The sequence below is a fragment of the Streptomyces sp. NPDC001732 genome (genome assembly GCF_053596315.1).
Genome location: NZ_JBSFFY010000048.1, coordinates 1 through 49,539 on the forward strand (window position 1 = coordinate 1; position 49,539 = coordinate 49,539).

Below are 49,539 nucleotides of genomic sequence, written 5' to 3' on the forward strand. Positions count from 1 at the left end.
TTTTGCCGGGGTGCCGGGGGGGCTCCAACCCCCCCCCCGCCCCCGCCCGCGGGCGGGGGGCGGGCGGCCGCCGGGCCCCGGCCCCCCCCCCCGGCCCCGTCGCCGTCGCCGTGCCCGGACGCCTACGCGGCGCCCGACACCTCGGCGAGGTACGCGTTGGCCTTCTCCGGGTCGAAGAAGAAGTTCTCGAAGTCCGCCGGGTCGTCGAAGCCGTTGGCGAAGCGGTTGGCGACCGGCTGGAGCTGACCGGCGGCGCCGATCAGGTTCAGCACGTGCTCCGGCGGTACGCCGAGCATCGCGTTGGTCCACTTCACGACGTGCTGCGCGGTCTCCCAGTAACGGTCGAACGTCGCCTGCATCCACTCCGCGTCGAACTCCCGGTCGCCGTGCTCCAGGATCGCGTCCAGGTATGTGTTGGCGCACTTGGAGGCGGAGTTGGAGCCCTGGCCGGTGACCGGGTCGTTGGCGACGACGACGTCGGCCACGCCGAGCACCAGGCCGCCGCCGGGCAGCCGGCCGATCGGCTTGCGGACGGTCGGCGCGTAACGGCCCGCCAGGGTGCCGTTGGCGTCGGTCAGCTCGACCTTGGTGGCGCGGGCGTACTCCCACGGCGTGAACCGCTCCATGAGCTCCAGCGTCTTCGCGAGGTGCTCGGAGGGGTCCTTGATGCCCTGGAAGACGTCGAGCGGCCCGCCCGGGATGCCTTCCCAGAACAGGATGTCGGCGCGGCCGGACGTGGTCAGGGTCGGCATCACGAACAGCTCGCCGACGCCGGGGACCAGGTTGCAGCGGACCGCGTCGAAGTCGGGGTGCTCCGGGCGCGGGCCCATGCCGTGGACGTACGCGACGGCCAGGGCGCGCTGCGGGGCGTCGAACGGCGAACGGGAGGCGTCCCGGCCGAACATGGAGACCAGCTCGCCCTTGCCCGCGGAGACCAGCACCAGGTCGTAGGTGCGGGAGAAGTAGTCCAGGTCGGAGACGGCCGCGCCGTGGATGACGAGCTGGCCGCCGCGCTGGGCGAACGTCTCCATCCAGCCGGCCATCTTCACGCGCTGGTCGACGGACTGCGCGAAGCCGTCCAGCCTGCCGACCCAGTCGACGGCGCGCGATGAGTCGGGCGCGGCGACGGAGACGCCGAGGCCCTCGATGCGCGGGGCCTGGGACTCCCAGAAGTTGAGCTGGTAGTCGCGCTCGTGCTGGAGCGCCGTGTGGAACATGCACTGCGTCGACATGACCCGGCCGGACCGGATCTCGTCGGCGGTGCGGTTGGACATCAGGGTGACTTCGTAGCCCTTGGACTGCAGTCCGAGGGCGAGCTGGAGTCCGGACTGACCGGCTCCGACTATGAGTATTCTCCGCATCGCGGTTCTCCGTTACGTGTTGCGTACGAGCCAGGCGGGGACTGAAGGACCTGGCCGGACCGGGGGCTGCGGCGTCGTCCCGGGGGTGTTTCGAAAGTGGCGCCGGAGGCCCCGGCCAGAGGGGACTTTCGGAACACGCCCTAGGCGGGGGTGGCGTCGAGGGCGTGGCCGACGAGGGCCAGCAGCGATTCGACGACCGTGATCCTGTTGCGTGCGTCCATGATCACGACGGGCACGTGCGGCGGTACGGTCAGGGCCTCCCTGACGTCCTCCACCTCGAACGTCGGTGTTCCCTCGAACTGGTTGACGGCGACGATGTACGGCAGGCCGCAGCTCTCGAAGTAGTCGAGTGCGGGGAAGCAGTCGGCGAGCCGCCGGGTGTCGGCGAGCACCACCGCGCCGATCGCGCCGCGAACCAGGTCGTCCCACATGAACCAGAAGCGCTGCTGGCCGGGGGTGCCGAACACGTACAGCACGAGGTCGTCGTCGAGCGTGAGCCGGCCGAAGTCCATCGCGACGGTCGTGGTGACCTTGTCGGGCGTGGCGGAGAGGTCGTCGGTCTCCTCGCTGGCCTGGGTCATCAGCGCTTCGGTCTTCAGCGGGGTGATCTCGGAGACCGATCCGACGAAGGTCGTCTTGCCCACGCCGAAGCCGCCCGCGACCACGATCTTCGTGGCGATGGGGGCCCTGGTGTGGTCCAGCTGCCAGGCCTGCGGCGATTCCTCGGCCTGGTTGTCGGTGCCCGGCTGACGCGGGGTGAAGAGCGGCGACTCAGAGACGACGGAGGCCATTGAGCACCCTTTCGAGCAGTGCGCGGTCGGGCTGGCCGGCGCTGTGACCGGTCCCGTACACACGGATCTTCCCTTGGTCGGCCAAGTCGCTGAGCAGCACCCGGACCACGCCGAGCGGCATCTTCAACAGGGCCGAGATCTCCGCGACCGTACGCATCCGGCGGCAGATTTCGACGATGGCCCGGAGCTCCGGCATGAGGCGGGCGGCCGTCTTGCCCTGGGGCAGTTCGCGGCGCTCCTCGGGCGCTTCGAGCGCGGCGACGAACGTCTCGACGAGCAGGACGTGGCCGAAACGGGTGCGCCCGCCGGTGAGCGAGTACGGACGGACCCGGGCGGGCCTGCGGTCGGCCCCGCGGACGGGAAGCCTGCGGGCGGTTTCGGCAGCGGGCTTCACTCGGCGCTCTCCATCGATTTGCGCAGTTCACTGCGGAGTTCGGGGGTGAGTACGTGTCCGGCCCGGCCGACGAAGAGCGCCATGTGGTACGCGATGACGCTCATGTCGCAGTCCGGGGTGGCGTGCACCCCGAGCAGCGATCCGTCGCTGATCGACATGACGAAGACGCTGCCCTGGTCCATGGCGACCATGGTCTGTTTGACGCCGCCGCCGTCCATCAGCTCGGCGGCACCGATGGTGAGGCTGCCGATGCCGGAGACGACGGTCGCGAGGTCCGCGCTGGAGCCCCTGGGCCCGTCCTGCCGGCCCTCGGTCCGGGCGGCCAGGTGGCCGGGGTCGGACGAGAGCAGCATCAGGCCGTCGGACGAGACGACGGCGACCGAGTGGACCCCTGGCACCTCCTCCACCAGATTGCTCAACAACCAGTGAAGGTTCCGGGCCTCGTTACTCAGCCCGAGCGTGCTGGGCGCAGTCAACTGTGTGCCTCCTCGACTGTGTCCCCCGTCTCATCCGTCTGGTCGTTTCGGACATCTCCACGGCCGGTCCCGCCGTGGTCGGTCTCGCCGCGCCCGGTGTGTGCGGAACCCCCGCCGGGTGCGGCGGCCACCGGGAACGACCCGGTCGCCGTGAATTCGGCGATCTCCGCCTCGACGTCCTTCCGGCCGTCCTTCGCGCCCTGGTGGAAGCCGCCGAGCCGACGGCGCAGCGCCTCCTTGTCCAGGGCTCCCTTGCGCTCGGCGGCGGGTGCCGTGGCGGGCTTGACGACCTTGGGGGTGCGCTTGGGCAGCCCCTTGTCCGTGAGGCGTTCGGCCGTCGCCTGCGGCCGGTCCTCTCGCTCCGGCTGCTGTTCCGGCCGCCGGGGTCCGGGCAGGGCGTCGGCCACGGTCGTCGTGGGCTCCGGCGCGGGGGCCGGGGCGGTGTGCGGCTCCGGGGCCTCGTCCACGGTGCGCTCGTGGCGGTCGGGGCCGATGGCGTACGGGCCGGGCGCACCGGTCCCGGGAGCGGGGTCCACCTGGGCGGGAGCGGCTGCCGGGAGCCGGACCTGCATCGTGGTCTCGGAATCGGGCTCCGCCACGGGCTCGTGCCGGGCCTCGGTGTCGGTATCGGCCTCGGTCTCGGCGACGGCCTGAACGGTGGTCGTCTCGGCGACGGCCCCCGGGGCGGCCTCGGAGGCGTTCTCCGTCGCGGGCTCCGCCTCGGCCGCGGGCTCCGCACCGACCTCCGCCTCGGCCGCGGGCTCCGCACCGGCCCCTGCCTCGTCGGCACTCGGCTCTTCGGCCTTCGGCTCGTCGACGCCCGACTCGCGGATCGCCCGCTCGGCCGCGTCGATCAGCGGGTCGCCGGAGCGGGCGGGCCCGCGTCCTCCCGGCAGCGCGTTGGAGTTGGCCTCGGCGACCGAGCCCGGCAGGTTCAGTGCGGGCGCCTCCCCGGGGGCCTGCACCGGCGGCGCGGCGGCCGGGGGTGCCTTCGGCAGCAGGGCCTCGGGCAGGACGACGACGGCCGTGACCCCGCTGCCCTTGTGCTCGCGCAGCTGGACCCGTACGCCGTGGCGCGCGGCGAGCAGGGAGGTGACCCGGAGGCCGAGCCCGGTTTCCGGCGTCCCGTTGCCGTCCTGCTCGTCCGAGTCGAACAGCGCGGGGTCGCCGAGGCGGGTGTTGAGCTCGGCCATCCGCTCGGCCGACATCCCGATGCCCTCGTCCCGGACGGAGAGCATCACCTCGCCGCTCTCCAGCAGCCAGCCGGAGAGCTGGACGTGGGAGTCGGGCGGCGAGAAGGAGGTCGCGTTCTCCAGGAGTTCGGCGACGAGGTGGCTGAGGTCGTCGGCGGCGAAACCGGCGATCTGGGCGTGCGGCGGCAGGGACTGGATGGTGACCCGCTCGTACCGCTCGATCTCCGACACGGCCGCGCGCAACACGTCGACCAGCGGGATCGGTCCCGCGTGCCCGTGGCTGTGCTCGGCGCCCGCGAGGACCAGCGTGTTCTCGCTGTGCCTGCGCATGACGGTGGCCATGTGGTCGAGCTTGAAGAGGGTCGCGAGCCGCTCCGGGTCGTGCTCCCGCTCCTCCAGGCTCTCGATGACGCCGAGCTGGCGCTCGACGAGGCCGAGGGTGCGCAGCGAGAGGTTGACGAAGGTGTGGTGGACCGTGTGCTCCAGCCGCTTCAGCTGGGCGGTGAGGTCGGCGGTCTGGACCTGGAGTTCGGCGCGCTGGAGGGTGAGTGCCTCGCGCCCGGCGACCAGCTCGGCGCGTTCGGTCTGCAGCTCCTCGAAGCGGCCGTTGAACTCCTGGAGGAGCCCCTGGAACCTGCCGTGCAGGCTGTTGAGGGACCGGACGACCTGGGCGAACTCGTCGTTGCGGCCGGTGTAGCGGATCGGCTCCGCGGTCTCGGGCTCTGCGGCGAGGCGGGCAGCGCCGATCCGCAGGACGGCGAGCGGCTGGGTGAGGGTGCGGGCCACCGCCGTGGAGACGCCGACCGCGATCAGCAGACAGCCGCCGAGCAGCGCGATGCGCAGTTCGAGCGCGGTGACGTCGTCGTCGCGCAGCTGTTCCAGGCGCTGCACCTGCTGGGTGCCGAGGGCGGACTCGACGCTCCGCATCCGGTCGACCCGGGCGGAGAGCGCCGCCCCGGCCTTCTTGCGGCTGGTCCGCAGGTCCGATTCCGACAGCTCGGGGCGGTCGGTGAGGGTGTTGAGGTACTTCTCCGCGCTGTTGACCTCGGGCCCGGTGACGGTGGACGACAGCTTGTCGCGGGCGGTGGAGCCCGCGGCCTGGTCGAAGTCCGCGAGCGCGGCGAGTTCCCGGACCCGGGCCTGCTGGGCGGCGGCGCTCAGTTCGTCGCGGGTGCCCTCGTTCTTGCCGCCGCCCCCGTCCTGGGGCTGGACCGGCAGGCCGGTGACCGGGTCCAGCTGCGGGGTCGTGACCGGGCGGGGCACCGAGAGCGCGGCGAGCAGCAGGCCGCGGGTGGCGGACGCCTGCTCGGTGGCCTGCCCGAGGGCGAGCGGGGCACGGGTGGCGTCGGCCGCGTGCGGCGGGGTCTTCTCGTCGAGTTCCTCGGCGAGGTCGTGGAGCTTGGCGATGACCTCGGAGTACGCCCGGTGGGCGTCCAGCGCCGTGCCCTTGCCGCTGAGCGCGTCGCGGCGCAGGGAGGGGATGGTGGAGAGGTCGCGGCGCAGTGCGGCCGGGGCCGCGTCCCTGATCTCGTCGACCTGCTGGTCGACGCGGGCGCTCCGGCTGCCGGTGCCGTCCTCGTCGTCCGCCGCCGGGCCGGACTCGTCGTCCCGGCCCGCCGCGATGTGGGCGGTGATCTCGTCGCGCTCGTCCGCGAGGGCGTGGGCGAGGGCGATGGCCTGCTGATTCAGCTCGGCGAGGGTGACCAGCCGTTGTGAATCGTTCAGCACGGAGGAGGCGGTGAGGATCGCGGGGGTGCCCGCGGCGATGACGGTGATGCCGACGACGGCGACACCGGCGACCAGCCGACTCCGTACCCGCACGGGGCGCCGGGTGCTCCCGCTCCCGCTCTCGACGGATTCCGGTGGCGTCACCCCGGAATCGTCGTGCTTGCCGCCCTTGCTCCGAGGCCGCTTCTTCTGCACCGGTGCTCGCAATCTTGTACTCGTCCGCCCTTGAAGCAGAGGTGACGCACGGTCACAAGTGATGAGCGTCCCGACCCCTGGTACGGCTTCTGACCATTCCAGTGCTTTTGAGAGGGGGGCGCGCATCAACCACTCCGCCACCTGAACGAGTGAACATCACTCCAGAGTTGGCAAACAAGTTTCTTCTCGAACCTTCTCGGGTACCGGCGTCCCGTCGGCTGGAACTTCCGCGCGGGCTTTGGCAGGATGCCCGCCCGCACGCCGCACGGAGCTTTCCCTTCCGCCCTAAGCACACTCCTGACCTGCTGGTACAGGCCATTATCGGCCTGATGCAGGGTTCGTGAAGGCATCGTGCAGACTGACCGCATGCGCATCGAACTGGCCACCCTCGCCGGCAGCCCGGAACGCCCGAACGAGGACTGGGCCGCCACCGCACTGCCCGCATCCGGGCAGGGTGGGGCATTGGTCCTGCTGGATGGGGTGACTCCGCCCCCGGGCGACGACGGTTGTGTGCACTCGGTCCCCTGGTTCACCGCGCGACTGGGCGGGGCTCTGGTCGAACTGTCCGGTTCGCGGCGGGATCTGACCCTCCAGGAGATTCTGGCCACGTCCATTCGGTACACCGCCGACGCGCACCGCTCCTCGTGTGACCTTTCTCACGTTCGGACGCCGCAGGCGACGGTCGTCATGGCCCGCTGGGACGAGAGCGGCATCGAGCACCTGGTGCTCTCCGATTCCGTACTGCTGTTCGAGGCGTACGACGGAACCGTGCGCCCCCTGCTCGACGACCGGCTCGACCGGCTGCCGCCGGGGTCGCTGGCGAGTGACGCGATCGCCGACGCCCGGGTGCGGAACAAGGAGGGCGGCTTCTTCACCGCCGCCGCCGACCCCTCCGTGGCGGACCGCGCGGTCACCGGGCACACCCCCGCCGGCCGGGTGCGGGCGCTGGCCGCGCTGACCGACGGGGCGGCCCGCTGGACGCAGATGTTCCACGAGGGCGACTGGGCGGACTGCCTCGGAGTCCTGCACAAGGAAGGGGCCCAGGGGCTGATCGACCGGGTGCGGTCCCTGGAGGACGCGGACACGGAGCGCACGCACCTGCGCCGCAGCAAGACCCACGACGACGCCACGGCGCTCTACGCGGTGCTGTGACGGAGGACCGAAGGGCCGACGGCGCGAACACCCGCCAGAAAGGCCGAAAGGTCCGCAGCACGATCGTCCGGACGGGCGGTCATGGCCGTCGCGCCGGCCTCACTCCTCGGCGCGGGCGTTCAAGTGGTGGAGCAGCCGGGCCAGTTCGGCCACCTCGGCCCGGTCCCAGTCGTCGAGCTTGCGGACGTAGCGCTCCCGGCGGGCGTCGCGCACGCTGCGGTAGCGGGCCAGCCCCTCGGCGGTGAGGTGGACGAGGAAGGCCCTGCCGTCGGCCGGATCGGGCTCGCGCGCCACCAGTCCGAGACCCTCCAGGGCGCGCAATTGACGGCTCATGGTCGCCTTGCCCACCCCGAAGTAGGCCGCGAGATCGGTGGCCCGTTGCCGCCCCGCCGACTCCAGCCGGACGAGGAGTCCGTACGCGGCGGGCTCCAGCTCCGGGTGGACCTCGCGTGCCATCTCCCCGGAATTGGCCCGCGCCCGGCGCAGAAAGACGGCCAACTCACGCTCCAGAGCGAGGAATGCGTGGTCCACACCACTCTCCCCGGTCGCGCCGGGTTCACTACCGCTTTCGCTCCCGTGCACGTCAACACCCCTCATGAGCTTTCCTATTGCTGAAAAATTCTTTCACCGCTGGTCATCGCCGCAGCTTGGCCAGTATTTCGCAGGCATAGACCAACGACGGCGCCCGGACCCTCTTCCGCAGCGCGTTTCTACGTGCGTAGAGTCATGCATGGCATGTCCACACCATGACATGCGGCAGGGGGCGTTCCGCGCTCCCTGGGATCAGCGCGTCCCCCCACCGAGTCCTCGGAGGCACTCCCATGCCGGTGCTCAGATCCACATCCGGAACGTCCCGTCTCGCCGCGGCCGGAACCCTGCTCGCGGCCCTCTCCCTGCTCGTCGCCCTGCCGGGCGCGGCCAGTGCCGCCGATCACGACAAGGCGGCCAAGAAGCCCGCCCGCGGCACGGCCACGATGGGCATGGGCGTCGTCGCCCACGACGGCCAGAACAAGCAGGACCGTGGGTCGATCGACGCCCTCGCCGTCCAGACCGAAGGCGTCGACGTCTCCGGCTGGCAGGGCAACGTCAACTGGTCCACCCTCTGGAACAGCGGCGTGAGGTGGGCCTACGTCAAGGCCACCGAGGGCACGTACTACAAGAACGACTACTTCGCGCAGCAGTACAACGGCTCGTACAACGTGGGCATGATCCGGGGCTCGTACCACTTCGCCACCCCGAACACCACGAGCGGCGCCACCCAGGCCGACTACTTCGTGAACAACGGGGGCGGCTGGTCGCGGGACGGCAAGACGCTGCCCGGCGTGCTCGACATCGAGTGGAACCCGTACGGCGACCAGTGCTACGGCAAGACCCAGGCCGGCATGGTCTCCTGGATCCGCGACTTCGTGAACAGGTACAAGGCGCGCACCGGCCGCGACGCGGTCATCTACACCGCGACCAGCTGGTGGAAGACCTGCACCGGCAACAACAGCAGCTTCGGCACCACCAACCCGCTGTGGGTGGCCCGCTACGACTCCACCGTCGGCGAACTCCCGGCCGGCTGGGGCTACTACACGATGTGGCAGTACACCTCGTCCGGCCCCTACGTCGGTGACCACAACCGCTTCAACGGCGCCTACGACCGGGTGCAGGCACTGGCCAACGGCTGACCCGGCCCGCCGCGAGCCGCGCGGCACACCTCTCCGCATCGCTGCGCCCCGGTGACCCACCCAGTCACCGGGGCGCAGCCCTGTTCTCGCCCCTGACCAGGCATTCCTTCTCCGGCCGACAGCCAGGACCCCTCTATGAACCCGGTGTATACACTCTGTGTATAGTCCTTCTCCGTCGCACATCGTGCGTGCCCGCACAACTACGGAGGAGTGAGCCGCCTTGTCCATGAAGACGAAGCCGATCGGCACGGGGTTGGCCGCGGCCCTTGTGACAGCCCTCACCCTGACGCTGAGCGGCTGCTCCATGCAGACCACCGCGCCGGGCTCGGCACGGGAGGACGCGGGGTCCGACGCCAAGGGCTCCTTCGGTCCGGTGGACTGCCGCAAGGCGAAGTGCATAGCCCTGACCTTCGACGCGGGGCCGGGCGAGGACACCCCGCACCTGCTGGACGTCCTCAAGGAGAAGAAGGTGCACGCGACCTTCTTCCTGCTGGGCAAGAACCACGTCAAGAAGCACCCTGACACCGTGCGCAGGCTCGCCGCCGAGGGGCACGAGGTGGCCAACCACACCTGGACCCACCAGGTCCTGACGGACCGGGAGCCGGACGAGATACGCGCCGAGTTGAAGAAGACACAGGACGCGATAGCGGAGATAACCGGCAGGAAGCCGCGGCTGATGCGCCCGCCCCAGGGCCGCACCGACGACACCGTCTCGGAGGTCAGCAAGGAGCTGGGGCTCTCCCAGATCCTGTGGAGCGCCACCGCGAAGGACTACTCCACGAACGACTCGGCCCTGATCGAGAAGCGCATCCTGGACCAGGCGAGCAAGGACGGCATCATCCTGCTGCACGACATCTACAAGGGCACGGTGCCCGCGGTGCCGGGCATCATCGACGCGCTGAAGAAGCAGGGCTACACCTTCGTCACCGTCCCGCAGCTGATGGCGCCCGCCGAGCCGGTCCCCGGCACCATCTACCGGCCCTGACCCCGGCCGCGCAGGCACGCGGGACGGCCCGCCCTCCCGTTGCCGGGGAGGCGGGCCGTCCCTACCGGTCGCGCACGCGGCGCCACGTCCGTCACGCCGTGACGGTCACGCCGCGGCCGGGATCCTCTCGCCGCCGGTCCGGGCCTCGGCCGGGGCCAGGGCGATCTCCAGGACCTGGCGGACGTCCGTCACCGGGTGGACCTCCAGCGTGTCCAGGACCTCGGCGGGGACGTCGTCCAGGTCGGCCTCGTTCCGCTTCGGGATCACCACGGTGGTGATCCCGGCCCGGTGCGCGGCCAGCAGCTTCTGCTTCAGGCCGCCGATCGGCAGTACCCGTCCGGTCAGCGAGACCTCACCGGTCATCGCCACGTCCGTACGGGTCGGCCGCCCGGAGAGCAGCGAGGCCAGCGCCGTCGTCATCGTGATGCCGGCGCTCGGGCCGTCCTTCGGGACCGCGCCCGCCGGGAAGTGGATGTGCACGCCGCGGTCCTTCAGGTCCGCGACCGGCAGTTCCAGCTCCGCGCCGTGCGACCGCAGGAAGCTCAGCGCGATCTGCGCGGACTCCTTCATCACGTCGCCGAGCTGACCGGTGAGGGTCAGTCCGGAGGCCCCGGTCTCCGGGTCGGCCAGTGACGCCTCCACGAAGAGCACGTCGCCCCCGGCCCCCGTCACCGCGAGCCCGGTGGCCACGCCCGGCACCGACGTGCGGCGCTCGGCCGGGTCCTGGGCGGACTCCGGGACGTGGTGCGGACGCCCGATCAGGCCCCGCAGGTCCGCCTCGGTGACCGTGAACGGCAGTTCCCGGTCGCCCAGTTCGTGCTGGGCCGCGATCTTGCGGAGCAGCCGGGCGACGGCCCGCTCCAGGTTCCGCACGCCCGCCTCGCGGGTGTACTCGCCGGCCAGCTTGCGCAGCGCGGACTCGTCGAGCATCACCTCGTCCTTCTCCAGACCGGCCCGCTCCAGCTGGCGCGGGAGCAGGTGGTCCCGGGCGATGACGACCTTCTCGTCCTCGGTGTAGCCGTCGAGCCTGACCAGCTCCATGCGGTCGAGCAGGGCTTCCGGGATGGCTTCGAGCACATTGGCGGTGGCGAGGAAGACCACGTCGCTGAGGTCGAGTTCGACCTCCAGGTAGTGGTCGCGGAAGGTGTGGTTCTGCGCCGGGTCGAGGACTTCGAGGAGGGCGGCGGCCGGGTCGCCCCGGAAGTCGGAGCCGACCTTGTCGATCTCGTCGAGCAGGACGACCGGGTTCATCGAACCGGCCTCCTTGATCGCCCGGACGATCCGTCCCGGCAGGGCGCCGACGTACGTGCGCCGGTGGCCCCGGATCTCCGCCTCGTCGCGCACACCGCCGAGGGCGACGCGGACGAACTTGCGGCCCATGGCGTGCGCGACGGACTCGCCGAGCGAGGTCTTGCCCACGCCCGGAGGCCCCACCAGCGCCAGCACGGCACCGCCGCGCCGGCCGCCGACGACGCCGAGGCCGCGGTCGGCGCGCCGCTTGCGCACGGCCAGGTACTCGGTGATGCGTTCCTTCACGTCCTGCAGACCCGCGTGCTCGGCGTCGAGCACCTGCTGGGCGCCCCGGATGTCGTAGGCGTCCTCGGTCCGCTCGGTCCACGGCAGTTCGAGGACGGTGTCGAGCCAGGTCCTGATCCAGGAGCCCTCGGGGCTCTGGTCGGAGGAGCGCTCCAGCTTCTCGACCTCCTTGAGCGCGGCCTCGCGGACGTGCTCGGGAAGGTCGGCGGCCTCGACGCGCGCCCGGTAGTCGTCGGACTCGTCCTCCGGGTCGCCGTTGAGCTCGGCGAGTTCCTTGCGCACGGCGTCGAGCTGGCGGCGCAGCAGGAATTCGCGCTGCTGCTTGTCGACGCCCTCCTGGACGTCCTTGGCGATGGACTCGGCCACGTCCTGCTCGGCGAGGTGTTCGCCGAGCCACTGGATGGCGAGCTTCAGCCGGGCGACCGGGTCCGTGGTCTCCAGGAGCTGCACCTTCTGGGCGGTGGTGAGGAAGGGCGAGTAACCGGAATTGTCGGCGAGTGCGGAGATGTCCTCGATCTGCTGGACCCGGTCCACGACCTGCCAGGCGCCGCGCTTCTTCAGCCAGCTGGTGGCGAGCGCCTTGTACTCCTTGACCAGCTCGGCGGCGGCGCCGGGGAGCGGCTCGGGAACGACCGCGTCGACCCGGGTCCCCTCCACCCACAGCGCTCCGCCCGGCCCGCTGGTCCCGGCCCCGATCCGCACCCGGCCCCGGCCGCGGATGAGTGCGCCCGGATCCCCGTCCGAAAGCCGTCCGACCTGCTCGACGGTGCCGATCACGCCGGTGCCGGTGTAGGTGCCGTCGATCCGCGGCACCAGGAGCACCTCGGGCTTGCCGCCGCCGTCACGGGCCGCGGCCTGCGCGGCCTCCACCGCGGCGCGCACATCGGTGTCGGACAGGTCCAGAGGCACCACCATCCCGGGCAGCACGACCTCGTCGTCGAGCGGCAGCACGGGAAGGGCGAGCGGAGCGCCAGCGTTGGAATCGGTAGCCATGATCTCCCCTTCGGCAGTCAAGTTGAGCTATGAAGGCTCAATGCTTCTGAGCCGCCCATTGTTCCCCAGGGGGTGTTCGCTGTGAGCGATCACTCGGTCGCTGTCCAGAACCGGTGGACCTCGCGCAGGCCGATTCGGGCTGCACATGGCCTTGCATCAGTCGGTATGGCCTGCGTCGACGGGCATGGTCCTGCGTCGACGGGTGGGGCCGGACGGCCGTGGGGCTGTGCCCGGCGCACAGGCCGGCCCGCGCCGGCCCCGCCGTCAGCACCTGCCTAACATCCGGCCATGAGCATGATCGGGGAGTACGCCCGCCTGACCCCCGCCGAACTGGATCGCGCGATCCGTGACCCCGAGTGGGCCCGGGAGTTCGTCGTCGGGCTGATCGAGAGGGAACCGGACACGGGGCCCGCGGCATCCGAGGCGCGTTGCCACGACATCGACAAAACATGGCACGCACTCGACTTCCTGCTGCGTCGCATCGACTTCCCCGTCGGCATCGCGCACGGCGAGAAAGAGGTCCCCGGAGCCGAGGGCTGGGGCCATGAGCCACCCCGCTACCTCACCCCGGAGCGCGTACGCCTCGCAGCGGAGACGCTCGCCGACGCACCTCACGAGGCCCTCGTCGAGGGTGTTCGTCCGGCAGAGCTCGCCGAGGCCGAGATCTACCCCGCCGTCGTCTGGGAGCGCGGCGAGCCGCTCGACTACGTGACCAGCCACTACCAGGCACTGGTTCCGTTCTTCCGGGCAGCGGCAGACGCCGGGGACGCCATGCTCATCCGGCTGGACTGACAGGGGACGCGCCCGTCCGGCGCCCGGTCGCCTGCGTGGCACCGGACGGGTGCGCACCCCGGCTCCGTCACTCCGCGGCGGCCGGGGAGAAGTCCGGCACCGGTACCGGGCGCGAACCGTTCCTCAGCGACTCCGCACCGGCCACGCCGACCAGCGACGCAGCCACCGCGGGCCGCACCGGGACCAGCGGCGGCTCCCCGCGCTCCACCGTGGCCCGGAATCCCTGGAGGACGCGCACCGTGCCCTCGGCCCGCCGTTCCACCGGCCGCCCGTCCAGGGTGAGGGGCGGCGCGACCCGCTCCTCCTCGTGCGCGACGCCGTCATCCCGGGTCCAGCCCTCCGCCCGGACGCGGACGGACCAGGACCGCTCGCCCGACGCGCGCACCGACTCGGCCAGCGCCCGGGTGCCACGGACGGACAGCCAGCTCCAGTGACTGTCGGGCTCGCCCTGGAGAAAGCCGTGGCGGGTCACGGCCAGCGCGCCGGTGGACAGCCGAACGGTCATGACGACGGCCCGGACCGGGTCCGCCTCGTGCGCCCGGAACGCGGACACCTCCACCGGCCAGGCGTCCGTGAGGGCCAGCACCGGCGAGACGGTGTGCGTGCAGTACGCCGTGGCGGAGATGCGGCCGCGCCAGCTGCCGGGATCACCGATCAGCGCGTCGACGTCCTGCGGCGACATGCCGTGCAGGTAGTCGGCCTCGATCAGGTCGACCCGGCCCAGCTCCCCGGCCCCGATCGCCTGCCGGAGCAGCCGGACGTGCGGGTGGAGGACGTAGTTCTCGGCGAAGGAGTAGGTGGCGGTGGACCGCTCCGCCGCCTCGATCAGCCGCCGGCCCTCTTCCTCGTCCACGCAGGCCGCGCACTCGGAGAGCACATGCACGCCCCGCTCCAGGAACGCGATGGCCAGCGGCGCGTGCGCGTCGAAGTCGTTGGCCAGGACGACCCCGTCCAGGGGGAGGTCCAGCAGGTCCTCCCACCGGTCGGTGAGCACCGCTTCCGGCAACTCCTCCCGCGCCGCCTCCAGGCGTTCGGCCTCCCGGTCGCAGGCGGCCACCACCTCCATGCCCACCCGCCGGCACCAGTCCGCCAGGTACAGCCCCATCCTCAACCCGATCACAGCAACGCGCATACGCACATGCTCTCTTGGCACCGTCCGCCCACTCCAAGCCTTTTCCGGCCGTCCTGCCCGGCGCGTACGGGTTCCTGCCCGACGCATGCGGAAAATCGTTCGGCTCCGCCCTGCGCACCGGGCACAGTGCCCACATGGACGACGACAGCGGCCCGGGTCCGTCCAACTGTGTTGCCCTTGCGCACGGCCAGGTACTCGGTGCTGAACTGCTGGCCAGCCAAATCGGCCGGGGACTCAATTTCCGTCGCTCGCCCCACACTTCAGCTCACGCTGAGCGAATGCCATGAATTGCTTCAGCAGTGCCGGCAGAACGCTCGGCAGCTTACCTTTGTCAGGGACGCTGTCCGTACTGATAAAAAGGTCGATGTACTTTCCGGGCGAATTGGGCCCCTTGGAGGGTTCACAAACGAAGTAGGCGGCAGCACCGTCGTACCAGATGATGCCCTTCTTTCCCACATCGATCGGCTGCGGATTCGCCTTGTCCACCGAATTCCAGTCAATCTGATCCTCGAAGCCTCGAAGGGCAGCGTTTGCTAGAAACTTTGTAGCACCATCAATATCGAGGGAGCATGTCACCGAGTCGTAATTCCCAGCAAAAACGAAAGGCCTATGAGAAAGGGTGGCTTTTTTACCCGTCGGCAGGATGGGCGACACATCACTGCTGGCAAACGCGCCCCAACAGATTCGCTTGGGCAGCTCCGGGACAGCCTTCTTTTCCTCGCTCGAGCAGCCCACCAGCAGACCTGCCAGTATCGCAAATATCGACGCAGTCGCCACAGAATTAACGAATCGACGCACGATTAACTTCCCTTGCTCGATGAACTGGCAACCAAATCGCGGCCCACCGAATGCGCCACTGCCGTCTGAGTCGAGGCTGAGCCTCGATACTCATCAATCTGCTCAGATGTGAGATCAGTCCCTCGCGCAGCCGCGTCCACCGCAGACACGGCGGCCTCCCTGGCGGCTCGCTCGGCGGCCGCGTAGCCTGCCGCGGATTCATGGCGAGACGCATCCGACGTATCGCCCTCTGCGCTCTTCACGACAGACTCGCTGATGTCTTCCTTGATCCAACCCACCACGTCGCCGCCTACAGGAAGCATCTCGATGTACTTGGCCCCGACGGCGTCGATGATGCGATTCGCCCACTTCGCGTTTTCTGCGACGCCCTGGTTGTATTCCTCGTTCGCAGCGACCTGCGCATCGTGGACGCCTTGCGCCCTCGCCTCGGTCATGATGCCGGCGATCTCGCCTCCGGGTGGACAGCATTACGCACTGCCTCGCCCACGTCACCGTGCTTCTCGGGGTTCTGGAAGACATCGGACACCAGCGCTGTGGTGTATGCCTGCTGGGCATTGGTGATCGCACCGTAGGCCTGGGGGTCCTGGCCGACTGCGCCGAGGAAGAAGGCCATCTCGTCCTTCTTGAATTCCGCGGGCACGCCCAACGGTTTGATCTGATTGGCGCCGTTCTCGGCCGTGGCCTGCAGGTCGGGCATGTACTCGGCGGCCATGTTGCCGAAGTTCTGGGACAGTCCGCCGAGTCGCCCGTCTCCTGTCACGAGCTCGGGTTCCGCGCCGATCTTCGCGACGACCTTCTCCATCAGGCCGCTCATGGTCTTGCCGTGCGACACCGGCCGCGCGTCCTCGTCGCCCGGTACCCGTCCCGTGACCGCCGCTTCCAAGGCGTTGCCCATGGCCGTCCGGCCAGGGTTCTGCTCACCGCCAACGGCAGTGTCGTACCAGTCGCTCCCAGGCTTCTTGTCGAGCATGTAGTCGATGACGTCCTGCGCCTTCTTCCCCTTGAGCGCAGCGTCGTCCGTGGTCACGATGCCGTCCTTGTTGGTGTCCTCGCGGAGTGGCTCGTCGAAGAAGGCCGTTGACGCCCCGGGGTTGTTGCTCATGGCCTGCATCAGGCCGGTCAGGGGGTTGAAGCCCTTGCCGCCCGCCTCGTCGAGGTTGATGAGCGACTTCGGGCCCGTGGGCATGTTCTGGGACCAGACGTCCGGGTTCTTCTTGTCCATGGCGACCATGTCCCGGCCGACCGACAGCAGGAAGTCCTTGTCGTACTCCCCTTCCCGGAGGAGTGCGCCCAGGGCCTGGTAGCCGTACACCTGCGCGAAGCCGACACCGGGTACGTCGAACTGCTTGCGGCCCGCCCTCATGAGCTGCATGGTCCACGCGTCGCCGAGGTGGTGCGGGGTCGACGTCTGGGTGGCGAGACCGAGCATGGCGCCCATGTCGCCCTGGATGTTGCGGACCATGTTCACCCGGTCCTGGCCGGCCGGTCCGAGGGACGTCGCATCCAGCGACATCCGTGCGTACGCCTCAAGGGTGCCCTCGGCACCCAGCTTCCGGTAGAAGGCCGGGGCGAACTCGGGGTCGTTGCGGTTGTCGTCCAGGAGGTCTTCGAGTTCCCTCAGCGCCGCCACATTGCGCGCCGTGCCGCCGTCCCCGGTGACCTTCTTCATCAGCTCCGCCGCCCGGTCCACCTGCTCGGCGTCCAGGCTCTTGTACTTGGGAGCCGTGAAGTTGTGGTCGTCCTTCACGTTCGCCGCGAGAGCGCGCTTCAGCGAGTCGTCGGCGTCGGAACAGTCCTCGACGATCCTCCTCTGCCAGGAGGCCACGGCATCGTTCTGCTTCCGCAGGGCTTCCGCGTAACCCGGATCGTGGCGCGCCGCGATGTCGCCCTCCAGGTCGTACCGGGGCGTGACCTTGCCCATGGCGTCCACATGGATCCCGGCGGCCGGGCCCTCCTCGTCCCTGATCCTGACGAGTGCGTCCTTGGCGGTCCTGAACGACGTGTGCGCATCCGCGAGCAGCAGCTTGATGCCCTTGGCCTGGGCCTCGGCGTCTTCGAACTCCTTGGCGGTCTTGGCTATGAAGGGTTTGGTGACGTCGGAGTTGGCGCCCTGCCATCGCGCCTTGTCGGACTTGGCCTTCATTCCCTGCCTTGCGTCGTCGGCAAGTCTCCCCAGCTTGGCCACCATCTCCGACCAGTCGTCCGCGGCTTTCTTCAGCTTGCCCACGGGCGCGTTGACGACGTCATCGAATGTCAGCACGGTGTCCCCGCCCCGCCCTACTTGTAGTAATCGCTGATCTTGGACACGGAGAGCAGGTTGCCGCCGATGTCGGCGTCGTTCCCGGCGTGAACGGACTTGCTGTAGTCGAGGTGGTCGGAAATCCGGGCACAGGCGTCCAGGAGCGTCCGTAACTGGCTGTTCCACCGGTCATGCACCTTCAACAGCTGCGATCCGCTGGTGAAGTTGCCGTTCGTCAGGGCGACCGCCGCCTCGAAAGTGGCAGGACGGGCATGGTCACCGTCCCGGGAGAGCCGGCTCCGCAGCAGGTACGCCTCGTGTCCGACTGCTCCGAGGTCGTCCTGGTTCACCACCAGATCAGCAGCACCGCCTGAAGCTGCAGGATCTCCGTCAGCTCGATTCAGCCGCATTTGAGCTGATTGCTGCTGAGTGGCCTCGGCCTTGATCTGTTCCCACTCGTTCCAGGCCATCATGCGCCCCCGATCGACTGTTTCCAGTTGTGTGGTGTGGTACTCGGCGGTAGTGGCTTCTGCGCGCAGCGCTGCCGGCCCGCGCCGTACGGTCGTCGCCCATCCTGGCCGGAGCGGCCCCCGAGCCGTCCAGCGCGATCAGCGGATCGTCAACCCTCTTCTTGAAGGTCTTCGTCTTCTGGGCTTCGATCGCCAAGGCCTGCTGAGGGTTCACCGCGTACAGAGTGTCGAACGAGGTTCCCGTGCCGGGCACTGCCGCCCCGCATTCCCGTGCGGCATGGAAACCCCTCCCCGTCCAGCCCATGACCGACCAGTCGTTCTATTCGAGCAGAGTTCGCTGATTCACAGTGGCAATGTTCCGTGATCCGGCCAACTCGCGACCGACCGAGGCCGAAACAACCCCCCTCCCCTCACCGCGCCGCCAGTGCCCGGTCGTTCCGGACGGTCTTCTGCTCGAAGCCCTGGTCGAACGGGGCCTGAACAATCGCATGGGTTGGTGGCCGTCGGCCGTACGCTGGGATTTCATGCCAGAAGGGCAGGGGGCCGAGGTGAACGAGAAGCACGGCGACGACCACGGCGGTGGGCCTCGGCAAGCTGCGTGCGCTCGCGAAGCGGCTGAAGACGCAGCAGGAACCCGCGGGCGGGCTCCGGGGGACGGACGACACCGCGGCGGCCACGACGACAGCGGCGGGGACCGGGGGCTGGACGAGGACGGGACGATCCGGCGGGAGGGCTCGCTGAGCCGGGTGCCCGCGGTGTTCGCCCCCGTGGTGGCGGCGGCCCGGTGCCGGATCTCCGCGGCGTTCGACGGCACGCGGCTGCACAGCGCGTACGTCTACGGCAGCATCCCGCGGGGCACGGCCGTGCCCGGCGTCTCCGACCTGGACCTGTTGCTGGCGCTGCACGACGCGCCCACCCCGGCGGACGAGGCCGCGGCCCGTGCCGTCGAGGCCGACCTGGACGCCTCGTCCGACCGGATCGACGGGGTCGGCGTCCTCCTCTCCGACGTCGGGACGCTCACCAGCGAGCTCGAACGCGACGACCTCGGCTTCTTCGTCGCCTGCCTCTGCACGCCGCTGCTGGGCGAGGACCTCGCCCGGCAACTGCCGTCCTACCGCCCGACCGACCGGCTGGCCCGGGAAACCAACGGGGACCTCCACCTGCTGCTCCCCCGGTGGCGGCGAAGGGCCGCCGGAGCCACCACGGACGCCGAGCGCCGGTACCTCAGCCGTGGGGTCGCCCGCCGGCTCGTCCGTTCCGGCTTCACCCTCGTGATGCCGCGGTGGGGCGGCTGGACCAGTGATCTGGTGGAGTCGGCCGAGGTGTTCGCCCGTTACTACGCCGACCGTCCGGAGCGGGTCGAGCAGGTGCGGTCGGCCGCGCGCGTCGGGCGCGCCCCGTCGGCCGACCCCGCCGTCATCGCGATGCTCGTCGAGGATCTCGCTCCGTGGCTGGCGGCCGAGTACCTCGCGGTGCACGGCCCGAAGGCACCGCGCCCCTGAGCGCCGTGCCCCTGCCGATCGTTCCCCTGCCGCCTGTTCCTCTGCCGATCGCGCCTCCACCGATACCGCCCGCGCCCCTGAGCGCCGTGCTCCTGAACGTCTTGCCCCTGGGCGCCGTTCCCCGCACCGCGCTGCTCCGCACCGCGCCGGCCCTGCGCAGCAGCGGCCAGCAGGCCACCCCCAGCAGCAGTGCCGGCAGATGGCCCCGGTCGGCGAACGGGTTGTCGAGCTCGATCAGGTCCCGCACCACCATCGCGCCGACCGCGCCGAGCACCAGGACCCGCGACAGCGGGGTGAACAGCCCGGCGAGCGCGCCCACGCTCGCCATCAGCCCGAAGCTGATGCCGTAGTCGAGGCGGTGCAGGGACGACTCCGGCAGATGGCCGGCCACCACGGACAGCCCGGCCGGGATCTCCGTGGCGAGCGTCGCCACGACATGGCCGAGCAGGAACACCGCGGCGGTGCGCCATCCCCCGATACGGCGTTCCAGCGCGGTCAGCACGAGGGCGAAGCCGAGGACGTACGGCGAGGTGAGCCCGCCGACGACCCACAGGGCACTGGCGACCGGGACGAGCAGCGGCCGCTCGCCGAGGTGCGCCACGTCCGTGCTCGATGTGCGCAGCACGGCGGAGACGGTGCCGGGATCGGCGTACTCCATGAAGAGGGACGTGGCGACCGGCACCATCAGGTAGCCGAAGGTGAACGGGGCACCGGTGGGCGTCGGCAGCGACCCCGGCCACCACCTGCCCCTCCTGGCCGGAACGGGGTCCTCCGTACGGTCCTGCCACGGGGCGTCGGTACGGGGCGTACGGGACCGGCGCGGAACGGCGGCCGGCAACGAAACCTTTCCGGGCCCCGCACCGTACATCCCTCCGGGCGCCTCTGCGCCCGTCCCTCCTGGCCCCGCACCGGATGCCTCTACGGTTGCCTCCCCCGGCCCCTCCCCGGGCTCCGCGCGAACCGTCCTGTCCGTACGCTGATGCACCGCGTGAGGCCCCTTTCCGTACCGGCCCCGAACCCGTGCGTGTCCCGAAGCAACGCTCCCCCCTCCGTGATCCGCCTCCGCTCCGTCCATGCCGTGAGCCACAGGGGCCGCCCGTGAACCGGTCCGCTCCCGGTGCCCGATAGAAGGGGTGTGAAGCTGTTGCACCCCTCGGGGGAGGACCCGGACGACGAGGCGCTGCTGCGTGCCGTCGCACGCGGGGACACGGAAGCCCTGACCACGCTCTACGACCGGCACGCCGGCTGGCTGCTCGCCCGGCTGAACAGGCGGTGCGCGGACGGTGAGACCGTGCGGGAGGTGCTTCAGGACACCTTCGTGACGGTCTGGCGCTCCGCCCGTTCGCACCGCGGCGCGCAGGTCGGCGGCTGGCTGTGGGTGATCGCCTCGCGCCGGCTGGTGGACGCGCAGCGGACGCACGCCCGCGTCCGTCTCGCCGCGCTGGCCGAGCGGGCGGAGCACGAGGAACGGGCCGCCGCCGCGCCGTCCGCCGAGGAGCGGGTGCTCGCCGGTCTGGAGTACGGGGACGTGGGCGCGGCGCTCGACCGGATCTCGCCCGAGCTGCGGGAGGTGCTGCGCGCCACCGTGATCGACGGGCTGACGACCCGGGAGACGGCCCGGCTCCTCGGCATACCGGAGGGCACGGTCAAGACCCGGGCGATGCGGGCCAGACGCGAGCTGCGCGCCGCGCTGGAACTTCCGGCCCCGGGGGCGGGACCGCTGGGAGGCACGGCATGACCACGACAGGAGGTGACGGCATGGCCCCGTGGCACGTGGGCGGAGAACTGGCCGGGCGGTACGCCGCGAACGCGCTGCCGGAGACGGACGCCTGGTCCGTGGAGAAGCACCTGGAGGCGTGCGGGCAGTGCGCGTCGGAGGTCTCGGCCGCGGTGCGCGCGCGCCGGGAGGCGGCCGCGGTGCTGGCCGGGGTGCGGGAGGGGGTGCTGGCCGCGGTGTCCGCGGAGAGCGCCGCCCCGGACACCGCCGCCCCGGTCCGCCGCCTCCGCCGCATCGCCCTCGCACCCGGCCGGGGCGGTCCGCAGGGCCGGGGCCGGAGCCGGGGCCGTTCCGGCCCGGGAGGTGCCCGCGGCCGGGATCGTTCCACCGCCGTCGCGCCCGGCCGGGGCCGTCCGCCCGTCGTCGTGCCGGGTGCCCGGGGCGGGCGGCTGCTGTGGGCCGCGGGGCCCGCGCTGCGCGGGCCGTGGCTGCTGGCGCTGGTGCTGGTGGCGGCCGGGGCCCTCGCCCTGGCGTACGGGGCCGGGCTCGGCGGTGCCACGCGTCCGCTGCTGCTCGTCGTCGCGCCGGTGCTGCCGCTGGCCGGGGTCGTCGTCTCCTACGGGCGGCACACGGACCCGATGCACGAGATCGCCGCGGCCACCCCGTCCGGCGGGCTGCGGCTGCTGCTGACCAGGAGCGCCGGGGTGCTGGGCGTGAGCATCCCGGCACTCACCCTCGCCGGGGCGGCGCTGCCCCCGTCCGCCGGGCCCGGTCCGGCCGCCTGGCTGCTGCCGGGGCTGGCGATGACGCTGGCGGCGCTCGCGCTCGGCTCGTACGTCGGCTGCCGCACCGGCGCCTCGTCCGTGGCCGCCGCCTGGGCGGTCGCCGTCGTCCTGTCCGCCGGTGCCTCGCCCCCCGCCGTCGAGGCGCCGGTGACCGAGGCCGCGCGGTACTTCGCGGGTCCCGCCGCACAGGGCGCCTGGGCCGCGGCGGCGCTGCTGTGCGCCGCGCTGCTCGCCGCGCGCCGCAGATCCTTCGACCATCTGGAGACGTTGTGAACACGAACGGCACCACGGCCGTGAACACGGTGGAGGTCAGGCAACTGACCGTCCGGCACCGCAGGACGACCGCGCTGGACGCCGTCGACCTCGACTTCGCACCCGGTGTGCACGGGCTCCTCGGCCCGAACGGGGCGGGCAAGACCTCGCTGATCCGGGTGCTCGCCACGGTCGCGGCACCGTCCGGCGGCCGGCTGGAGCTGCTCGGCAGCCAGGTCGGCGACAGGGCGGACCACCGCAGCCGGGCGGAGGTCCGGCGCAGGCTCGGCTATCTGCCGCAGGACTTCGGCTACTACCCGGGCTTCACGGTCCGCGAGTTCGTCTCCTACGTGGCCTGGCTCAAGGAGATGGACCCGGCGGACGTCCCCGCCGCCGTCGAACGCGCGGTGGACCGGGTGGGTCTGACGGACCGGATCGACGCCCGGGTGAAGACCCTGTCGGGCGGCATGGTGCGCCGGGTCGGCATCGCCCAGGCCATCGTCAACGACCCGGACCTGCTCCTGCTCGACGAGCCCACCGCCGGCCTCGACCCGGAGCAGCGGGTCGAGTTCCGGGCGCTGATACGGGAACTGGGCCGCACCGCCACCGTGATCGTCTCGACCCACCTGGTCGAGGACGTGGCCGCGGCCTGCACCGAGGTCACGCTGATCGAGGCGGGCCGGATCGCGTACCGGGGCACGACGCGTGAGCTGACGGAACTCGGCGGCACGGACGGCACGGCAGGCGGCGGCGCGGCCCTGCCGGACGGCAACCCCGTCGAACGCGGCTACACCGCCGCGCTGCGCGCGCACCGGGCGGCGGTGGCGAACCGATGACGACCCCCGCCACGCCCGGAAGGGCCGCGCCCGAAAAGACCTCGCCCGGAAGGACCGCACCCGGAAAAGCCTCCTCCGGAAGGACCTTGCCCGGAAAGGTCCCGTCCGGGAAGCCCTCGCCCGGGAAGCCCCGGGCCCGCACCGCTCCGAGCACCGCCCTGCGCACCGAACTCCGGCGCGGGATCGCGCCCTGGGCGGGCCTCGCCGTCGCCCTCACCCTCCTCGTCCCGCTGTGGGGCAAGTTGCCCCAGTGGCAGGGGAGCTGGGGCGGGACGCAGAGCGAGCTGCACGCGGCGGCAACGCTGCTCGCCGGCCCGCTCGTCGCCGCGGCGGCCTGCTGGCAGGGGGGCCGGGAACACCGGCGCCGCACCGCCGAACTGCTGCTCTCGGTGCCGCGCGGCCGGCTCGTCCGGGTCGTGACGGCCATGACGCCCGTCGCGCTGTGGGCGGCGGCCGGGTATCTGGTCGCGCTGGCCGCGGTGTTCGCGGCGACCGCCCCGTACGCCGGTGCGGGCGGCCCGTCCCTCGCGATCGCCGCCACGGACCTCGGGTTCCTGCTGTCCGTCGCCCCGGTGGGCTTCGTCGTCGGCCGGCTGGTGCGGTGGCGGCTGGTCGCCCCGGTGCTGGCGGTCGTCCTGTACGTCGTGCTGGGAGCCCCGGGTTACCTGCGGACGAGCGTCCGCTTCCTGAGCCCGGCCGAACAGTTCCCGCTCGAAGGGTTCGTGCCGGTGTGGTGGTTCGCGCCGGTCCTGCTGGCGTGGACGGGTGGCATCGGCGTCGCCGTACTGCTCGCGTACGCGGCCCGGCGGCGATTCCTGGCCGTCGTGCCGCTCGCACTGGCGGTCACGGCCGGGACGCTGATCGCGTCGACGGGCGAGAACCTGTTCCGGGACGACCCGGCCGCGACACGCAGGGTCTGCTCGGCACCGGCCCCCGGCACCCCGCAGATCTGCCTGGCCGCACCCGACTCGCCGGTGCTGCCCGGGGCGTCCGAGGCGCTGAAGGGGATGTTCTCCCGGCTGGAGGGGGTTCCCGGGGCGCCGGTCCGCTACGTGGCCCCGCCGTTCGACCCGAAGGACGGCGAAGCTCCCCTCGCCCACGTCGTACGCGGCTGGGGCATCACCCGCGACCGGCTGACCGATCCCCGCGCGTACGCGGCGAACACCGCCCTGAGCCTGACCTTCCGCGACTGCTCGGACGGCTTGAGGACGAGCGACCGCAAGGCGGCCGAGCGGGTGGAGCGCACCGACGACGCGGTACGGAGCTGGCTGGCCGGCGAGGCCTCGCCGTGGGACCCGCGCTCCCGCCACCTCGCCCGTCTCGAGGCCATGCCGGACGCCGACCGCAGTGCCTGGCTCGGCCGCTACCTGGCCACCCGGGAGAGCTGCGTGCCCGCGGAGGTCCCGGCCCTGTGAACGAGCGACCTACCCGCGCCGCGCCCCTTTCTCCCCTCCGCTCCCGTCTCCCCCTCCTGTACGCCCGCTCCCGCGGTCTCCTCCTCACCGTCGCCACCCTGGCCTGCGTCGCCCTCGTCGCCGCCTGGGCGGCCCACTGGCTGGAGGGCCGGCCCCGCTTCGACCACACCGCCCGCGTCCCGGTCGTCGTACTGGCCCCGCTGCTCGCCTCCGCCGCGATCGGCACCGGCCTGCACACGCACAGCGACGAACTGGACCGGACCGCGGTACGCCGCTGGTGGCCGCGCCGGCTGTTGCACCTGCTGGCGCTGACCGCGCTGACGGCCGCCGCGCTCGCGGCTGCCGTGCCCGGCCACCCGGAGGCGTACGGGGCTCCCGGCATGGTGCGCAACGTGCTCGGCGCGACCGGGGTGGCCGCGGCCTCCGCCGCCCTGATCGGCGCCCGGCCGAGCTGGCTGCCGATGACCGTCTACGGGGGCGCCGTGTATCTGGCCGCGCCCGCCGTGCCGGGCGGCGCGGCGGCGGTGTGGGCCTGGCCGATGCAGCCGGGCCCGCAGGGGGCCTCCTGGGCGGTGGCCGGGACGGCGTTCGTGGCCGGGGCGGCGCTCCTCGCGGTGCGCGGCCCGCGCCCGGAAAGGGGCTGACCGCCCTTCCCGTACCGGCCCTTCCCCGTACCGCCCGGCCCTCCCCGTATCTCTCCTCTCCCGTACGGCCCGCCCCGTACCTCTCCGTACCCGCCCGGCCCGCCGGTCCGTCAACTCGTTGGCCTCCGGCCCCGCCGAGCGGTCAGGATGGCGGGGAACGTGTCCGCCGTCGACCGGAGACCCGCACCATGCCCGACACCCACGGCCCCCGCCCCTTCGTCCCCGCCCCCTCCCCCGTCACGCTCGACCGGCGCGAAGGCCCGTACGGCGAGGTCGTCCTGCGGGAGCGCGGCGACGACTTCGAGATCATCGCCAACGGGTGCTTCCTGATGGACACCTCGGACGGGCGCTCCGAGCGGCTGCTGATCGACGCGGCGCTGGCCGCCCTGCCCGCCGGCCGGCCGGAGCCGTCGGTGCTCATCGGGGGGCTGGGGGTCGGCTTCTCGCTGGCCCGCGCCGCCGCCGAGCCGCGCTGGGGGCGGATCGTCGTGGCCGAGCGGGAGCAGGCGATCGTGGACTGGCACCTGGAGGGGCCGCTGGCCTCGATCTCCGGCGCGGCGCTCGCCGATCCGCGGACCTCGATCCTGACTGCGGACCTCGTCGCCCACCTGCACACGACCACGGAGCGTTACGACGCTCTGTGCCTGGACATCGACAACGGACCCGACTGGACGGTCACCGAGGACAACACGAGCCTGTACTCGCCCGCCGGTCTGGCGGACTGTCTGGCGCGGCTGACGCCGGGCGGCGTTCTCGCGGTGTGGTCCGCGCAGCCTTCCGCCGACTTCGAACAGGCCTTGCGGAATGCCGGATTCAGTGGGGTAAGGACCGAAGAGGTAAGTGTTGCCCGAGGTGTTCCCGACGTGGTGCATCTCGCACTTCGGACGGACTGAGATTCCCCCGCCGGGTATCGACGGCCCCGAAAACCCCCGGGGCCAAGCATCACAAGGCCGACACTCCGCCACTTCCTCGCGCCCGAGCCGTTACACCCTGCGTAGCCGAGAGCAGTCCGCTGCCTTTACGCTGCTGACCCGTAACGGGGTCACCCACGAAATCCACAAGCGAAGACCGTGCGTCCGGGGGAGCGGCCCCCGCGAGGACGGGCAGGGGCGGGGCGATGGAACAGACACACACCACCCACAACGGCGTCGCGGCCACCCCGGGAGCGCAGCGCCGGGTGCTGGTGGTCGAGGACGACGCCACGATCGTGGATGCCATTTCCGCCCGGCTGCGGGCCGAGGGCTTTCTGGTGCAGACCGCACTCGACGGCCCCGCGGCGGTGGACGCGGCCGAGGCGTGGCAGCCCGACCTGATGGTGCTCGACATCATGCTTCCCGGCTTCGACGGCCTGGAGGTCTGCCGCCGGGTGCAGGCCCAGCGGCCGGTGCCGGTGCTGATGCTGACGGCGCGGGACGACGAGACCGACATGCTGGTCGGCCTCGGGGTCGGCGCCGACGACTACATGACCAAGCCGTTCTCGATGCGCGAGCTGGCGGCGCGGGTGCACGTCCTGCTGCGCCGGGTCGAGCGTGCGGCCCTGGCCGCCGTGACGCCGCGGAGCGGGATACTGCGCCTCGGCGAGCTGGAGATCGACCACGCCCAGCGGCGGGTCCGGGTGCGCGCCGAGGACGTCCACCTCACGCCGACCGAGTTCGATCTGCTGGTCTGCCTGGCGAACACCCCGCGCGCCGTCCTCTCCCGGGAACAGCTGCTGGCCGAGGTCTGGGACTGGGCGGACGCCTCCGGCACCCGCACCGTGGACAGCCACATCAAGGCGCTGCGCCGGAAGATCGGCGCGGAGCGGATCCGTACCGTGCACGGTGTCGGCTACGCCCTGGAGACCCCGGCGCCATGACCGCGTCCGGCCCCGGGCTGAGGCCCTTCTCCGTCAAGGCCAAGCTGGGCACGCTCGTGGTGGTCTCGGTGTTCATCACCACCGGGCTGCTGATGGTGGCCGTGCGCACCAGGACCGAGCTGCGGTTCATCACGGTGTTCTCGGTGATCGCGACCCTGCTGATCACCCAGTTCGTGGCGCACGGCCTGACGGCACCGCTGGACGAGATGACGACGGTGGCCCGGTCGATATCGCACGGCGACTACACCCGGCGGGTGAGCGGCGCCGACCGGCGCGACGAGCTGGGCGACCTGGCCCAGACGATCAACCTCATGGCGGACGACCTGGAGGCGGTGGACCGGCATCGCAAAGAGCTGGTGGCCAACGTCTCGCACGAGTTGCGCACCCCCATCGCGGCGCTGAGAGCCGTGCTGGAGAACGTCGTGGACGGGGTGTCCTCGGCCGATCCGGAGACCATGCGCACCGCGCTGAAGCAGACCGAGCGGCTCGGCCGGCTGGTGGAGACGCTGCTGGACCTGTCCCGGCTGGACAACGGGGTGGTCACCCTCAAGGCCCGCCGTTTCGAGGTGTGGCCGTATCTGTCGGGGGTGCTGAAGGAGGCGAATCTCGCCGTCTCGCACCGCAGGCTGTCGTCCGGTTCCGGGAACCACACCCGAAAGGACGTACACCTGCATCTGGACGTCTCGCCGCCCGAGCTGACCGCGCACGCGGATGCGGAACGCCTGCACCAGGTGGTGGCCAATCTGATCGACAACGCTGTCAAGCACAGCCCGCGCCACGGCCGGGTCACCGTGCTGGCGCGGCGCGGGGCCGGACCGGAATCCCTGGTGCTGGAGGTTCTGGACGAGGGACCGGGCATTCCGGAGGCGGAGCGGCACCGGGTCTTCGAACGTTTCAACCGCGGCGAGGTGCCGTCCCCGCACGGTCCTGGCAGCGACGGGGGCACGGGGCTCGGCCTGGCGATCGCCCGCTGGGCGGTGGATCTGCACGGCGGACGCATCCGCGTGGCCGAATCTGCTCGCGGCTGCCGCATCCAGGTCACTCTTCCGGGGACCACACAGCCGCGAGGTTGACATAGGGTTCGAACCGGAAGGGCACGTTCTGCGTGTTCCGTTCAGGGGGTGCGATCCAGGGGGCCGCAGCCGCGGTTCCGCGTACCCGCAGGAAAGCGAAACCATGCTTGTTTCCCGCCATTTCTCGCCCCGAAACCCGCCTTCCAGTGTGACTTGCGCGACGAAGACCGGCCCGGCCTGCGAGGAACGGCCGGGGAGGCGTAGCCTTGATTTCCGCTGTCCATCACCTTGTGAAGCGGAAGAGGGCGGTTGCCGCCGTGTCGTCTCAGTCCCCCAGTAACTCGAGCATCTCGACCGACCAAGCCAGCCCGGGTGCGAACCCCGCTGCGGCTTTCGGGCCCAACGAGTGGCTCGTCGACGAGATCTACCAGCAGTACCTCCAGGATCCCAATTCGGTCGATCGCGCCTGGTGGGACTTCTTCGCCGACTACAAGCCGGGCGCGTCCGGCACGGCGGACAAGCCCGTTCCCGGTGCCGCAGCCGCAGCGGCCCCGGCCGCCCCCGCACAGGCCGCCCCGGCGCAGGCCCCCGCCCCGGCCGCGAAGACCCCGGCGCCCGCGGCTCCGGCTCCCGCACAGGCCGCCGCTCCGGCGAAGGCCGCTCCGGCCCCGGCCGCGAAGGCCGCCGCGCCCGCCCCCGCCAAGGCCGCACCGGCCACCGAGGCCGCCGAGGGCCCCGAGTACGTGACCCTGCGCGGCCCCTCGGCCGCCGTCGCGAAGAACATGAACGCCTCGCTGGAGCTGCCGACGGCCACGTCCGTCCGCGCCGTCCCGGTGAAGCTGCTCTTCGACAACCGCATCGTCATCAACAACCACCTCAAGCGCGCCCGGGGCGGGAAGATCTCCTTCACGCACCTCATCGGGTACGCGATGGTGCAGGCCATCAAGGCCATGCCGGCGATGAACCACTCCTTCGCGATGAAGGACGGCAAGCCGACCCTGGTCAAGCCCGAGCACGTGAACTTCGGTCTGGCCATCGACCTGGTGAAGCCGAACGGCGACCGCCAGCTCGTCGTCGCCGGCATCAAGAAGGCCGAGACGCTGAACTTCTTCGAGTTCTGGCAGGCCTACGAGGACATCGTCCGCCGCGCCCGCAACGGCAAGCTGACGATGGACGACTTCACGGGCGTCACCGTCTCCCTGACGAACCCGGGCGGTCTCGGCACGGTCCACTCGGTCCCCCGTCTGATGCCCGGTCAGTCGGTCATCATGGGCGTCGGCTCGATGGACTACCCGGCCGAGTTCCAGGGCACGTCGCAGGACACCCTGAACAAGCTGGGCATCTCCAAGGTCATGACGCTGACCTCGACGTACGACCACCGGGTCATCCAGGGCGCCGCCTCCGGCGAGTTCCTGCGGATCGTCGCCCAGCTCCTGCTCGGCGAGAACGAGTTCTACGACGAGATCTTCAAGTCGCTGCGCATCCCGTACGAGCCGGTCCGCTGGCTGACGGACATCGACGCCTCGCACGACAACGACGTGACCAAGGCCGCGCGGGTCTTCGAGCTGATCCACTCCTACCGGGTCCGCGGCCACGTCATGGCCGACACCGACCCGCTGGAGTACCGCCAGCGCAAGCACCCCGACCTGGACATCACCGAGCACGGCCTCACCCTGTGGGACCTGGAGCGGGACTTCGCGGTCGGCGGTTTCGCCGGCAAGTCGATGATGAAGCTCCGCGACATCCTCGGCGTGCTGCGCGAGTCGTACTGCCGCACCACCGGCATCGAGTTCATGCACATCCAGGACCCGAAGCAGCGCAAGTGGATCCAGGACCGGGTGGAGCGCACGCGCACCCAGCAGCCGGAGCGCGAGGAGCAGCTGCGCATCCTGCGCCGGCTGAACGCGGCCGAGGCGTTCGAGACCTTCCTGCAGACCAAGTACGTCGGCCAGAAGCGGTTCTCGCTGGAGGGCGGCGAGTCCGTCATCCCGCTGCTCGACGCGGTCATCGACTCCGCCGCCGAGGCCCGCCTCGACGAGGTCGTCATCGGCATGGCCCACCGCGGCCGGCTGAACGTGCTGGCGAACATCGTCGGCAAGTCGTACGCCCAGATCTTCCGCGAGTTCGAGGGCAACCTCGACCCCCGGTCGATGCACGGCTCCGGCGACGTGAAGTACCACCTGGGCGCCGAGGGCACCTTCACCGGCCTGGACGGCGAGCAGATCAAGGTCTCGCTGGCCGCCAACCCCTCGCACCTGGAGGCGGTCGACCCGGTCCTGGAGGGCATCGCCCGCGCCAAGCAGGACATCATCAACAAGGGCGGCACGGACTTCACCGTCCTGCCCGTCGCGCTCCACGGGGACGCGGCCTTCGCGGGCCAGGGCGTCGTCGCCGAGACGCTCAACATGTCGCAGCTGCGCGGCTACCGCACCGGCGGCACCGTGCACGTGGTGATCAACAACCAGGTCGGCTTCACCGCCGCCCCGGAGTCCTCGCGCTCCTCGATGTACGCCACCGACGTGGCGCGCATGATCGAGGCCCCGATCATCCACGTCAACGGCGACGACCCCGAGGCCGTCGTCCGCGTGGCCCGGCTGGCCTTCGAGTTCCGGCAGGCGTTCAACAAGGACGTCGTGATCGACCTCATCTGCTACCGCCGCCGCGGTCACAACGAGGGCGACAACCCGGAGTTCACCAACCCGCAGATGTACACCCTGATCGACAAGAAGCGCTCGGTGCGCAAGCTCTACACCGAGTCCCTCATCGGTCGCGGCGACATCACGCTGGAAGAGGCCGAGCAGGCGCTCCAGGACTTCCAGGGCCAGCTGGAGAAGGTCTTCGCGGAGGTCCGCGAGGCCACCTCGCTGCCGGCCCCGGCGCACTCCCCCGAGGTCCAGCCGGAGTTCCCGGTCGCCGTGACCACCGCGGTCTCCCAGGAGGTCGTGAAGGTCATCGCGGAGTCCCAGGTCAACATCCCCGACCGGATCACCGTCCACCCCCGTCTGATGCCGCAGATGCAGCGTCGCGCGGCCTCGGTGGAGAACGGCACGATCGACTGGGGCATGGGCGAGACCCTGGCCATCGGTTCGCTGCTGATGGAGGGCACCCCGGTCCGGCTCGCCGGCCAGGACAGCCGCCGCGGCACCTTCGGCCAGCGCCACGCGGTTCTCGTCGACCAGGTGACCGGCGAGGACTACACCCCGCTGCTCTACCTCTCCGACGACCAGGCCCGTTACAACGTCTACGACTCGCTGCTCAGCGAGTACGCGGCGATGGGCTTCGAGTACGGCTACTCGCTGGCCCGCCCCGAATCGCTGGTCATCTGGGAGGCCCAGTTCGGTGACTTCGTCAACGGCGCGCAGACCGTCGTCGACGAGTTCATCTCCTCGGCCGAGCAGAAGTGGGGCCAGACCTCCGGCGTCACGCTGCTGCTGCCGCACGGCTACGAGGGCCAGGGCCCGGACCACTCGTCCGCCCGCCCGGAGCGCTTCCTCACGCTGTGCGCGCAGAACAACATGACGGTCGCCATGCCGACCCTGCCGTCGAACTACTTCCACCTCCTGCGGTGGCAGGTGCACAACCCGCACCACAAGCCGCTGATCGTCTTCACCCCGAAGTCGATGCTCCGCCTCAAGGCGGCCTCCTCGAAGGTGGAGGAGTTCACCAGCGGCGGCTTCCGTCCGGTGATCGGCGACGACTCGGTGAACCCGGCCGACGTCCGCAAGGTCGTCTTCTGCGCCGGCAAGGTCTACTACGACCTGGAGGCCGAGCGCACGAAGCGCGGCGTCACGGACACCGCGATCATCCGTCTGGAGCGCCTGTACCCGCTGCCGGGTGCCGAGCTCCAGGCCGAGATCGCCAAGTACCCGAACGCCGAGAAGTACCTCTGGACCCAGGAGGAGCCGGCCAACCAGGGCGCCTGGCCGTTCATCGCCCTGAACCTGATCGACCACCTGGACCTGGCCGTCGGTGCCGACGTCCCGCACGGTGAGCGCCTGCGCCGCATCTCGCGCCCGCACAGCTCGTCCCCGGCGGTCGGCTCGGCCAAGCGCCACCAGGCCGAGCAGGCACAGCTGGTCGCCGAGGTCTTCGAGGCCTGACCCGCTGCCGTACGGACAGGGGCCCGTTCCCGCGAGACGATCGCGGGAACGGGCCCCTCGGCATGTCCCGGCGTGAGTCCGCAACGTACGTTCCTGAGACTCCTTTCCGGAAGGCGAAGGCGACCACGACAGCCGGCCCGGCCGCGATGGCTCGCGCCGAGCCGGATGTCCTTCAGCGGGCCCCTGGCGGCGAGGAGTGCCGAGCGCAGTTCATCAAATGCCAACTGCCTTGAGACAAAAGGGAATTGACGAGAACTCATTTACTTGACAGGCCCTTGGTGAAACCCGATCAGATGATCTGGGGCTCGAAGTCCCAGTACGGCCGGTTACGAGAACGTGCCGTAACCGTATGGACGTGCTGGGCGCCGAGGGTGGCCGCCAGGTCGTCCAGCGCCTCGCTTTCGATCTTCTCGGCCCGCTGCCGGTCCCGGATGCCACGCAGGTCCGCAGCATGGGCGATCCGGGCGGAAAGGGTCAGCGGGTGGGTCCGGCCGAGAGTCTCGGTGGCCCTGATGGTGACCGATTCCATCAGCGCGGCTGCGGCTTCCGGGTCTCCCGCCACGTTGCGCAGCGCCGACACGTTGATTGCGCACCCCAGGGTCCAGGGGTGGCTCTCGCCCACGGCCCGCGTCATGGAGACGAGCGACTCCTCCAGGAGTGCGTGTGCATGGTCCCGCTCCCCCACGCCGCGCAGAATCAAGGCGTGGTTGGCCCGCGTTCCCACCGCAAAGGGGTGCTCTTCACCGAGCATGTCCCTGTAGCCGCCGACGACCTTCTCGCTTATGGCCCTGGCCTGGTCGATGTTGGCGTGCTCACGAGCGAAGCAGCTCTGCCCGGAGGCGAACATCATGGTCAGTGGGTGGCTCTCGCCGAGTACCCGTTCGCACCGTTCCAGAACCCGGGTGAACAGTGCCGCGGCCCTGGCCCGCTCTCCCGAGCGGTAGTGGCACAACGCGAGGTTGAACTCGGCCCGCAGCGTCTGGGGATTGTCGTGCCCCAGGATGCGCCGGTGCACCTGGGCACTCTGGTTCTGAAGCGACAGCGCGTCGCCGTACCGGCCGAGCAGGCGCAAGTCGGTGGCGTAGTTGATCTCCGAGGACAGAGTCCAGGTGTGACGCTGGCGAAGGAGCTGCCGCCGGGCATCCAGTGTGCGCAGGTCGAGCTCCAGGGACTCCTTGTACCTGCCCAGGAGCCGGAGCGAAACGGCCAGATTGTTCTGCGCGTTGAGCGTGCGTGAATCCTGGTCGCCCAGCAGTTCACGGTAGTCGGCCAGGACCCAGCCCGAAATCTCCAGCGCCTCGTCGTAGCGGCCCAGGCCCCGCAGGTCGGCCGCGAGGCCGCTCGCGGCGCGCAGGTGCTCCAGGTCGTGTGTCCCCCGCTCGGCACGCAGGTGGTCGACGGCGGCGCGTTCGATGGCTTCCGTGCCGGCGTAGTCACCGACGGCCCTCAGCAGGTTGGCATAGTGATAGCTGAGGTCCCAGATCTTCGAGTGGTTCTCCCCGAGGAGTTCCTTCCACGCCTCCATGGCGCGTCCGCCCAGTTTGATCCCCGCCTGGTACTCACCGGACAAATACATGTAGCGCAGGCAGTTGAGCACCAGGGACTGCACCGACGGGTCGGTGCTCCTGAGCACGTCGGCCCACTTCAAGTGCGGGGTGAGCTCGGCGTACGCAGGCCACATACGAGTGTCCATGGGCCGGCCGGGGTCCGCCGCCGCGAGAGCCCGTCGGACGACGTCGATGAACTCCAGACGGTCCCGTTCCGCCATGTCATGGCCGACGATCTGGTGGACCATTCTGTGCATGTAGAGCGATTCTCCCGACGACACCGCGTCGACGACCGACTCGTGCGACTCCAGGCGCACGACGGAGTACTGACGGAGCTGGCCGATCGCCTTGTTCCAGAGCAGCGGGTCGTTCATCAGGCCGGACACCTGTTCCGGCAGCTCTCCTGGAGGCATGTCCTTCAACAGCCTCACGGGGATGGAGCCAGGCGCGAAGAAGCTGCACAGACGCAGCAGGTCGACAGATTCGGGGACCGTGTCCTTGAGCTTGTTCAGCAGTATCGACCAGGCGGTCTGGAAAGCGAGCGGGAAGTCCGCGGAGACCTTGACGACGTCCTGGTCGATGCCGCCTTCGAGCAGCTCGATGTACTCCTCGACCGACAGGTCGGAGTCGTTCAGCCAGCCGGCGGTCTGGTCGAGGAGCAGCGGAAGGTCCTCCAGGGCCTCGGCCAGCTGATCGGCCTCGGCGGGAGTCAGGCGGGCGGCGCGGCGGCGGATGAAGGCGACGGACTCATGGCGCGCGTAGACCGGTACCTCGACAAGGTTGCTGTTGTGCTCGCTCCACTCCGGGTTGCGGGAGGTGATCAGGACGTGTCCCGGCCCCGTCGGTACCAGGTCCCAGATCTGGTCGGGTTCGTCCGCGCCGTCCAGGATCAGCAGCCAATGGGAGTGCGGGTCGCCACGGCGCAGCGAGTCGCGTACCGCACGCAGCCGTTCGCCGTACTCGGCGCCGGTGGACAGGCCCAGTTCGGGGGCGAGCTCGGCAAGCTTCTGCCGGTAGAGCGCACGCCGGTCGGCGGGCACCCACCAAACCACGTCGTACTCGGAACCGAAGCGGTAGACGTACTCCGCAGCCAACTGGGTCTTGCCGACACCGGACATTCCATGCAATGTCACGACCCCGGCCCCCGAGCCGGAGTCCTGAAGGGCTCGGTGCGCCTCGCTGAGCAGGTCCTCACGCCCGGTGAACCGAATGTTGCGGCGCGGCACCCCGCCCCAGACCTGCGGGGTGTCGGCCGGATATCGCGGTCCCGGCCCGGCTTCCGCCGGATCGAGCAGCGGGTCGGTGGGCAGCCCCAGCCGGACGAGGAGCCGCCGCTCGGCCTCGTCGGCGCCGACATTGGTCAGGTCGGCCGCGCCGAAGACCGATGTGGCACCCGGCAGCACGGAAGTGGTGACACAGACCGCGGCGAACCGATCGGGATCCGGGGCCACCACCGCGCGCAGCGCCTTGCTCCACTCCTCGTGGCTCCGAGGACCGAGTTGGAAGTACCAGTCGCTGAGCAGTACCAGGATCCGGCCGCGGGAGAGCGTCAGGTCCCTCAACGAATCCTCCAGCGGGACCTCCACCGGCGGGTTCCAGCGCTGCTGGACGACCGTCACCCCGCGCCGCTCCAGCCGGTCGGCGATCCACGTCGCCCAGGCCCGGTTGAAGCCGGCGAAACTGATGGTGACGGTTTGCGCCCCGGTTGATCCAACTTGCCTTTGCGTTACGGGCATTCAACCGTCTCCCTGTCTCGGTGCGAGCGTTTCAACATACTCCGGGCCGCAGTCGCTCCGGCCGACATCCGACGGATGTTCACTGCCTTCGCCGACCGTTCCTCTGCTGCCATATCACCTTGGCGGTGCTCACGTACGCCTCCGCGCGGGCGCGGTGCCCCGGAGGAGGCGGACAATCGTCCAGACGGTGGTAGAGCGTGATCATCTCGTCGACCAGCACCCGGCCTTCACGGGTCAGCTCCGCCGATCCGGCCAGCACGGGCAGCACGGCGCCGACCTGTTCGCGACAGCGGGCGTGCTCGGTCCAGCCCAGATCGCGTTGGGTGACGCGCCGCGCGTGCAGCGCGAACCGCTGCCAGTAGTCGGCGAGCGCGATGTGTGAGTAGGCGCCCTGCAGGAGACCGTCGAAGGGGCGGGGGTCGGGACGCCAGGGGGCGAAGTGGCGCGGCGTCGCGTCCTCCCGGTGCAGACGCACGAGGCCGCCGAGGGCTGCCAGCTTGGTGTGCTGGAGTTCGTGGACGAGCGTGGCGGCGAAATGGGCGGAGGTGGCCGGTCTGCTGCTGAGGACGGCGCCGAACGCCTCACGTCTGGTTCCACTGCAGTGCACCGCGCCTTCGCCGGCCGGCCCGGAGCCTGTCGGGCGGCCGAGCGGTACCACGCAGCGCAGCAACGTGGCCACTTCGGTGAGGCGGTGGACACCGCCTGCGCGGAGCAGGGGTGCCACTCCGGCCCAGGAGGCGATCCAGCCCTTGCGCTCGTGATCACCGACACGGACGGTCCCGCTCGGCCCGCAGAGCGGCGGTCCGGCGCCGGTGATGCCGTACGGATCGACGTCGTCCACGGGTACGGGGCCGCTTCCGGGCAGCACGGGAGGCAGCATGAGAACCGGCTGCCAGCGGGGGTCGGCCGAACTCATGGTGCCGTCCGGCAGGATCCGGACCGTCAGGGCCGGTGCGCCGGTCGGCCGTATCTCCATCTCGTCCTCGGTGCAGGCAAGTTCGACCGGTCCTGGGCCTGCCTTGATCGCCCCCAGGGTGGGCAGGCAAGCCAGTCCGTCGCGGGAGGCGAGCCGGGTGGTGCACGGCATCCCGGCACGAATCGCGGCCGCTGCCGCAAGTGCGGTCAGATGGTCCAGGTCGTCGAGGAGGTCCGGACCGGAGGCGGTCGCGGCCGTGAGCCCGGCCAGCAGCCGCTCGGCCCAAGGGCCCACCATCGGGTGGAAGAGCACGGTACGCACCGCGGCCCGGTCGATGCGCTCGGCGGCTTCGAGCAACGCCCAGTCCGCGCGCAGCCGGTCGAGCAGAGGGGGTGGGCACACGGTCGTCGGCGCGGCGGCCGCCGCGTCGAGCAGGGCTCTGAGAAGGACGAGGCGGCGGGTGTCCTGATCGCGTACGAGCAGGCCGAGGGTGGCGGCGCCTCCCTCGGTGCGGCCGAGCTCGCGCAGCACACGGTCGGGGACGGGGGAGCTCATGGGGGGTCTCCCGCAGTTGCGTCGGCGAGCCGGTCCGCGACGTGGCGGACCAGCCGTTCGAGGTCGGCGCAGTAGACGGACGGGTTGATGAAGCCGTTCTCGGCACGGTAGCGATGGGCGTAGTGGCCCCCGCCGCAGACGGTCAGAAGCGGGCAGGCCCGGCAGACGGCGGCGAGTGCGCCGGTTCCGGCCTGGCGGGCGACGACGCCGGGGTGGCGCAGGGCGTCGTCGAAGGTGTGGCGGAAGACGTCGAGTCCGGTGGCGGTCGCGGTGTCGTAGGCGGACTTGAGGGAGTCGACCTGCTCGATCGATCCGTCCGTCTCGACCACCACCGCGTTGATGGGGTCGAGTCCGAGAGACTCGGTGGCAGCGGGCAGCCCGAGAAGCAGGGCGATGCACTCCTCGAAGAGCCTGATCCGGCTCTCCCGCCGGCCGGCCGACCACCAACGGTCGAAGACGGTGCACAGCCAGTCGCCGTACGGCGTGGCGCGGCCCGATCCGGGGCCCATCGGGATGTCTGCCGGGTCCGGCAGGCCGGGCGGCGGGTTGGTCCAGTTGCCGTGTGGCAGGAGAAGGTTCAGGGCCGGGGGCCGCAGGGCGAGCAGTGACTCGTACATCTCCAGGGGGTCGGTGCGTGGGTCGACGACGACGAGGATGCCCGCGTACGCCTCGGGGTGACGGTCGGCGAGGAGTCGGGCGCCGCGTGAGGCAGCGGGCCAGGAGGGGCGACCGGCATGGTCGGTGCGCAGAGTGTTGTGGGCGGCCAGGCCGCCGTCGAGGCTGATGCCGATGCGTATGCCGTGCCGGGCGAGGGCAGCGATGCCGTCGTCGGTGAGCAGGGTGGCATTGGTCTGGACGGTGGTGCGGACGGTGCAGCCGTCGGGCACCCGGGCACGCACCCGGCCGGCGAAGGCGGACAGCCGCTCGGGGCCCGCGAGGAGGGGCTCGCCCCCGTGCAGCACGAGGGCGACGTGGCGGAGCCGATGGGTGGCCGCGTGCTCGGCGATCCGGTCCGCGACGCGGTGGAGGACGGCGGGCGGCGCGGCGGCCGGGCGGCTCCGCCAGGTCCGGTCGGGGCCTTCGTACAGGTAGCAGTAGCGGCAGGCCAGATTGCAGCGGCCGTGCACCTTCACGATGAACTGTCCGAAGGGCACGGGCGCCGGTACGGCTGGGTCGGAAGTCACGGTCGGCGCCGCGTCCGGCTCACTTCGTGGGCCCATGCGCGGCGCCCCCTCTCCATGCCGCTCGGCGGACCCCTCGCCTCGCGGCGTCGCCCGTCGAGACACTCCGCCGTCCCCGTGCCGTGCGTCTGCCGGGACGGACACCGGTACCGGCCCGGGGCGAGTGGTCCGGGCGTGCGGCGAGGCCGGCCCCGTCCCGGGCGCTGACGCCCCGGTCAATCGCGCCCCGGCCAAGACCGTGCGTGCCGATTCGCGACGATGCGGGCTCGCCTCAGAAGGCGCTGTCGAATCCCCAGAACATCTCCCGCGGCTGCTCGGCCCGCCCGCGCAGATCCGCGACCACCTCGGCGAGCACCGGATGGTCCAGCGTCCGCAGCGACTCCAGATCGAGCCCCAGCAGGTCCGGCAACGCATCCGGTCCGCCGTCCGGTATGCCCTGGTGTGCCGTCTCGCTCATCTTGCCTCCCCGTAACCCCGCATCGTGCTCGCGGTGGTGTGCTCGCCCTTGAGCGCACCCGTTGAGCTCGCGCCCCTGATCCGTGCAGTCGACACGGCTCTCGCCCGCACCGGTCCCCCTGTACGGATGCCCCGTACGACCGGGCCCACGCCTTGTGAAGCATGCGCCGGGTGCTCCTCGTCGAGCACTCAGCGTCCCAGCTCCGCCAGCCGCTCGGCGGTCGACTCACCTGCCGCGCCGCCGCCGTCCGGCAGTTTGCACCACTCCCGATGGGCTGCCCGGTACGCCTGGCGTGCGGCCCGGGGACGTCCTGCCTTCTCGTACGTCATACCCCGCCAGTGATTGGCTGTAGCACTCAATTCGACTGCTTGTTCCAGCCGTTGCGGACTTTCCAGCTCTGTCTCCGCCCTGCCCGCCGCCTCCGCCGCGCCCCGGAACGCCTCGGCCGCGTCGTCGAGGCGGGCGGGGCGCCGCAGCACCCGGGAGGCGTCGAGATGGGCGCGGCCCAGCTCCAGCCAGCAGCGCGCCTCGGTCAGCGGGTCGGCCGCCTCCCGGGCCGCGAGGCCGAAGAGGTGCTCGGCCTCCCTCAGGTCGACCCGGTCATCGGTGGCCCGGTGCCGCAGCATCAGCGCCCGGCCCAGCATCAGCAGCCGCTCGGCCTGGTACGCGCTCCCCGCCGCCGTCTCCGTACGGCAGTCGCGCAGTACCCGGATCGCGGCGCCGATGTGCGGGTCCCCGTCGGGCAGCCGGGCCCGGCGCAGCAGGGTGCCGCCCCACTCGGCGAGCAGGTCGGCATGGGCCTTCGAGTCGCGCGGGACGCCCCGGGCGGCCCGTGCGAACCAGTCGGCCGCCGCCACGAGTTCGTCCGGCTCGCCGGTGTGCTCGTACCGTGCGGCGCGGACCCGTCCGGCCCTGATCCGCAGCGAGGCGAGCAGCCGCTGGTCGCGTACGGTCGCCAGGGCCTGCTCGATCAGGGCCGCGGCCTCGTCCGGTTCCTCGCCGGAGCCGAGCAGGGCGTCCACCAGGTCCAGCAGGATGCGCACCTCGGTGCCCAGGGTGTGCCGGCCGCCCTGCTCGAACGCGGTGCGCAGGGAGCGGGCCGCCTGTCCGGCGTACACCCGGGCCTGTTCGACGTCGGCGGTGGCACCGGCCAGTTTCAGCAGGGTCCTGCCGTGGGCCGGGGGCAGGGCCGCGGGCCGGTTCTCCTGGTCGGGCCAGACGTCGGCGAACGCCTCCAGCATCCCGCACGCCGCCTGCAACAGGGCGGTGTCGCCGTCGAGCCGCCACTGCGCCTCCAGGGCCCGGACCCGTTCCAGGGTGAGCCGGAGCGCCTCGGCGGGTTCCAGGGCGGGGGCGGCGCAGGCGGCCGTGTACTCGCGGTCGGCGCGCCGCAGCAGCTCCACCGCACCGCGCCGGTCGCCGCGCCGCCGCCGGTCCTCGGCCGCGGCGTGCAACACCTTGGCGAGCACGGCCCGTTCGCGTACGGAGCCGGGGTGCTCGGCGGCCCGTTCGGCGGCGTACTCGGCCTCGCGGAGCAGTTCCGCGTCGCCCTGGACCTCCCACAGCCGCAGGACGCAGCGGGAGTACTCCGCCCACAGGCCGGGTTCGGCGCCCCGCCCCTCCTCCTCGCGCTCGGCGGCGCCGCGCAGCAGCTGCACGGCGTCGATCAGGTACTGCACCATGCGGTCCGACTCGAACTTCCGCAGGAGGTTTTGGGCGTTCGCCACCGCGGCGTTCGGGGTCCGGGCGGCGCTCCGGGAGTCGTCCCGTCCCTGCTGTGTCACGAACTGCTCGGGCAGGGGCATGAAACGCTCCAGCACGCGGACCGCCACCTCGGCGAAGGGGTGGGGGACCCGCGACCCGCCGCTCGCACCGCCCTCCCCGTTCTCGCCGCCCTCCTCGGCCTCCGCATCGGGTACGCCGTTCCCGACGGCGCCCGTGGGACGGGGCTGCCGCGCCGGCCCGTACCGACCCTCGCCGAGCTGGGCGAAGGCCAGGGCGGGGAAGTTCGGCCCGCCCTTCCCGAACCGCTGCTCGATGTACTCCGAGCAGTGCTTCAGCACGAGCAGCGCCTCGTCGCGGCCCAGCGGGCCGAGCAGCGCCTCCCGGACGCCGGGCACGAACTCGAACCACTGCCCGTCGTCACCGCCGCCGTCCTCACCCCTGCTCCGGGTCAGGAGGCCGCTCAGCAGCACCTCGGCCAGTTCGGAGGGGCCCGAGTGGGGCAGCATCGTGCGCTGCACCAGTTGCATCACCGGCAGGTGCAGCGGCGCCGCCGCGAGGTAGACGGCCAGCTGTCCGGCGACCGGCGAGGCCGCCGAACGGAAGCGGCTGACCAGTTGGAGCGAGGACGGGCTGCCGCCGGGGCGCTGCGCCGCGGCGGCCGGCTGGTCGGCCCGCACCCAGCCGACCGCTCCGGAGATGTGGCCCGCGCCGCTGCCGGAGAGCAGTCTCGCCCAGGCCGCCAGCGCGGCTTCCACCGGCGGGAGCACGGGGACCGCGAGGGCGCCCGGGTGCACGGCGGGGCCGGTGCCCGGCTGTTCCACCACCTTCAGCACGGCGGCTCCGCCGGGGCCGTCTCCCCGGGACAGCGAACCGCGGGTGACCGGGAGCCTGGTCCGGTTCCACATCCGCTGCGGCAGCGGCTGGAGCACGGCGGCCGGGGCCTGTCCGGCCAGGTGGTGCAGCAGCCGGTGGGCCCGTCCGCTGTGCCAGAGCGGGCCGGCGCAGTCGCTGACCAGGACGGTGATGCGGCGCCCGGTCGGATCGCTCAGCCGGTCCGCGGAGCTGAGCGGCGCGGCGGCCGGGTCGGGGCTGCGGCTCACCGCGGCGGCGCCGTCGGGCCCCTGGTGCAGATAGCGGACCTGGACGTCCCGGAAGGCGCCCAACTGTGCGAATATCTGCTGGAGTTCGCCGAACATCCGGTCCCACACCAGCATCGAGGACGAGGCGTCCATGACGCACTGGAGGACCGCCTCGCGCCGGGACTCGCCCCGGAACACCGGCATGATCAGCCCGCCGGCCCGTGCGCTGCGCTCCGCGGTCGCCGTCTCGTCGAGGGTGCGGCGCAGCGGTGGGGCGGCCGGGCGGTAGCGCTGCAACGGGCGCATCGCGCGCTGGAGTCGCAGCGGTGCGGGAAGGACCGGCGCGGCGGGCACCCCGAAGGTGAGGGCCCGTGCACCGCCTCTCGCCGCACCGCCCCGGTCGGCTCCCGGTGGGGCTCCGGTGCGCGGTACGGGGTAGAGGGTGATCCGCCGGTCGGCGTCCGCCCGGTCCTCCGAGGACGGGGCTCCGTCGCCCGGTTCGTCCTCCGTTCCGGCGTCCGCCCGGCCGGCCGGGGGCTCCGCGGCGTCGGGCCCGGGGCGCGCGGGCTGCCCGGTCGCCGTCTCCCGCGGGGGACGAGCGGGCGGTACGTCTCCCTCCGCGAGGTCGTCGGCCGGTGGCGCGTCCGGGTGCCGGGCCCACCGGGCCAGCCAGAAGGCGTCCCGGAGCTGCTCGACGTCGGGGTCGAGCCCGGCCTCGCGCAGCCGTGCCACGAACGCGGGGTACAGCCCGGCGTCGTCGTCGGGGTCGCGTCTTCCGTCCGGCCCGTGTCGTGGCCCGGCGCCCGTCATCAGCTCATCACCTCGGCCGGTCGAGTCGCTGGATGAGCAGGTCCGCGAGCCGGTCGCGGCCCGCCGGGGCGGCGGCATCGGTGAGGTAGATCGCGTTCAACAGCTGGTCGGTAGCGAGGAGTTCGCTGCGGGACCGCTCCAGGAAGTGGGCGATGAGGTCGTCCCCGGAGCGGGCCGCCTCGTCGCCCAGGTGGGCGCGGACGAACGTGGCGAGCCGTTGGTGGTCGGGGCGTCCGAGTTCCAGGTGGATGCAACGGCGCATCAGGGGCGCCGGGAAGTCCCGCTCGCCGTTGCTGGTGAGCACCACGAACGGGAAGGACGTGCACTGCACCCGGCCGCCGCGCACCTTCACCTTGTTGCCGTCGTCGTCGAGGACCTCCGCCTCCCCGCCGGGCAGCCGGTCGGCGATCCGCTCCAGTTCCCGGATGCCGAACTCGCCCTCCTCCAGCACGTTGAGCAGGTCGTTGGGGAGGTCGATGTCGCTCTTGTCGAGCTCGTCGATCAGCAGCACCCGCGGCCGTTCGGAGGGCAGCAGCGCGGTGCCGAGCGGCCCGAGCCTGATGTAGCTGCCCACGTCGCCGGCGGCCTCGGCGCCGGCCGTGCCCGCCGCGGCGCCGTGCGCGGCGATCTGCACGTCCTGGAGCCGGGCGATCGCGTCGTAGTGGTACAGGCCGTCGAGCAGGGTCGTCCGGCTCACGATCGGCCAGCGCAGGACCCGGCCGAGCCCGAGCTCGTGGGCGACGGAGTGGGCCAGGGTGCTCTTGCCCGCGCCGGGAGTGCCGGTGACCAGCAGCGGGCGCCGCAGATAGAGCGCGGCGTTGATCATTTCGAGCTCCTCGGCACCCGGCCGGTGGAGTTCGGCCATGTGCCGGTGGCCACCGAGGCGGCGGTCGGCGGAACCGTCCCCGTCCGCCTCGTCCGGGGCGGGTGCGCCACGGCTCGCGAAGTCCCGCCAGGGCGGCGGCGGCGGCAACTGCTCGATGCCTTCGTGCGGTTCGCCGGCCCCTCGGTAGATGAGCCACTCGCTGGGTTCACTCATAACGTGTTCCTCGTCGTCACTCGTCCGCCAGGGCCAGCAGTCGAACGTGCTTCACGGTAGTCATCCGGCGCACCCCCCGTAAGAGAATTCACGGCGCTTGCAGCAACTCCCCGGCGCCGCACGCCGGATGCTGCGGGTCGTCGAGCATCAGCACCACCCCGTGGGACCAATACGTCTCCGCGCGCCCCGCGAACACCCCTTTTCTCAATTCGTGGATCTTTCGCGGGAGCCGGTCGGCCACCCGGCTCCCGGCGACCGTGTCGCCGACACGGAGGTGGAACTCCGTGCAGACCGCGGCCGGTTCGGCTCCGGGCCGCTGCCACAGGACCACGCCGAAGCCGCTGTCGAGCACGCGCACGAATCCCGCGAGGCTCTGCGCGTCACCGCGTCCGCCGTACCGGCAGAGCACGGGGACGGTCTCGTAGCCCAGCTCGCGCAACTCCGCCCCCGAGGGCACGGATACCCGCATCACGTCCTCGCAGTCGAGGACCACGGCCCTCATCGGACCGGTCCGGACGCGGTTCCAGCGCGCCTCGCGTTCCCGGAACTCGTCGTCGGACGGTTCGGGGCGCTCGTCCGAGCAGCGGACGACCACCGGCCGCTGGACCCCGAGCGGCCGTCCGTCCGGCGGCAGTCGCCACTCCTCGACCTCCAGGTCCAGCAGCGCGAGCGGCACCGAGACCTGGAGGACGGCGGGGCTGCCGGGTTCGTCGCACAGCCGGAACGCCTCCGTGAGGGGCCCGGCGAGCCTGGACCGCAGATCGCCGACCGGCGTTCCCTGGCTGTTCTCGGTCATGGGCACGTCCTGGCCGGAGGGGAAGGCCACGATCCGCCAGTCGTAGCTGTCCGGTTCCCAGGCGCGCGCCTGCAGGCTCAGCAGGACGAACGGGGCGGGCCGCGACGGCTCGGCCGGTTCACCGGCCGACGGCCCGAAAGCCCGCCGGTCCTCAGGACCCTGCCGGTGCCCGGACTCCTTGTCGTACGGGACCAGGTCGTGCCGGGCGGGGTCGCACCGGTCCTCCGAGTCGTACCGTCCCCGGTGCCGGAGCCTGGTCATCTCCAGGCGGAACGGCGGGCTGAGCCGGTTCTTCGCCGTCTCCTTCACCCAGTCCCACAGGGCGTCCTCGGCCGACTTGGTGGAGGGCACCACGTAGGGGCGCTCGGCGGCGATGACGCCCATGCAGTAGCGCAGGATGCGCTCCAGCGCCTCGTCGCCCTCGCGCGCGTCGTAGAGGACGCCGAGTCCGTCGCGCCAGCCGCGCGGGGCCGGGACGCCGACGGGCCGGTGGCCGTGGCCCAGGCCGCCGAGGATGTCGAGGAGGCCGCGGGTGCTGACCGGCGGCGGGAGTTTGGCGAGCCGGCCGAGCAGGTCGACGCGCTGCTGCGGAGTGAGGGCCGGGCCCGCCCTGGCGCCCAGGTCCCGCTGGACGTCCGCCCAGGTCTCCTCGTCGTCGACGGGGTTGTCGTGCCGGTCCGCGTGGTAGCGGTCGTGGGCGTGGAACACGGCCTGGTACGGGTCGTCGGACTCGGCGGTCGCCGCCGACTCCGGCACGGGGAGCGTGCGCAGCCGCTCGATGCCGATGGCCGTGCCGCCGTCGGTGTCGTCGGAGCGCGACTTGAGAACGCCGACGACCTCGCCGCGGGCCAGGTCGACGACGGGGCCGCCGGACATGCCCGGGTACAGCCGGCTCGCCTCGATCAGCACCTGTTCGTCGCCGTCGGACCAGTCGTCGATGGTGCCCACCACCCGGCACTCCCGGCCGAGCCGCTTGAGCGTCCCGGCCCCGCCGTCCGCCCAGCCCGCGAAGTAGTACGCGCCGCGGTTCAGGCCCGTGGAGCGCTCGCTGAGGTACACGCAGGGGTGGTCGACGGGGCGCAGCAACTGGATGAGCGCGAGGTCGGGGGCCGGCCATCCACCGGTGCCGGGCGGCTCCTCGGGCAGGGCGGCCACGACCGTGCCCCCGACGGTGACGGCCTCGCCGCTGCGGGCCGTCTTGTAGACCACGTCCACCTGACGCCCCCTCCCCTCCGACGCCACGTGCGCGCACGTGAGGACCCAGCTCGGGGCGACGAAGAAGCCGCTCCCCAGGAATTCGCCCTCGGGTCCCCCAGGGGCATACCCGGGCTCCGGACGATGGATGCGCACCGTCGCGTCCTTCACGAGGCTCATCAGAGCGGACTCCCCGCCGTTCGGGCCGGGCCACGCGCCCCCGCCCGGCAGCCGCGTCACGATCCGCTTCCGCCCTCAGGCCCGGTGCCGCTCGCATGCGCCGGTGCGCCGGTGGATGCACCGGCGGACGGATCGTCGCCGTCCGGATCGTCGGCGTCCGGATCACCGTTGTCCGGATCGCCGCTGTCCGGGGCGCCGGCAGCCGGGCCCGCGGGCGGGGGCACGGAGGCGGGCCCGGCGGGCTGCGCGGCGGAGGGTACGGGCGCGGGCGCCGGGGCCGGTGGGCCGATCCGGGGCGGCGTCGAGGGCACGGGAGGCGGGACGACGACCGTGGGGTCGGGCGGTACGGGCGGCTGCCCGGCCGCCTGCGCGGGCACCTGGGCGGGAGACGGCGGCTCGACGGGCGGGCCGCCGCCGTTCCACGTCAGGGTGACCTTGATCGACCCCTTGGCCTCGCCGTCCGCGAGGAGTCCGACGACCTTGCCCGCCTTCGCGGTGAGCTCGATGCCGAATTCGACGTTGACCTCGTCGGGCCGTACGGACCTCAGCGGCTCGGCGAGCGAACGCGCGACGCTGGTCACGACGCCGTGCAGACCCTCGACCCGGGCCTGCACCCGGTCCGACATCCGGTCGGCCCGGATGTCCGTGAAGGACGGCCCCGCTCCGGGGCGCGCCTTGACGTCCGTGAACGACGGACCCCTCGATGCCGTCGGCTCCGTCGGCTCCTCCGCCACGGAGATCCGTGCCCAGATCTCCGTGCCGTCGGGCATCTCGATGCGCGTGATACGGGCTTCACTGTCGCCCATGAAAACCCCCGTTCCCCAACTACCCGCAGGTTAACGGCAGTACGCGCCCGAAGCGAGGGACACGAGGAGGTGTGCGGACCGGGAGGCGGAGGTGTTCCGGGCCGGTTCCGGACAAGGCCCGCGCCCCCCTCGGGAGGCTCTGCGGGGGACGCGCTCCCGGCCGCCTCGGGGCCGCCACCAGGCATTAGGCTTGGCGCATGTACTTCACCGACCGCGGTATCGAGGAGCTGGAGAAGCGGCGAGGCGAGGAGGAGGTCACCTTCGAGTGGCTCGCCGAGCAGCTGCGTACGTTCGTCGATCTCAACCCCGACTTCGAGGTGCCGGTCGAGCGCCTCGCGACCTGGCTGGCCCGGCTCGACGACGAGGACGACGAGTAGCCACCCGGCCCCGCACTCCCCGGGCCGGTGCACGACGGCCCGGCGCGCACCGGGCCGTCGTGCCCGGCGCTCTCACCGTCTCACCACCTCACCGCCCCACGCCGCCCGTCTCCGCCTCCGCCGTCACCCCGGCCTTCTCGCGTCCGTCGTGGACGAGGAGGCCGAGCGCTCCGTGCGCCAGTAGCAGCGTCCCCGCGAGGGCCCAGCCGCCCTCGCGCCGCCTGATCCCCCAGAGGGTCAGCGGCAGTCCGACGGCGAGCTGGGCACCGGCCAGCGCACGGGCCCGGGGGCCGCGCGCCCGGGGGCCGAGGCGGTTGCACCCGGCCGCGTCGAGCCCGACCCGCACCGCCTCGCGCGGGCCGGGCCGGACGATCGGTTCCGCCTCGGGGCACTCCTCGGCCGCCGCGTACAGCCGGTCGCCCGGCGGGTCCGGGTCCAGACCGGCCGGAAGGGCCAGCCCGATCCGGGTGAGGACGGCCAGCAGCCCGCGCAGCCGGGTGCGCGCGTCGGCGTCCGGGTCGGGCCGGATCAGCCCTTCGAGCGCCTGCACGTCCAGTACGGGATCGAGGGCGAGGCGCTCGGCGAGCGTACGCACGGCCTCCTCCTCGCCGGCCGGGGTGCCGTCCGCCAGCCAGACGTAACCGACCGGGCGACGGAAGCCCGACGCGAGCAGACAGCCGGCCCGGTCACCGTCCCACCACAGGCCGAGCACCGGCCACGCCGAACCGACCGCGAGCGCGGCGGCCCAACCGGCCACGACCCGGTCCACCGGCTCCGCGGCGTCCCCGCCACCGGCCCCGTCGCCGCCACCACTGGTGTCACTCGCCCCCGCCCCCGCGTCCTGCCAGGGCCTTCCCTCCGGCACGAGGGCGGACCAGCCGTCCCCGGCGGGCACGAGCAGCATCCGCTCACGCAGCAGATGGGCCACCGGCCGCACGGCCCCGGGTTCGGCACGGCACAGCAGCAGCGCCCCCATGGGGGATGTCGCTTTCATGCCCCACACCGTAGGCCGGTCCAACCGCATTTGGCGCACTTTGATCGACCAGTGGCATCGCGACACGTCTTGACTTCCACAGACCGCGATATAGCGTGTTCAACAAGAGACGCGATATGTTGCGTCATTCCGTGTTCCCTGGAGGTCAGATCCATGCCTGTGTCGTCATGGGCCATCGCCGAGCCCCAGAAACTGACCTTCGACGACCCCGTGACGTCGCTGAACGTGCGCGTCGTCGGGGGCACCGTCAATGTCGTCGGAACCGACGAGCCGACCGCCCGGCTGGAGATCTCCGAGGTCGAGGGCCCGCCACTGACCGTGACCCAGGAGGGCGGCACGCTCACGGTCGCGTACGAGGACCTGCCCTGGCACAACTTCCTCAAGTGGCTCGACCCCAAGGGGCGGCAACGCAGGGCGGTCGTCTCGCTCGCCGTACCGGCCGGGTCGGCCGTGGAGGTCGGCGTGGTCGGCGCCGGGGCCGTCGTGTCCGGGATCCGCGGGCGCGCGGAGGTACGTGGCGTCACCGGTGACGCCACGCTCGTCGGGCTCACGGGCCCGGTACGGGCCGAGACCGTGTCCGGCAGCGTGGAGGCCCAGTCGGTCACCGGCGAGCTGCGCTTCCAGTCGGTCTCGGGCGATCTCACGGTCGTCGAGGGAGCGGGCACCTCGGTACGGGCGGAGTCGGTCAGCGGCGACATGGTGCTGGACCTGAACCCGGGCGGGGGCCCCACGGACATCCGGCTGACCACCGTCTCCGGCGAGGTCGCCATCCGGCTGCCGCACCCGGCGGACGCGACGGTCGAGGCCAACACCGCGAGCGGCACCGTCTCCAACGGCTTCGAGGACCTGCGGGTCAGCGGCCAGTGGGGGGCGAAGAAGATCACCGGCACGCTGGGCGCCGGTACCGGCAAACTGCGGGCGACGACCGTCACGGGATCGATCGCCCTGCTGCGCCGCCCGCCGACCGAGGACGACCCGTACACCGCCGAGCCGACCGGAAAGGTGCTCTGACATGCCCCCCGTATTCGCCCACGGCCGTCTCCGCCTCTACCTGCTGAAGCTTCTCGACGAGGCCCCCCGGCACGGCTACGAGGTGATCAGGCTGCTGGAGGAACGTTTCCAAGGGCTGTACGCCCCCTCTGCGGGCACGGTCTACCCGCGCCTGGCCAAGCTGGAGGCCGAGGGCCTCGTCACGCACGCCACCGAGGGCGGTCGCAAGGTCTACTCGATCACCGACGCGGGCCGCGCCGAACTGGCCGACCGCACCGGCGAACTGGCCGATCTGGAGCTGGAGATCCGGGACTCGGTCTCCGAACTCGCCGCCGAGATACGGGACGACGTGCGCGGCGCCGCCGGCAAGCTGCGCAGCGAGATGCGGGCCGCGGCGCGCGAGACCAGGCACACCGGCTCCGGCACCGGGAGCGACCGGGAGTCCCCCTTCGGGAACTTCGGCGACCTCGGCGACTTCGGCGACAAGGAGGCGTGGCGGATCGCGAAGGAGGAGCTGCGCAGGGCCAAGCAGGAGTGGAAGGAACAGGCCCGCCGGGCGAAGGACGAGTCCCGCCGCGCCCGGGAGGACGCCCAGAAGGCCCGGCGCCAGGCCAAGGAGGCCCAGGAGCGGGCGCGCGAGCAGATGCAGAACGCCGCCCGCCAGGTCCAGGAGCACTTCGCCCGGGGCGACTGGCCCTCGGGCGTACGGGAGGGGCTGGCCGAGATCACCGGTCAGCTGGGCAGCTTCGCCAGGACGGGTACGTGGCCCCCGTACGTCAAGCCGGAGCCCGCCGACGCCGACCCCGACTGGGGCAAGGACGCCGCCCGCACCGGCGACCCGGCGCGCGATCTGGACCGGCTGCTCGACCGGTTCCGCGACGACATCCGTGACGCCGCCCGGGACCGGGGCGTCACGGAGGAGCAGGTGACGGAGGCCCGTCGCCATCTGTCGACGGCGGCGGCGCACATCGGGGCACTGCTGCGGAAGGGCGACGGGGACGGCGGGGGAAGCGCGAGCAGGGGCGACGCCGGGGAGCGGTGACGGATCGGGGGAGGGGCGTACGCCGGTGCCGACCTGCCGCATCCGCGTCGGCGTGCTCACGGCCGTGGTGCCCGACTCGATGCGGTTCTGC

At 71.8% G+C, this 49,539-nt stretch carries 39 protein-coding genes and 1 pseudogene; 18 read left to right on the forward strand and 22 right to left on the reverse strand.

All coding sequences use genetic code 11. The annotated features are described in order from the left end of the window. Window positions 1-122: 122 nt before the first annotated feature. From ACWCXX_RS30775 to ACWCXX_RS30795, 5 genes are all read right to left on the reverse strand, one after another. Window positions 123-1,361, reverse strand: coding sequence for a styrene monooxygenase/indole monooxygenase family protein (locus ACWCXX_RS30775; RefSeq protein ID WP_451132929.1), 1,239 nt, complete (start codon window positions 1,359-1,361; stop codon window positions 123-125). 140 nt (window positions 1,362-1,501) lie between these two features. Further along, a complete protein-coding gene (locus tag ACWCXX_RS30780; protein WP_451132931.1) occupies window positions 1,502-2,152 on the reverse strand; it encodes a GTP-binding protein in 651 nt (216 codons plus the stop codon). Then, the gene (locus ACWCXX_RS30785) at window positions 2,133-2,546 is read right to left on the reverse strand and encodes a DUF742 domain-containing protein (RefSeq protein ID WP_451132933.1); all 414 of its coding nucleotides are present in this window, start codon (window positions 2,544-2,546) and stop codon (window positions 2,133-2,135) included. The genes ACWCXX_RS30780 and ACWCXX_RS30785 overlap by 20 nt, the downstream gene beginning before the upstream one ends. Further along, window positions 2,543-3,022 carry a roadblock/LC7 domain-containing protein gene (locus ACWCXX_RS30790; protein ID WP_451132935.1) on the reverse strand — a complete coding sequence of 160 codons (480 nt, stop codon included), beginning with the start codon at window positions 3,020-3,022 and terminating at the stop codon, window positions 2,543-2,545. Before ACWCXX_RS30790 ends, ACWCXX_RS30785 begins: the two co-directional genes overlap by 4 nt. After that, window positions 3,019-6,138: a nitrate- and nitrite sensing domain-containing protein gene (locus ACWCXX_RS30795; RefSeq protein ID WP_451132937.1), complete on the reverse strand. Its 3,120-nt coding sequence runs from the start codon at window positions 6,136-6,138 to the stop codon at window positions 3,019-3,021. Before ACWCXX_RS30795 ends, ACWCXX_RS30790 begins: the two co-directional genes overlap by 4 nt. Window positions 6,139-6,504: 366 nt before the next feature. Between ACWCXX_RS30795 and ACWCXX_RS30800 the strand changes: the two genes are divergently transcribed. Then, a complete protein-coding gene (locus tag ACWCXX_RS30800; protein WP_451132939.1) occupies window positions 6,505-7,290 on the forward strand; it encodes a hypothetical protein in 786 nt (261 codons plus the stop codon). Window positions 7,291-7,389: 99 nt separating this feature from the next. On the opposite strand, the gene ACWCXX_RS30805 is transcribed toward ACWCXX_RS30800, so the two are convergent. Continuing rightward, window positions 7,390-7,887, reverse strand: a complete 498-nt coding sequence (locus ACWCXX_RS30805) for a MarR family winged helix-turn-helix transcriptional regulator (protein WP_451132941.1) — start codon at window positions 7,885-7,887, stop codon at window positions 7,390-7,392. A 224-nt stretch (window positions 7,888-8,111) separates the two neighbouring features. Here ACWCXX_RS30805 and ACWCXX_RS30810 point away from each other — a divergent pair, with 224 nt between their 5' ends. Beyond that, complete coding sequence (locus tag ACWCXX_RS30810) at window positions 8,112-8,960, forward strand: lysozyme (protein WP_451132943.1); 849 nt, start codon at window positions 8,112-8,114, stop codon at window positions 8,958-8,960. 226 nt (window positions 8,961-9,186) lie between these two features. Further along, window positions 9,187-9,945 (forward strand): polysaccharide deacetylase family protein, encoded by a 759-nt coding sequence (locus ACWCXX_RS30815; protein ID WP_451132997.1) that lies wholly within the window; start codon window positions 9,187-9,189, stop codon window positions 9,943-9,945. A gap of 105 nt (window positions 9,946-10,050) precedes the next feature. Here the strand turns inward: ACWCXX_RS30815 and lon are convergent, their stop codons facing one another. Continuing rightward, window positions 10,051-12,474, reverse strand: coding sequence for an endopeptidase La (lon, locus tag ACWCXX_RS30820; RefSeq protein ID WP_451132945.1), 2,424 nt, complete (start codon window positions 12,472-12,474; stop codon window positions 10,051-10,053). A gap of 288 nt (window positions 12,475-12,762) precedes the next feature. Here lon and ACWCXX_RS30825 point away from each other — a divergent pair, with 288 nt between their 5' ends. After that, a complete protein-coding gene (locus ACWCXX_RS30825; protein WP_451132947.1) occupies window positions 12,763-13,266 on the forward strand; it encodes a YfbM family protein in 504 nt (167 codons plus the stop codon). A gap of 67 nt (window positions 13,267-13,333) precedes the next feature. Here the strand turns inward: ACWCXX_RS30825 and ACWCXX_RS30830 are convergent, their stop codons facing one another. The 5 genes from ACWCXX_RS30830 to ACWCXX_RS30850 all read right to left on the reverse strand — a co-directional run bounded on the left by ACWCXX_RS30830 (window position 13,334) and on the right by ACWCXX_RS30850 (window position 17,905). Beyond that, a complete protein-coding gene (locus ACWCXX_RS30830; protein ID WP_451132949.1) occupies window positions 13,334-14,398 on the reverse strand; it encodes a Gfo/Idh/MocA family protein in 1,065 nt (354 codons plus the stop codon). Between the two features lie 234 nt (window positions 14,399-14,632). After that, complete coding sequence (locus tag ACWCXX_RS30835; RefSeq protein WP_451132951.1) at window positions 14,633-15,196, reverse strand: hypothetical protein; 564 nt, start codon at window positions 15,194-15,196, stop codon at window positions 14,633-14,635. A gap of 2 nt (window positions 15,197-15,198) precedes the next feature. Beyond that, window positions 15,199-15,630, reverse strand: coding sequence for a hypothetical protein (locus tag ACWCXX_RS30840; protein ID WP_451132953.1), 432 nt, complete (start codon window positions 15,628-15,630; stop codon window positions 15,199-15,201). Then, a complete protein-coding gene (locus ACWCXX_RS30845; RefSeq protein WP_451132955.1) occupies window positions 15,627-17,456 on the reverse strand; it encodes a DUF6571 family protein in 1,830 nt (609 codons plus the stop codon). Before ACWCXX_RS30845 ends, ACWCXX_RS30840 begins: the two co-directional genes overlap by 4 nt. A gap of 17 nt (window positions 17,457-17,473) precedes the next feature. Then, window positions 17,474-17,905, reverse strand: a complete 432-nt coding sequence (locus ACWCXX_RS30850) for a hypothetical protein (protein ID WP_451132999.1) — start codon at window positions 17,903-17,905, stop codon at window positions 17,474-17,476. Between the two features lie 548 nt (window positions 17,906-18,453). On the opposite strand from ACWCXX_RS30850, the pseudogene ACWCXX_RS30855 reads away from it, so the two are divergent. Both ACWCXX_RS30855 and ACWCXX_RS30860 read left to right on the forward strand, forming a co-directional pair. After that, window positions 18,454-18,577: pseudogene (locus tag ACWCXX_RS30855) on the forward strand (DNA alkylation repair protein); the annotation flags it as partial. Between the two features lie 74 nt (window positions 18,578-18,651). Continuing rightward, on the forward strand, window positions 18,652-19,407 hold the full coding sequence (locus ACWCXX_RS30860) for a nucleotidyltransferase (RefSeq protein WP_451132957.1): 756 nt from the start codon (window positions 18,652-18,654) through the stop codon (window positions 19,405-19,407). Here the strand turns inward: ACWCXX_RS30860 and ACWCXX_RS30865 are convergent. Further along, window positions 19,322-20,245 carry a rhomboid-like protein gene (locus tag ACWCXX_RS30865; protein ID WP_451132959.1) on the reverse strand — a complete coding sequence of 308 codons (924 nt, stop codon included), beginning with the start codon at window positions 20,243-20,245 and terminating at the stop codon, window positions 19,322-19,324. The two genes, ACWCXX_RS30860 and ACWCXX_RS30865, sit on opposite strands and share 86 nt — an antisense overlap. A gap of 297 nt (window positions 20,246-20,542) precedes the next feature. Here ACWCXX_RS30865 and ACWCXX_RS30870 point away from each other — a divergent pair, with 297 nt between their 5' ends. From ACWCXX_RS30870 to ACWCXX_RS30910, 9 genes are all read left to right on the forward strand, one after another. Beyond that, the gene (locus tag ACWCXX_RS30870) at window positions 20,543-21,145 is read left to right on the forward strand and encodes an RNA polymerase sigma factor (RefSeq protein ID WP_451132961.1); all 603 of its coding nucleotides are present in this window, start codon (window positions 20,543-20,545) and stop codon (window positions 21,143-21,145) included. Next, window positions 21,142-22,182: a zf-HC2 domain-containing protein gene (locus ACWCXX_RS30875; protein WP_451132963.1), complete on the forward strand. Its 1,041-nt coding sequence runs from the start codon at window positions 21,142-21,144 to the stop codon at window positions 22,180-22,182. The genes ACWCXX_RS30870 and ACWCXX_RS30875 overlap by 4 nt, the downstream gene beginning before the upstream one ends. Beyond that, window positions 22,179-22,997, forward strand: coding sequence for an ABC transporter ATP-binding protein (locus tag ACWCXX_RS30880; protein ID WP_451132965.1), 819 nt, complete (start codon window positions 22,179-22,181; stop codon window positions 22,995-22,997). The genes ACWCXX_RS30875 and ACWCXX_RS30880 overlap by 4 nt, the downstream gene beginning before the upstream one ends. 86 nt (window positions 22,998-23,083) lie before the next feature. Beyond that, complete coding sequence (locus ACWCXX_RS30885) at window positions 23,084-24,412, forward strand: hypothetical protein (RefSeq protein WP_451132967.1); 1,329 nt, start codon at window positions 23,084-23,086, stop codon at window positions 24,410-24,412. Next, window positions 24,409-25,056 (forward strand): hypothetical protein, encoded by a 648-nt coding sequence (locus ACWCXX_RS30890; RefSeq protein WP_451132969.1) that lies wholly within the window; start codon window positions 24,409-24,411, stop codon window positions 25,054-25,056. The genes ACWCXX_RS30885 and ACWCXX_RS30890 overlap by 4 nt, the downstream gene beginning before the upstream one ends. A gap of 188 nt (window positions 25,057-25,244) precedes the next feature. Continuing rightward, entirely contained in the window at window positions 25,245-25,949 is a 705-nt protein-coding gene (locus tag ACWCXX_RS30895; RefSeq protein ID WP_451132971.1) for a spermidine synthase, read from the forward strand. 224 nt (window positions 25,950-26,173) lie between these two features. Beyond that, window positions 26,174-26,911 carry a response regulator transcription factor gene (locus tag ACWCXX_RS30900; RefSeq protein ID WP_030079431.1) on the forward strand — a complete coding sequence of 246 codons (738 nt, stop codon included), beginning with the start codon at window positions 26,174-26,176 and terminating at the stop codon, window positions 26,909-26,911. Next, a complete protein-coding gene (locus ACWCXX_RS30905; protein ID WP_451132973.1) occupies window positions 26,908-27,984 on the forward strand; it encodes a HAMP domain-containing sensor histidine kinase in 1,077 nt (358 codons plus the stop codon). The genes ACWCXX_RS30900 and ACWCXX_RS30905 overlap by 4 nt, the downstream gene beginning before the upstream one ends. A gap of 257 nt (window positions 27,985-28,241) precedes the next feature. Then, the gene (locus ACWCXX_RS30910) at window positions 28,242-32,024 is read left to right on the forward strand and encodes a multifunctional oxoglutarate decarboxylase/oxoglutarate dehydrogenase thiamine pyrophosphate-binding subunit/dihydrolipoyllysine-residue succinyltransferase subunit (RefSeq protein ID WP_451132975.1); all 3,783 of its coding nucleotides are present in this window, start codon (window positions 28,242-28,244) and stop codon (window positions 32,022-32,024) included. A gap of 289 nt (window positions 32,025-32,313) precedes the next feature. On the opposite strand, the gene fxsT is transcribed toward ACWCXX_RS30910, so the two are convergent. The 8 genes from fxsT to ACWCXX_RS30950 all read right to left on the reverse strand — a co-directional run bounded on the left by fxsT (window position 32,314) and on the right by ACWCXX_RS30950 (window position 46,045). Further along, on the reverse strand, window positions 32,314-35,307 hold the full coding sequence (gene fxsT / locus ACWCXX_RS30915; RefSeq protein ID WP_451132977.1) for an FxSxx-COOH system tetratricopeptide repeat protein: 2,994 nt from the start codon (window positions 35,305-35,307) through the stop codon (window positions 32,314-32,316). Between the two features lie 79 nt (window positions 35,308-35,386). After that, window positions 35,387-36,778: an aKG-HExxH-type peptide beta-hydroxylase gene (locus ACWCXX_RS30920; protein WP_451132979.1), complete on the reverse strand. Its 1,392-nt coding sequence runs from the start codon at window positions 36,776-36,778 to the stop codon at window positions 35,387-35,389. Continuing rightward, a complete protein-coding gene (locus tag ACWCXX_RS30925; protein WP_451133001.1) occupies window positions 36,775-37,932 on the reverse strand; it encodes an FxsB family cyclophane-forming radical SAM/SPASM peptide maturase in 1,158 nt (385 codons plus the stop codon). Before ACWCXX_RS30925 ends, ACWCXX_RS30920 begins: the two co-directional genes overlap by 4 nt. A gap of 298 nt (window positions 37,933-38,230) precedes the next feature. Then, window positions 38,231-38,416, reverse strand: coding sequence for an FxSxx-COOH cyclophane-containing RiPP peptide (fxsA, locus tag ACWCXX_RS30930; RefSeq protein ID WP_451132981.1), 186 nt, complete (start codon window positions 38,414-38,416; stop codon window positions 38,231-38,233). A gap of 188 nt (window positions 38,417-38,604) precedes the next feature. Then, window positions 38,605-42,030: an SAV_2336 N-terminal domain-related protein gene (locus tag ACWCXX_RS30935; protein WP_451132983.1), complete on the reverse strand. Its 3,426-nt coding sequence runs from the start codon at window positions 42,028-42,030 to the stop codon at window positions 38,605-38,607. A gap of 7 nt (window positions 42,031-42,037) precedes the next feature. Next, the gene (locus ACWCXX_RS30940) at window positions 42,038-43,069 is read right to left on the reverse strand and encodes an AAA family ATPase (RefSeq protein WP_451132985.1); all 1,032 of its coding nucleotides are present in this window, start codon (window positions 43,067-43,069) and stop codon (window positions 42,038-42,040) included. A gap of 88 nt (window positions 43,070-43,157) precedes the next feature. Continuing rightward, window positions 43,158-45,239: a VMAP-C domain-containing protein gene (locus ACWCXX_RS30945; protein ID WP_451132987.1), complete on the reverse strand. Its 2,082-nt coding sequence runs from the start codon at window positions 45,237-45,239 to the stop codon at window positions 43,158-43,160. A gap of 56 nt (window positions 45,240-45,295) precedes the next feature. Continuing rightward, on the reverse strand, window positions 45,296-46,045 hold the full coding sequence (locus ACWCXX_RS30950; protein ID WP_451132989.1) for a CU044_2847 family protein: 750 nt from the start codon (window positions 46,043-46,045) through the stop codon (window positions 45,296-45,298). Between the two features lie 197 nt (window positions 46,046-46,242). Here ACWCXX_RS30950 and ACWCXX_RS30955 point away from each other — a divergent pair, with 197 nt between their 5' ends. After that, the gene (locus tag ACWCXX_RS30955) at window positions 46,243-46,422 is read left to right on the forward strand and encodes a DUF6104 family protein (protein WP_003992906.1); all 180 of its coding nucleotides are present in this window, start codon (window positions 46,243-46,245) and stop codon (window positions 46,420-46,422) included. Window positions 46,423-46,510: 88 nt separating this feature from the next. On the opposite strand, the gene ACWCXX_RS30960 is transcribed toward ACWCXX_RS30955, so the two are convergent. Next, on the reverse strand, window positions 46,511-47,416 hold the full coding sequence (locus ACWCXX_RS30960) for a hypothetical protein (RefSeq protein ID WP_451132991.1): 906 nt from the start codon (window positions 47,414-47,416) through the stop codon (window positions 46,511-46,513). 153 nt (window positions 47,417-47,569) lie between these two features. Between ACWCXX_RS30960 and ACWCXX_RS30965 the strand changes: the two genes are divergently transcribed. Further along, complete coding sequence (locus tag ACWCXX_RS30965) at window positions 47,570-48,427, forward strand: DUF4097 family beta strand repeat-containing protein (protein ID WP_451132993.1); 858 nt, start codon at window positions 47,570-47,572, stop codon at window positions 48,425-48,427. A 1-nt stretch (window position 48,428) separates the two neighbouring features. Next, a complete protein-coding gene (locus ACWCXX_RS30970) occupies window positions 48,429-49,448 on the forward strand; it encodes a helix-turn-helix transcriptional regulator (protein WP_451132995.1) in 1,020 nt (339 codons plus the stop codon). Window positions 49,449-49,539: the final 91 nt, after the last annotated feature.

Coding starts and splice junctions, on each gene's coding strand:
- ACWCXX_RS30905 (WP_451132973.1), top strand. CDS start 26,908: ATGACCGCGTCCGGCCCCGGGCTGAGGCCCTTCTCCGTCAAGGCCAAG.
- ACWCXX_RS30840 (WP_451132953.1), bottom strand. CDS start 15,630: ATGACCGAGGCGAGGGCGCAAGGCGTCCACGATGCGCAGGTCGCTGCG.
- ACWCXX_RS30950 (WP_451132989.1), bottom strand. CDS start 46,045: ATGGGCGACAGTGAAGCCCGTATCACGCGCATCGAGATGCCCGACGGC.
- ACWCXX_RS30815 (WP_451132997.1), top strand. CDS start 9,187: ATGAAGACGAAGCCGATCGGCACGGGGTTGGCCGCGGCCCTTGTGACA.
- ACWCXX_RS30900 (WP_030079431.1), top strand. CDS start 26,174: ATGGAACAGACACACACCACCCACAACGGCGTCGCGGCCACCCCGGGA.
- ACWCXX_RS30775 (WP_451132929.1), bottom strand. CDS start 1,361: ATGCGGAGAATACTCATAGTCGGAGCCGGTCAGTCCGGACTCCAGCTC.
- ACWCXX_RS30920 (WP_451132979.1), bottom strand. CDS start 36,778: ATGAGCTCCCCCGTCCCCGACCGTGTGCTGCGCGAGCTCGGCCGCACC.
- ACWCXX_RS30875 (WP_451132963.1), top strand. CDS start 21,142: ATGACCACGACAGGAGGTGACGGCATGGCCCCGTGGCACGTGGGCGGA.
- ACWCXX_RS30895 (WP_451132971.1), top strand. CDS start 25,245: ATGCCCGACACCCACGGCCCCCGCCCCTTCGTCCCCGCCCCCTCCCCC.
- ACWCXX_RS30955 (WP_003992906.1), top strand. CDS start 46,243: ATGTACTTCACCGACCGCGGTATCGAGGAGCTGGAGAAGCGGCGAGGC.
- ACWCXX_RS30800 (WP_451132939.1), top strand. CDS start 6,505: ATGCGCATCGAACTGGCCACCCTCGCCGGCAGCCCGGAACGCCCGAAC.
- lon (WP_451132945.1), bottom strand. CDS start 12,474: ATGGCTACCGATTCCAACGCTGGCGCTCCGCTCGCCCTTCCCGTGCTG.
- ACWCXX_RS30830 (WP_451132949.1), bottom strand. CDS start 14,398: ATGCGCGTTGCTGTGATCGGGTTGAGGATGGGGCTGTACCTGGCGGAC.
- fxsA (WP_451132981.1), bottom strand. CDS start 38,416: ATGAGCGAGACGGCACACCAGGGCATACCGGACGGCGGACCGGATGCG.
- ACWCXX_RS30935 (WP_451132983.1), bottom strand. CDS start 42,030: ATGACGGGCGCCGGGCCACGACACGGGCCGGACGGAAGACGCGACCCC.
- ACWCXX_RS30805 (WP_451132941.1), bottom strand. CDS start 7,887: ATGAGGGGTGTTGACGTGCACGGGAGCGAAAGCGGTAGTGAACCCGGC.
- ACWCXX_RS30850 (WP_451132999.1), bottom strand. CDS start 17,905: ATGGCCTGGAACGAGTGGGAACAGATCAAGGCCGAGGCCACTCAGCAG.
- ACWCXX_RS30940 (WP_451132985.1), bottom strand. CDS start 43,069: ATGAGTGAACCCAGCGAGTGGCTCATCTACCGAGGGGCCGGCGAACCG.
- ACWCXX_RS30810 (WP_451132943.1), top strand. CDS start 8,112: ATGCCGGTGCTCAGATCCACATCCGGAACGTCCCGTCTCGCCGCGGCC.
- fxsT (WP_451132977.1), bottom strand. CDS start 35,307: ATGCCCGTAACGCAAAGGCAAGTTGGATCAACCGGGGCGCAAACCGTC.
- ACWCXX_RS30965 (WP_451132993.1), top strand. CDS start 47,570: ATGCCTGTGTCGTCATGGGCCATCGCCGAGCCCCAGAAACTGACCTTC.
- ACWCXX_RS30970 (WP_451132995.1), top strand. CDS start 48,429: ATGCCCCCCGTATTCGCCCACGGCCGTCTCCGCCTCTACCTGCTGAAG.
- ACWCXX_RS30960 (WP_451132991.1), bottom strand. CDS start 47,416: ATGAAAGCGACATCCCCCATGGGGGCGCTGCTGCTGTGCCGTGCCGAA.
- ACWCXX_RS30780 (WP_451132931.1), bottom strand. CDS start 2,152: ATGGCCTCCGTCGTCTCTGAGTCGCCGCTCTTCACCCCGCGTCAGCCG.
- ACWCXX_RS30945 (WP_451132987.1), bottom strand. CDS start 45,239: ATGAGCCTCGTGAAGGACGCGACGGTGCGCATCCATCGTCCGGAGCCC.
- ACWCXX_RS30825 (WP_451132947.1), top strand. CDS start 12,763: ATGAGCATGATCGGGGAGTACGCCCGCCTGACCCCCGCCGAACTGGAT.